The 56,689-nt window shown below is 66.8% G+C and carries 48 protein-coding genes and 1 tRNA gene (1 of these 49 cut by a window edge); 18 read left to right on the top strand and 31 right to left on the bottom strand.

The window, feature by feature from the left end:
* Together AB4Y40_RS00245 and AB4Y40_RS00240 are read left to right on the top strand one after the other, a co-directional pair.
* A protein-coding gene (locus AB4Y40_RS00245) for a glycerate kinase (RefSeq protein WP_368685980.1) crosses the window boundary here: on the top strand, positions 1–805 show its 3' portion. The gene continues 353 nt to the left of window position 1, outside the view; 805 of the gene's 1,158 nt are visible here — the last part of the coding sequence; its start codon lies off the left edge, out of view; its stop codon occupies positions 803–805.
* A gap of 246 nt (positions 806–1,051) precedes the next feature.
* A complete protein-coding gene (locus tag AB4Y40_RS00240; protein ID WP_368685979.1) occupies positions 1,052–1,498 on the top strand; it encodes a MarR family winged helix-turn-helix transcriptional regulator in 447 nt (148 codons plus the stop codon).
* Between the two features lie 143 nt (positions 1,499–1,641).
* On the opposite strand, the gene AB4Y40_RS00235 is transcribed toward AB4Y40_RS00240, so the two are convergent.
* A tRNA-Leu gene (locus AB4Y40_RS00235) sits at positions 1,642–1,728 on the bottom strand.
* Positions 1,729–2,163: 435 nt separating this feature from the next.
* On the opposite strand from AB4Y40_RS00235, the gene AB4Y40_RS00230 reads away from it, so the two are divergent.
* Entirely contained in the window at positions 2,164–3,006 is an 843-nt protein-coding gene (locus tag AB4Y40_RS00230) for a squalene/phytoene synthase family protein (RefSeq protein WP_368686334.1), read from the top strand.
* Positions 3,007–3,021: 15 nt separating this feature from the next.
* On the opposite strand, the gene AB4Y40_RS00225 is transcribed toward AB4Y40_RS00230, so the two are convergent.
* From AB4Y40_RS00225 to AB4Y40_RS00215, 3 genes are all read right to left on the bottom strand, one after another.
* Complete coding sequence (locus tag AB4Y40_RS00225) at positions 3,022–4,254, bottom strand: DUF1501 domain-containing protein (RefSeq protein ID WP_368685978.1); 1,233 nt, start codon at positions 4,252–4,254, stop codon at positions 3,022–3,024.
* A 68-nt stretch (positions 4,255–4,322) separates the two neighbouring features.
* Positions 4,323–5,822: a DUF1800 family protein gene (locus AB4Y40_RS00220; RefSeq protein ID WP_368686333.1), complete on the bottom strand. Its 1,500-nt coding sequence runs from the start codon at positions 5,820–5,822 to the stop codon at positions 4,323–4,325.
* A 260-nt stretch (positions 5,823–6,082) separates the two neighbouring features.
* Positions 6,083–6,397 carry a hypothetical protein gene (locus AB4Y40_RS00215; protein WP_324151198.1) on the bottom strand — a complete coding sequence of 105 codons (315 nt, stop codon included), beginning with the start codon at positions 6,395–6,397 and terminating at the stop codon, positions 6,083–6,085.
* A gap of 260 nt (positions 6,398–6,657) precedes the next feature.
* Here AB4Y40_RS00215 and ompR point away from each other — a divergent pair, with 260 nt between their 5' ends.
* The 3 genes from ompR (at position 6,658) to AB4Y40_RS00200 (ending at position 9,508) form a co-directional block, all read left to right on the top strand.
* Positions 6,658–7,383 carry a two-component system response regulator OmpR gene (ompR, locus tag AB4Y40_RS00210; protein ID WP_035514479.1) on the top strand — a complete coding sequence of 242 codons (726 nt, stop codon included), beginning with the start codon at positions 6,658–6,660 and terminating at the stop codon, positions 7,381–7,383.
* A gap of 53 nt (positions 7,384–7,436) precedes the next feature.
* A complete protein-coding gene (locus AB4Y40_RS00205) occupies positions 7,437–8,786 on the top strand; it encodes an ATP-binding protein (RefSeq protein WP_342923901.1) in 1,350 nt (449 codons plus the stop codon).
* Between the two features lie 173 nt (positions 8,787–8,959).
* Positions 8,960–9,508 carry a peroxiredoxin gene (locus AB4Y40_RS00200; RefSeq protein WP_069268103.1) on the top strand — a complete coding sequence of 183 codons (549 nt, stop codon included), beginning with the start codon at positions 8,960–8,962 and terminating at the stop codon, positions 9,506–9,508.
* Positions 9,509–9,526: 18 nt separating this feature from the next.
* Here AB4Y40_RS00200 and AB4Y40_RS00195 read toward each other — a convergent pair whose 3' ends face one another.
* The 3 genes from AB4Y40_RS00195 to ispD form a co-directional block, all read right to left on the bottom strand.
* Positions 9,527–10,651: an acyltransferase family protein gene (locus AB4Y40_RS00195; RefSeq protein ID WP_368685977.1), complete on the bottom strand. Its 1,125-nt coding sequence runs from the start codon at positions 10,649–10,651 to the stop codon at positions 9,527–9,529.
* Between the two features lie 191 nt (positions 10,652–10,842).
* Positions 10,843–11,322, bottom strand: coding sequence for a 2-C-methyl-D-erythritol 2,4-cyclodiphosphate synthase (gene ispF, locus AB4Y40_RS00190; protein WP_368685976.1), 480 nt, complete (start codon positions 11,320–11,322; stop codon positions 10,843–10,845).
* Positions 11,323–11,356: 34 nt separating this feature from the next.
* Positions 11,357–12,076 (bottom strand): 2-C-methyl-D-erythritol 4-phosphate cytidylyltransferase, encoded by a 720-nt coding sequence (gene ispD, locus AB4Y40_RS00185; RefSeq protein ID WP_266233163.1) that lies wholly within the window; start codon positions 12,074–12,076, stop codon positions 11,357–11,359.
* A gap of 249 nt (positions 12,077–12,325) precedes the next feature.
* Between ispD and mfd the strand changes: the two genes are divergently transcribed.
* The 4 genes from mfd (at position 12,326) to mscL (ending at position 18,846) form a co-directional block, all read left to right on the top strand.
* Entirely contained in the window at positions 12,326–15,805 is a 3,480-nt protein-coding gene (gene mfd, locus AB4Y40_RS00180) for a transcription-repair coupling factor (RefSeq protein ID WP_368685975.1), read from the top strand.
* 163 nt (positions 15,806–15,968) lie between these two features.
* Positions 15,969–17,192: an acetylornithine deacetylase gene (gene argE, locus AB4Y40_RS00175; protein WP_368685974.1), complete on the top strand. Its 1,224-nt coding sequence runs from the start codon at positions 15,969–15,971 to the stop codon at positions 17,190–17,192.
* A gap of 21 nt (positions 17,193–17,213) precedes the next feature.
* On the top strand, positions 17,214–18,224 hold the full coding sequence (locus AB4Y40_RS00170) for a threonine/serine dehydratase (RefSeq protein WP_368685973.1): 1,011 nt from the start codon (positions 17,214–17,216) through the stop codon (positions 18,222–18,224).
* A 175-nt stretch (positions 18,225–18,399) separates the two neighbouring features.
* A complete protein-coding gene (gene mscL, locus AB4Y40_RS00165) occupies positions 18,400–18,846 on the top strand; it encodes a large conductance mechanosensitive channel protein MscL (RefSeq protein ID WP_069268109.1) in 447 nt (148 codons plus the stop codon).
* Positions 18,847–18,917: 71 nt separating this feature from the next.
* Here mscL and AB4Y40_RS00160 read toward each other — a convergent pair whose 3' ends face one another.
* From AB4Y40_RS00160 to AB4Y40_RS00150, 3 genes are all read right to left on the bottom strand, one after another.
* On the bottom strand, positions 18,918–20,915 hold the full coding sequence (locus AB4Y40_RS00160; RefSeq protein WP_368685972.1) for a response regulator: 1,998 nt from the start codon (positions 20,913–20,915) through the stop codon (positions 18,918–18,920).
* A gap of 122 nt (positions 20,916–21,037) precedes the next feature.
* On the bottom strand, positions 21,038–21,538 hold the full coding sequence (locus AB4Y40_RS00155; RefSeq protein WP_368685971.1) for a response regulator: 501 nt from the start codon (positions 21,536–21,538) through the stop codon (positions 21,038–21,040).
* A 77-nt stretch (positions 21,539–21,615) separates the two neighbouring features.
* Positions 21,616–23,268, bottom strand: coding sequence for an ATP-binding protein (locus AB4Y40_RS00150; RefSeq protein WP_368685970.1), 1,653 nt, complete (start codon positions 23,266–23,268; stop codon positions 21,616–21,618).
* A gap of 525 nt (positions 23,269–23,793) precedes the next feature.
* Between AB4Y40_RS00150 and AB4Y40_RS00145 the strand changes: the two genes are divergently transcribed.
* Positions 23,794–24,294: a hypothetical protein gene (locus AB4Y40_RS00145; protein WP_028206958.1), complete on the top strand. Its 501-nt coding sequence runs from the start codon at positions 23,794–23,796 to the stop codon at positions 24,292–24,294.
* Between the two features lie 81 nt (positions 24,295–24,375).
* Here AB4Y40_RS00145 and AB4Y40_RS00140 read toward each other — a convergent pair whose 3' ends face one another.
* A complete protein-coding gene (locus tag AB4Y40_RS00140; protein WP_368685969.1) occupies positions 24,376–26,922 on the bottom strand; it encodes an AsmA family protein in 2,547 nt (848 codons plus the stop codon).
* 130 nt (positions 26,923–27,052) lie between these two features.
* On the opposite strand from AB4Y40_RS00140, the gene AB4Y40_RS00135 reads away from it, so the two are divergent.
* Both AB4Y40_RS00135 and fetB read left to right on the top strand, forming a co-directional pair.
* Entirely contained in the window at positions 27,053–27,799 is a 747-nt protein-coding gene (locus AB4Y40_RS00135) for an ATP-binding cassette domain-containing protein (RefSeq protein WP_368686332.1), read from the top strand.
* Positions 27,796–28,608 (top strand): iron export ABC transporter permease subunit FetB, encoded by an 813-nt coding sequence (gene fetB / locus AB4Y40_RS00130; RefSeq protein ID WP_368685968.1) that lies wholly within the window; start codon positions 27,796–27,798, stop codon positions 28,606–28,608. Before AB4Y40_RS00135 ends, fetB begins: the two co-directional genes overlap by 4 nt.
* A 69-nt stretch (positions 28,609–28,677) precedes the next feature.
* Here the strand turns inward: fetB and AB4Y40_RS00125 are convergent, their stop codons facing one another.
* Together AB4Y40_RS00125 and ligD are read right to left on the bottom strand one after the other, a co-directional pair.
* Complete coding sequence (locus AB4Y40_RS00125; RefSeq protein ID WP_368685967.1) at positions 28,678–29,247, bottom strand: DUF6013 family protein; 570 nt, start codon at positions 29,245–29,247, stop codon at positions 28,678–28,680.
* Positions 29,248–29,550: 303 nt separating this feature from the next.
* On the bottom strand, positions 29,551–30,498 hold the full coding sequence (gene ligD, locus AB4Y40_RS00120) for a non-homologous end-joining DNA ligase (protein WP_368685966.1): 948 nt from the start codon (positions 30,496–30,498) through the stop codon (positions 29,551–29,553).
* A gap of 470 nt (positions 30,499–30,968) precedes the next feature.
* On the opposite strand from ligD, the gene serB reads away from it, so the two are divergent.
* Positions 30,969–31,808 carry a phosphoserine phosphatase SerB gene (gene serB, locus AB4Y40_RS00115; protein WP_368685965.1) on the top strand — a complete coding sequence of 280 codons (840 nt, stop codon included), beginning with the start codon at positions 30,969–30,971 and terminating at the stop codon, positions 31,806–31,808.
* Positions 31,809–31,889: 81 nt separating this feature from the next.
* On the opposite strand, the gene AB4Y40_RS00110 is transcribed toward serB, so the two are convergent.
* From AB4Y40_RS00110 to rimO, 5 genes are all read right to left on the bottom strand, one after another.
* Positions 31,890–33,095, bottom strand: a complete 1,206-nt coding sequence (locus AB4Y40_RS00110; RefSeq protein ID WP_368685964.1) for a cystathionine beta-lyase — start codon at positions 33,093–33,095, stop codon at positions 31,890–31,892.
* A 102-nt stretch (positions 33,096–33,197) separates the two neighbouring features.
* A complete protein-coding gene (locus AB4Y40_RS00105; RefSeq protein ID WP_368685963.1) occupies positions 33,198–33,803 on the bottom strand; it encodes a hypothetical protein in 606 nt (201 codons plus the stop codon).
* 59 nt (positions 33,804–33,862) lie between these two features.
* Positions 33,863–35,047 carry a beta-ketothiolase BktB gene (bktB, locus tag AB4Y40_RS00100; RefSeq protein WP_368685962.1) on the bottom strand — a complete coding sequence of 395 codons (1,185 nt, stop codon included), beginning with the start codon at positions 35,045–35,047 and terminating at the stop codon, positions 33,863–33,865.
* 61 nt (positions 35,048–35,108) lie between these two features.
* Entirely contained in the window at positions 35,109–36,035 is a 927-nt protein-coding gene (locus AB4Y40_RS00095) for a sugar kinase (protein ID WP_368685961.1), read from the bottom strand.
* A gap of 5 nt (positions 36,036–36,040) precedes the next feature.
* Positions 36,041–37,378 (bottom strand): 30S ribosomal protein S12 methylthiotransferase RimO, encoded by a 1,338-nt coding sequence (gene rimO / locus AB4Y40_RS00090; RefSeq protein ID WP_368685960.1) that lies wholly within the window; start codon positions 37,376–37,378, stop codon positions 36,041–36,043.
* A gap of 316 nt (positions 37,379–37,694) precedes the next feature.
* Between rimO and AB4Y40_RS00085 the strand changes: the two genes are divergently transcribed.
* The gene (locus AB4Y40_RS00085; protein WP_368685959.1) at positions 37,695–37,994 is read left to right on the top strand and encodes a helix-turn-helix domain-containing protein; all 300 of its coding nucleotides are present in this window, start codon (positions 37,695–37,697) and stop codon (positions 37,992–37,994) included.
* Between the two features lie 143 nt (positions 37,995–38,137).
* Here the strand turns inward: AB4Y40_RS00085 and phaR are convergent, their stop codons facing one another.
* From phaR to AB4Y40_RS00055, 6 genes are all read right to left on the bottom strand, one after another.
* A complete protein-coding gene (gene phaR, locus AB4Y40_RS00080) occupies positions 38,138–38,743 on the bottom strand; it encodes a polyhydroxyalkanoate synthesis repressor PhaR (RefSeq protein ID WP_342923883.1) in 606 nt (201 codons plus the stop codon).
* A gap of 149 nt (positions 38,744–38,892) precedes the next feature.
* Positions 38,893–39,633, bottom strand: a complete 741-nt coding sequence (locus tag AB4Y40_RS00075; RefSeq protein ID WP_028206947.1) for a 3-ketoacyl-ACP reductase — start codon at positions 39,631–39,633, stop codon at positions 38,893–38,895.
* 155 nt (positions 39,634–39,788) lie between these two features.
* Complete coding sequence (locus tag AB4Y40_RS00070; protein WP_368685958.1) at positions 39,789–40,970, bottom strand: acetyl-CoA C-acetyltransferase; 1,182 nt, start codon at positions 40,968–40,970, stop codon at positions 39,789–39,791.
* Positions 40,971–41,060: 90 nt separating this feature from the next.
* Positions 41,061–43,013 (bottom strand): class I poly(R)-hydroxyalkanoic acid synthase, encoded by a 1,953-nt coding sequence (phaC, locus tag AB4Y40_RS00065; RefSeq protein ID WP_368685957.1) that lies wholly within the window; start codon positions 43,011–43,013, stop codon positions 41,061–41,063.
* A gap of 510 nt (positions 43,014–43,523) precedes the next feature.
* Positions 43,524–44,393 carry a peptidoglycan editing factor PgeF gene (gene pgeF / locus AB4Y40_RS00060; protein ID WP_368685956.1) on the bottom strand — a complete coding sequence of 290 codons (870 nt, stop codon included), beginning with the start codon at positions 44,391–44,393 and terminating at the stop codon, positions 43,524–43,526.
* On the bottom strand, positions 44,390–45,637 hold the full coding sequence (locus AB4Y40_RS00055) for an RluA family pseudouridine synthase (protein WP_368685955.1): 1,248 nt from the start codon (positions 45,635–45,637) through the stop codon (positions 44,390–44,392). The genes pgeF and AB4Y40_RS00055 overlap by 4 nt, the downstream gene beginning before the upstream one ends.
* A 41-nt stretch (positions 45,638–45,678) precedes the next feature.
* On the opposite strand from AB4Y40_RS00055, the gene AB4Y40_RS00050 reads away from it, so the two are divergent.
* Positions 45,679–46,575, top strand: coding sequence for an outer membrane protein assembly factor BamD (locus AB4Y40_RS00050; RefSeq protein WP_324160750.1), 897 nt, complete (start codon positions 45,679–45,681; stop codon positions 46,573–46,575).
* 118 nt (positions 46,576–46,693) lie between these two features.
* On the opposite strand, the gene rlmD is transcribed toward AB4Y40_RS00050, so the two are convergent.
* The gene (rlmD, locus tag AB4Y40_RS00045; RefSeq protein ID WP_368686331.1) at positions 46,694–48,112 is read right to left on the bottom strand and encodes a 23S rRNA (uracil(1939)-C(5))-methyltransferase RlmD; all 1,419 of its coding nucleotides are present in this window, start codon (positions 48,110–48,112) and stop codon (positions 46,694–46,696) included.
* Between the two features lie 278 nt (positions 48,113–48,390).
* Here rlmD and AB4Y40_RS00040 point away from each other — a divergent pair, with 278 nt between their 5' ends.
* Complete coding sequence (locus AB4Y40_RS00040) at positions 48,391–49,272, top strand: endonuclease/exonuclease/phosphatase family protein (protein WP_368685954.1); 882 nt, start codon at positions 48,391–48,393, stop codon at positions 49,270–49,272.
* Between the two features lie 15 nt (positions 49,273–49,287).
* Here AB4Y40_RS00040 and AB4Y40_RS00035 read toward each other — a convergent pair whose 3' ends face one another.
* From AB4Y40_RS00035 to surE, 5 genes are read right to left on the bottom strand one after another with little or no spacing between them, the layout of a single operon-like run.
* Positions 49,288–50,067 (bottom strand): 3'-5' exonuclease, encoded by a 780-nt coding sequence (locus AB4Y40_RS00035; protein WP_028204946.1) that lies wholly within the window; start codon positions 50,065–50,067, stop codon positions 49,288–49,290.
* A 19-nt stretch (positions 50,068–50,086) separates the two neighbouring features.
* The gene (rpoS, locus tag AB4Y40_RS00030; protein ID WP_324160747.1) at positions 50,087–51,193 is read right to left on the bottom strand and encodes an RNA polymerase sigma factor RpoS; all 1,107 of its coding nucleotides are present in this window, start codon (positions 51,191–51,193) and stop codon (positions 50,087–50,089) included.
* 13 nt (positions 51,194–51,206) lie between these two features.
* Positions 51,207–52,130: a peptidoglycan DD-metalloendopeptidase family protein gene (locus AB4Y40_RS00025; protein ID WP_368686330.1), complete on the bottom strand. Its 924-nt coding sequence runs from the start codon at positions 52,128–52,130 to the stop codon at positions 51,207–51,209.
* A gap of 5 nt (positions 52,131–52,135) precedes the next feature.
* Positions 52,136–53,209: a protein-L-isoaspartate(D-aspartate) O-methyltransferase gene (locus tag AB4Y40_RS00020; RefSeq protein ID WP_368685953.1), complete on the bottom strand. Its 1,074-nt coding sequence runs from the start codon at positions 53,207–53,209 to the stop codon at positions 52,136–52,138.
* Positions 53,206–53,967, bottom strand: a complete 762-nt coding sequence (surE, locus tag AB4Y40_RS00015; RefSeq protein ID WP_324158963.1) for a 5'/3'-nucleotidase SurE — start codon at positions 53,965–53,967, stop codon at positions 53,206–53,208. Before surE ends, AB4Y40_RS00020 begins: the two co-directional genes overlap by 4 nt.
* 269 nt (positions 53,968–54,236) lie before the next feature.
* On the opposite strand from surE, the gene AB4Y40_RS00010 reads away from it, so the two are divergent.
* Entirely contained in the window at positions 54,237–55,208 is a 972-nt protein-coding gene (locus tag AB4Y40_RS00010) for an NADPH:quinone oxidoreductase family protein (RefSeq protein ID WP_368684043.1), read from the top strand.
* An 82-nt stretch (positions 55,209–55,290) separates the two neighbouring features.
* Here AB4Y40_RS00010 and AB4Y40_RS00005 read toward each other — a convergent pair whose 3' ends face one another.
* Positions 55,291–56,562 (bottom strand): CaiB/BaiF CoA transferase family protein, encoded by a 1,272-nt coding sequence (locus AB4Y40_RS00005; RefSeq protein WP_368685952.1) that lies wholly within the window; start codon positions 56,560–56,562, stop codon positions 55,291–55,293.
* Positions 56,563–56,689 lie beyond the last annotated feature (127 nt).

The raw sequence follows: 56,689 nt of genomic DNA, 5'->3' as shown, positions 1-56,689 counted from the left end.
CGGCATGGGCGAAGCGATCCGCGCGCTGCTCGACGAAGGCGTGCGGCGCTTTTACGTGGCGCTCGGCGGCAGCAGCACCAACGATGCCGGCGCGGGCCTGCTCGCGGGCCTCGGCCTGCAACTCTTCGACGCCGCCGGCAAACCCCTCGAGCCCACGCCGCAAGCGCTCGCGCAAGTGGCGCGCGTGGACGTTGCCGGGCTCGACGCGCGGCTTGGCGAGGCAACGTTCGTCGGCATGTCGGACGTGGACAATCCGCTCACGGGCGAGCATGGCGCAACCGCCGTGTTCGGCCCGCAAAAAGGCGTGACGCCCGAGCAGGTGGCGCCAATCGACGCGGCGCTCGGCCGTTTCGCCGACCTGCTCGAAGCGGCGCTGGGCCGTCGCGTACGCGACGAAGCCGGTTCCGGTGCGGCCGGCGGCTTGGGTTTCGCGCTGCGCATGCTCGGCGCGAGCTTCGAGCCCGGCGCCGAAGTCGTTGCGCGCACCATCGGTCTGGACGAAGCGCTCGATCGCGCGGACTGGCTCATCACCGGCGAAGGCCGCTCCGACGTCCAGACGCTGCACGGCAAGGCGCCGTTCATTGCCTGCCGCCACGCCGCGGCGCTGGGGGTGCCGGCCACGCTGCTCTCGGGCGCCGTGGACGCCGCCGCCCTGCCGCGGCTCGCGGCGCACTTCAGCGGCTGCTTCTCGCCCGCGCCGGGCCCCATCACGCTCGAAACCGCGATTCGCGACGCGGCACGCCTGCTCGCCAACGAAGCCGAGCAGCTCGCCCGCCTCAAATACGCTGCGCGTACATCCAACTAAGATCCGGGCAGACGAGGCCAGGGCCCGCCGCCCCGGCCTCGTTGCCGGAATCCGCGCGGCAGGATCGCGCCAGACGCATGACCTCTGCGCATCACGCATTCCGCAGTAAGCGATTAATAGATTCGTGCACCGCATCGGATGCGCTGGACAAGGGTTAGGATGCGTTGACCCGCGCGCAAGATGGGGCAACAATCATGGAATCGCGACACGATCGCGCCCTTCCCAAGCGACCAGACCAGGACTCCCATGAAGGCAAGCAAAGCCGGACTCGAACAATTCCTCACCTATCGGCTGCATGTCCTGAACAAACTCTCCGAACGTGGCGCGAGCGAACGCTACCAGGCGAAGCTCGGCATCACACTTCCGGAGGCTCGGCTCATTGCAGCTGTGGGGGCGTTCGGCCCGTTTTCCGTGATGGAGCTTGCGCGTCACGCGAATCTCGACAAGAGCCAGGCAAGCCGTGCAGCCGAGGCGCTGATGCGCCGCGGCCTCATGCAGCGCGACACGAGCGAGGAGGACGGACGCCTCGTGCTCGTTTCGCTCACAACCGACGGACGCGCGCTGTATCGCAAGGTCATGCCCATCGCGCGCAAGTGGAATGTCGACCTCTTCGAGAGCCTCGACGACAAGGAACGCGACGCACTCGCACGTGCGCTCGACAAGGTGATCGAAGCCATGCAGAGCGAACTGTAAGGCAGTCCGAACGAGCAGAGGCAATAAGCCAAACAGATGGCGGGCAGCGTCAAGCCGCCATCGCGAGTGCTTCGCGTAGACCGCGCCCAAGCCGCGCACAAACAAAAAGGCCACGTACCCGAAGGTACATGGCCTTTTTACTTTGGTGCGTGAGGCCGGACTCGAACCGGCACACCCTTGCGGGCGTCAGGACCTAAACCTGGTGCGTCTACCAATTTCGCCACTCACGCGAATTCTTTGCGCTTGTCTTCTTGCGCCCGGCAGGACCGCTGCGAACCACGCGTGCGATACAACCCTGTGCGACATGCCGACTGATCGAGTCCTCGTGAGACGCCGGGCGCGGTGTTGGCCACCTCGCCCGCAATCCAGCCTGCTTTCTGACTGCGCCCGCCGGCAGCGATGCTTCATTATGGGCCGGCTGCGCGCGTCCAGCTAAGCGTCAGAAAGCGCAAGCGCGAGATTCTAACCGATTGACTGGCGCTTGTCTGCATTCCGAAAACAGTGCGCGACGGGGCACCTCAGCGCATCGACGCGTGCATCGATCCATGCACCGGCGCGCCCTGCCGGGCCGGCCGAAAGCCGCGCCGATGCTAGAATCGCGGCTCTACCGTCGCGGCGCGCTCTGGCCGCCGCGCGAGCCGCTTCGCCCCACATCTCCGAACGCCGTGAACTTCGACGACTACTGCCTGCAAAAGGCGGCGCCCCCTGGTTCGAGCACTTACTATGCGCTGCGTCAGGCCCGCGCTGCGCGCCAGCCGCTCCTGACCGCCCTCTTCGCGCTGCGCCGCGAGCTCGAGGAAACCGCGAAAGAAACGAGCGATCCCACCGTCGGCCGCACCAAGCTCGCCTGGTGGCAAAAGGAACTGGCTGCGCTCGCCGCGGGCAAACCCGCGCATCCGGTCACCCAGGCGCTCGCCGCGCATCTCGGCGATGCCAGCGCCGTCTATCCCGATCTGCAGGCGCTGCTCGCCGGCTTCGAGATGGACTTCGAGCAGGCGCGTTATCTCGATCTGCCGAATCTGCGCCGCTATATGCAGGGCGTGGGCGGCACGTTCGCCTCGCTCGTCGCGCAACTCAGCGTGCGCACCGACGAGGACCGCCAGGACGTTGCAAGCTGGGCCGCACCGCTTGGCAACGCGCTGATGCTCGCGCAGTTCGTGCCGGAAATCGGCAACGATGCGCGCCATGGCCGCATCTACGTGCCCATCGACGAATTGCAGCGCTACAACGTCACCGCCGCCGATCTCATCAACCGGCGCTACAGCGCAGAGTTCACGGAGCTGATGCGGTTCCAGACCTCGCGCGCGCGCGAATCGGTCCAGGCCGCGCTCGACGCGATTCCCGCTTCGGCGCGCCGCGAGCAGCGCACCTTGCGTGCGCTCGCGGCGCTCGCACTTGCGCTGCTCGACGAAGTCGAGCGCGAAGGCTACCAGGTGCTGCATCAGCAGATCGTGCTCACGCCGGTGCGCAAGCTGTGGATCGCCTGGCGCGCCGCGCGGCGCGGTTGAGGGCTCGCGGCCGCGCTACGCGCGCAGCAACGGCAGCGGCTCGAAGCGCTGCTGCAGCACGGCCTGCGCGTCGAGGCCCCACCAGGGGCCTAACACGGTCGCATAGATCTGCCTGAAATCGACGCCCACCGGCAGGTTGCCGTTGCCGTCGAGCCGTGTGAGTTGCGGCGCCTGACCAAAGAGCCCGCCCGCCACGCGCCCGCCCGCGACGAAGTGCGCCGAAGCCGTGCCGTGATCGGTGCCGCGGCTTTGATTCTCGCGCACGCGCCGCCCGAATTCCGCATACGTCACGATGAGCGTGCGGTCCCAACGCCCGAGTTCGACGAGCGCCGAGCGCATCGCCGCCATGCCCGTCGCGAACTGGCGCAGCAGGTCGGCGTGACGCTGCGGCTGGTTCTGATGCGTGTCGAAGCCGTTCAGCGTCAGACGAATCACCGCGACACCGCGCCCCGCCATCGGCGTACCTTGCGGGGTGTCGCTCGAGGCGAGCGCCTGCATGGCCGTTTTGATCGAGGTGCCGAACGCGCCTGGCGGAAACGCCGTCTTCAGCGCGTAATTGCCCGGGCGGGGCCGCAGCGCATCGGCGGCATGCACGATGTCGTTCTCGACGTCGAGGATATGCGCGAGCGCGGGATTGCGCTCCTTGAGCGAGACCGGCGTGACGAGGCGCGACGCCCGCGCGAACTGCGCGGGATTCACGAGCGCGATGGCGCGCGCGCCGTTCGAGAGCGGCCCCATCTCGGCGCTGCCGAGCACGAGCGCATCGGCGGCGAAGCCGGGCGGCACCGGCTCGCGTGCGAACGCGCGCGTGAGCCAGCCCTCGCGCAGATATTCGTTGGAGCGCGAAGCCGTGTCCCAGATCTCGATCGATCGAAAGTGCGAAAGATTGGGCTGCGGGTAGCTCACGCCCTGGACGATCGCCAGCTCGTGCGCGCGCCACATCGGCATGAGCGGCGCAAGCGACGGATGCAGCGCCGTGCGCTCGTCCAGCTGGATCGCCTGGACGCGCGGCACGGCGATCGATTGCCGGTAGCTGTAGTAGAGCGGATCGGCAAACGGCACCACGGTGTTGAGGCCATCGTTGCCGCCCTTCAGTTCGACGAGAATCAGCAGGTTCTCGTAGCCGCTCGCCATGCCCGGATGCATGGGCACCGTGCCTTGCGCGCGCGCAGCGCGAGGCAGCCATAGCGTCGTACCCGCCACCGCAGCTGCCGTCGCACCGGCTGCAAGAAAGTCGCGTCGCTTCATGGCTTGCCTCGCTCGTCAGTGCGGCGGCGCACATTGCCGCCAGGGATTCGGCTATTCGTATTCATGCTTCACTTCAACTGATACACCGGATCCATCAGCAGTGCCTGGAGATATGAACCCGCACGGCTACCAGCTGCAATCGCATCGACAGGCGCCAGCGGCAGGACTGCATGCTGCATTTGCAGCTGCGCGGACAGGCCGGGCGTGGCATCGGCAGTGAGACCGTAGCGCGAGAGCCAGCCATCCAGATCGAAACGCATGCCGCCTTGCAACGCATCACGCCGCATCGCGTTCTGCGCGTTCTGCGGCATGCTTGCCGCGATCTTCGTCGCTGCGGCCTCAGCATGCGGCCGCCCTGCTTCCGTCGCACGAAACAGCTGCTCGACGAACTGCTTGCGCGCGAGCAGCGTCGAGCTGTTGATCCACGACGCTCCGCCGGGCCACCCCTTCACGTTCGGCGGATAGAACAGGTTCTCGCCCAACGCGGCCGCGCGGCGCGCGAACGGCAGCGTATCGCCATAGGCCACATCGAAGCGCCGCATCGTGCCGACGATGAACTCCACCGGCGAACTCACGAGCACGCCCCGATTGCGTTCGTCCCAGAACGCGGGAGTGACGAAGAGCGCGCGAAGCGCAGCGCCGATCTCGTATCCACTTGCGTGAAAACGAGCGGCGACGCTTGCGAGTTGCGCATCGTCGGGCGTTGCGGAGATGAACTCGCGCCATAGTCTGGCCGACACATACCGGGCAGTTTGCGGCTGCGCGAGCAGGATGTCGAGCACCTGGTCACCGTCGAACGGACCGCTGCGACCCAGCACCGTCTTTTCGCCGTCGTCATGCAAGTCGGCGCGCCAGGCGAACGCCTGGGTGTCGGGATCGAGACTCCAACCCGTGTAGGCGCGCGCCGCTTCGGCAACGTCGCGCTGCGAGTACTGCCCTTCGCCCAGCGTGAATAGTTCCATCACTTCGCGCGCGAAATTCTCGTTGGGCCGGCCCTTGCGATTGCTCGCGCCGTCGAGGTAAAGCAGCATCGCGGGGTCCTTCGCGAGCGCGTGCAGCATGCTCGCGAAACTGCCCAGCGCATCGCGCCGCAACAGCGCGTTTTGCGCGGCCATCAACTGCGGCTCGCCGACTTTGTCCTGCCCCGAAGTGAAGTGGTTGTGCCAGAAGAGCGTCATGCGCTCGGTCAGCGGCGAAGGCGTGACGAGCATCTCGCGCAGCCACCATGCGCGCAATTCGTCATAGCGCGTACCGCGCTGGCGCTGCGCCTGCTGGCGTTCCTCGGGGGTCCATGCGCTGCGCTGTGCCCGGCTCGGCGGCACTTCGGCGGTCCACGCGGGCAGCGGCGTGAGCGCCTCGCTGCGCGTGCCGCCGACGAGCCGCGCGACAGCCTGCTCTCGCGTGAGCCCCACATAAGGCTCGACTTCGGTCTCGCGCGGCGCGAACCCCGTGCGCACGAGGAGATGGCGGGCGTCGTCGGCGTCGAGCAGCGCATCCGCGCCGTCGTCGGGCGCCGCTGCGCCGGCGGCGGACTGCGCGTTTGGCTTCGACCGTCTGGAGTCGCTCATGATGAATGGGCGCACGACGAATCCGCCGGCGCGATCATTAAATGTACCGGCTTAACGGCTGTGACGAAACGGATGTTGACGGTGCAATTGCTACGGTATTTTTCAGCGCATTTCGGCGGCGCGAGTGCACGAATGCGCGCTTCGATGCCGATAAAATCATGAAAGGCGCGAGAAAGGCGTGCGCGAGGTGCGCAGAGAAAATTGCGTAAACGTTATCGCGGCACTTTCGCAGCAGAGCCGCATTTACGCGCGCCGCAGTATCAGCGCTTGTACAGTTCGCGCACGGCGTCTTCGATATGCTGGCGCAGGAGGCGCCGCTCATCGGGCGTCATATGGCCGTCGCGGCGACGCTGATCGAGATCGGGGGGAACTGCGGGACGCTGGTTGATGTCCGATGCGGGGCGCGGGATCGTGTCGCTGCGTACGCGCCGCATCGACGGTTTGCCGCCCGGCGAACGAGCGGAGGACTGAGAGTTCTCGTAGCGGTCTGCGGAGGGCTGGGCCCGGGCCGGCACCGACTCCAGTGCAGCCGCCACGCCACCGGCTAGCGCCAGTGCAAGCATGGTGTGGCGCATTGTCGGCCTGACCCCTCCCATCGTTTTGTTCCCTTCTTGACGCGGCAAACGGCTACCTCGAATACATGTGCGAACCCGGCTCGGCGCGGGCATGAATTTTAAAGTCGAATGAAGTATCTACCGAACTGCCGCTTTACGTAAAGAAGTCTATCTGTCGGTGCTTGCGGTCGTGGCACAGCACGGGTAAATTTTGTAACTGACTGTAACCTGATAATTGGTGCAAACTCGCATCAGTATCCAATCGCGCTAAGATGCCAGGCATGGAAACCAAAAACCCGTCCAAAATTCTCGTTGTCGATGACGATCCCCGACTGCGGGACCTGCTGCGCCGCTACCTCGGCGAGCAAGGCTTCAATGTCTATGTGGCCGAAAACGCCCCCGCCATGAACAAGCTGTGGGTGCGCGAGCGTTTCGACCTGCTGGTGCTCGACCTCATGCTGCCAGGCGAAGACGGCCTGTCGATCTGCCGGCGTCTGCGCGGCAGCAACGACCGCACGCCCATCATCATGCTCACCGCCAAGGGCGAGGACGTGGACCGCATCGTCGGCCTCGAAATGGGTGCCGACGACTATCTGCCCAAGCCCTTCAACCCGCGCGAACTCGTCGCACGCATTCACGCGGTGCTGCGCCGCCAGGCGCCGTCCGAACTGCCGGGCGCGCCCTCGGAAACCACCGAAGTGTTCGAGTTCGGTGAATTCGCGTTGAATCTCGCCACGCGCACGCTCACCAAGGCCGGCCAGGAAATTCCGCTCACCACGGGCGAATTCTCGGTGCTCAAGGTGTTCGCGCGTCACCCGCGCCAGCCGCTCTCGCGCGAAAAGCTCATGGAGCTGGCGCGCGGCCGTGAATACGAAGTGTTCGACCGCAGCCTCGACGTGCAGATCTCGCGCCTGCGCAAGCTCATCGAACCTGATCCGGGCAGCCCGCGTTTCATTCAAACGGTCTGGGGCCTCGGCTACGTGTTCATTCCCGACGGCGCCGCCTGATCCTGAATGGTGTCTCGTTGTCTGCACTGCCTCTGTTGAAACGGGAAGGGCCCATGCGGATTGACCGGCGTTTGCTCACGCTCGCGTTCGGCGATCTGTTCTGGCGCACCTTCCTGTTGATCGCCCTTCTCATCGCGGTGAGTCTCGCCGCGTGGTTCCAGAGCTTTCGCGTGATCGAGCGGGAGCCGCGCGCGCAGCGCGTGGCGCTCCAGCTCGTCGCGATCGTCAAGCTCACGCGCACGGCGCTCCTCTACTCCGATCCCGATCTGCGCCGCGCGCTACTGCAGGATCTCGAGAGCAACGAGGGCGTGCGCGTGTACCCGCGCGAAACCACCGACAAATACAAGCTCCAGCCCGACGAGTCGCTCAATCGTCTGATCGAGCACGACATCCGCGGGCGTCTTGGTGACGACACCGTCATCGCGCAGTCCGTGAACGATATTCCGGGCGTGTGGATCAGCTTCAAGATCGACGAAGACGACTACTGGGTCGCGCTCGACCGCGACCAGCTCGACAACGTCACAGGCTTGCAGTGGGTCGGATGGGGTGTCTCTGCGCTTGCGCTATCGCTCTTCGGGGCGGCCTTCATCACGAGTCTCGTGAACCGGCCATTCGCGCGCCTCGCCATGTCGGCGCGCATGCTGGGCTCGGGGCAGCCGCCCGCGCCCTTGCCTGAGCGCGGCATGGGCGTCGCGGCCGAAACGAATCGCTCGTTCAACCAGATGGTGCGCGACCTCGAGCAGCTGGAGGCCGACCGCGCGCTGATGCTCGCGGGCATCTCGCACGATTTGCGCACGCCGCTCGCGCGCCTGCGGCTCGAGACGGAGATGAGTCCGTCCGATCAGGCCACCAAGGACGCGATGATCGACGACATCGAGCAGATGGACATGATCATCGGCCGCTTCCTCGATTACGCACGGCCGACCCAGCGCATGCCCGAGCGCGTCGACCTCTCGATCATCGCCGGCGAGATGGCCGCGCGCATGGCGAGCGAAGACGGCGTGCGTCTCATCACGCGGCTCGCGCCTTCGGCCATGATCGAAGCCGACGACACCGACATGCGCCGCGTCGTGGGCAACCTGATCGAAAACGCGCGCAAGTACGGCGCAAGCGAAACCGACGGCATTCCGCACATCATGCTCGAAACGCGCGTCTCGCATTCGCGCGTCGAGCTTTCCGTGGTCGACGAAGGCCCGGGCATTCCCGAGGATCAGCTGCCGCTCGTCACGCGGCCGTTTTACCGCGTCGATACGGCCCGCACGCAGGCCAACGGTACGGGCCTCGGCATGGCCATCGTGCAGCGCCTCGTGGGCCGCTATCGCGGCGCGCTGCGCCTGCGCAACCGGCTGCCGGGCCCCGGCCTCGAGGTGACGATCGAGTTCCCGCTGGCCAAGGGCGCTTGAGCCTCCTCCCCTATTGATCGAGACCCGGCGGCGGCGCACCGTCGCACCACGCGCCGCCCGCACCTGCGACAATGGTTTTCATGGGCACGCCGCCGCCTGTGGCCGAGTCTGGCACCGCGCGCGCGGCGGCAAAGCGGGCCGCCCGGCCCGTCTCTCGTCTGAGGACCTCCGCCATGAAAACCGTCGGCGACAAACTCGAAGCCTTTACCGTCACGGCCGCGAAGCCCGGCTTCAACCATCCCGAAGAAAACGGCGAATCGGCGTTCACCGAGATCACCGAGCAGACCTTCGCCAACAAGTGGAAGGTCATCTACTTCTACCCCAAGGATTTCACGCTCGTGTGCCCCACCGAGATCGTCGCGTTCGCACGGCTCATCAAGGAATTCGATGACCGCGAAACGGTCGTGATGGGCGGCAGCTGCGACAACGAATATGTGAAGCTCGCGTGGCGACGCGAGGACAAGACGCTCGATCGCCTCAATCACTATTCGTTCGGCGACGTGAAAGGTGAACTCATCGATCAGCTCGGCATACGCGACAAGGAAGCGGGCGTGGCGCTGCGCGCGACGTTCATCGTCGATCCCGACAACACGATCCAGCATGTCACGGTGAACAACCTCAACGTCGGGCGCAGCGCCGAAGAAGTGCTGCGCGTGCTCGACGGGTTGCAGACCGGCGAGCTGTGTCCGGACGGCCGCGAAGTCGGCGGCGGGACGCTCTAGGCCTCGCGCCGGCGGGCATCACGTCTGGCTCGCGGCGGCGCGGGTGGGCAGGCGGTTGCGGATCGCCGTTTCGAGCGGCCGCTTCCACTCGAGCACGCGCTTTTCCAGCACCTGCCACGACAGATGCGCGAGCAGCACGGCCAGCGCGAACTGCAGCACGAGCGCGAGGACCGGCTGTACAATATCGGGCACATGGAGCCTCGCATAGAGCCCTGGCGCGACGCCAAGGCGCGCCGGCACGAGGTTGTGAAACAGATAGAAGCCGTAGCTGATCGTGCCGAGATACGCCAGCGGCCGCAGTTCCAGCGCCGCGACCAGCACGCTGTCCTGACGGCGCACGAGCCACAGGAACAGCGCGCCGAGCGAGAGCGCGAGCCCGATGTCGAAGCAGCCCGGCAGCATCGTCGCGCTCGTCACGCCTTCGGCGCAGTCCGCGCAATCGGCGCGCGCCAGCGCGAAGCTGGCGATCGCCGCACATGCCCCAACGAACCACAGCGAACTCAACGCCCCCGGGCGCAATGGCACGGGCGCGCCGCCAATCGCCAGTGCGCCGCCGAGCGCCAGCATGGCGAAATTCCACGGCGAGAATGCGTAGATGAGCGGCGCAATCGCCCCTTCCGCATAGAGCGCGAGATGCGCGAACGCAGCCGCCGCGATGACCACCGCGCAGAGCATGAGATGGCGCGAGGCGCGCACGAACAGCAGCGCGAATGGCGCGACGAGATAGAACTGCTGCTCGACCGCCAGGCTCCAGAAGTGCGACACGGTGCCGGGCCAGCCGTCGTGCACCACGCCGATCCAGTAATTGGAGAGGAATACGAAATGCCAGGCGAGCCCGAGATCGACATCGCGCTGATAGAAGCTCGCATGCGCGATGGTGAGCGCCACGAGCAGCAGGTAATACACGGGAAAAATGCGCAGCGTGCGCTTCATGAAAAAGACGTACAGCAGCGCGGCCGTGCGCGCGCCGTGCTGCTCGATGCGGACCCGATTGCGATGCAGCTCACCGATGATCAGATAGCCGCTGATCAGAAAGAACAGCCAAACGCCGATCTTGCCCGCGTCGATCGCGTCGACGTGGGCCTTGTGCGAGAGGAAAACGAGCACCACTGCCAGCGCCCGCAGGCCATCGAGGCCTTTCACGCGTCTTTCAACTCCCGCCATCGTCCTCCCCACTTCCGGTTACCCGGTTCAGTATGGGACGAAAAAAATGGAAATTAATCGGCAAGAAAAGCAACGGCGATGATTGCAGCTGCAATCATCGCCGTCAGGTGCGGAGCAGGCACGCGCCCTGCTCGGGCCGTTCAACCCTTCAAAATGAGGGTAGTCACCGCTCACACGCGCAGCAGCAGTACCGCCGCCTGCGCTTCGATCCCTTCGCTGCGGCCGAGATAGCCGAGCTTTTCATTGGTCTTCGCCTTCACGTTGACGCGCTCGACCGGCAGGTTCAGGTCTTCGGCGATCGTCTGGCGCATCGATTCGATGTGCGGCGCGAGCTTGGGCGCCTGCGCGATCACCGTGGTGTCGACGTTCATGAGCGTGAAGCCCGCCTCCTGCACGCGGCGCAGACATTCGCGCAGCAGCACGCGGCTGTTCGCGCCGTAGAACTGCTTGTCGGTGTCGGGGAAATGGCGGCCGATGTCGCCGAGCGCAGCGGCGCCGAACAGCGCGTCGGTGATGGCGTGCAGCAGCACGTCGGCGTCCGAGTGGCCGAGCAGGCCGCGATCGTAGGGGATCGTCACGCCGCCGAGCACGAGCGGGCGGCCGGGCACCAGCGCGTGCACGTCGTAGCCTTGTCCGATTCTGATGTCCATGGTTGGGGTTCCGGGTAAAGGGATTGCGGCGCGCTTACTCTGCGGGCCGGCTGAGGATCGCTTCGGCGAGCGCGAAATCTTCGGGGTACGTCACCTTGAAGTTGCGCAGGCTGCCCTGCACGAGCCGCGGCGCGTGACCGAGCCATTCGATCGCGCTCGCTTCGTCGGTGAGATCGTGGCCGTCCTGCTGCGCGCGCTCGATGGCCGTGCGCAGCATGCCGATGCGGAACATCTGCGGGGTCTGGGCCTGCCAGAGGCCGTCGCGCGATTCGGTGCGCGCGATATGCGCGCCGGGCGCCGCGGGGTCCTTCGGCGCGACGCGCTTGAGCGTGTCGGCCACCGGCAGCGCCATGATGCCGCCCACGGGGTCGTCCTTGAGCGACTCGACGAGCGCGCGGATCAGCGCGGGCGTGATGCCGGGGCGCGCGGCGTCGTGCACGAGCACCCAGTCGTCGTCGGTTGCGCCGAATTCGGCGAGCGCGGCGAGGCCGTTATAGACCGAAGCCTGGCGCGAGGCGCCGCCGCAGCGGCGCACCGCAAAGCGCAAGCCGCCGAAGCGCCGGGCGTCGAAGTGGTTATCGTCGGGAGAAATCACCACGAGCGTCTGCGAGAATTCGTTGCAGGCGTCAAAAGCGGCGAGCGTATAGTGCAGGAGGTCGCGTCCGGCAACGATTCGATATTGTTTCGGCATGGCCGAGCCCGAACGGCTGCCGGTGCCGGCGCACGGAATCAGGGCAAAGAGGCGTGAAGTCACGGGTGTCGCGAGCCGCATGAGTCAAAGTAAAGGACGGATTTTATAATAGGTCCCTTACCCGCACGCCGGACGCCCGCAAAACGGCCATGGAATGCCCGCGCAACCTAAGGAAAAACCGCGCCGAATTCGCTTGAAGACCACCAACCGGCCCCCATATTCCGGCGTTGCACCGTGCCCGAACTGAACTGAACTGAACTGGCCACCATACCGACACAAGCGCCGACACAATCGTCGGCCACCCTGTTGCCCATGTCCGATATCGCCGCTTCCTCGCAATCTCCGTCCCCCGTTGCCGTCGTCAAGCCGGGGCAGCGCTACGCGTTCGACGGCACGCACGGCTCGTCCGACGCGCTCCTGATCGCCCGCTACCGCGAGGCCGCGCGCGCCAACGCCGCCCGTGCGCCGCTGCTGGCCGTGATCTGCGCGAGCGCCGTGGACGCGCAGCGCCTCGCCCAGGAGATTCCGTTCTTCGCGCCCGAGGCGCGTGTACGGCTTCTGCCCGACTGGGAAACGCTGCCGTACGACACGTTCTCGCCGCACCAGGACCTCGTTTCCGAGCGCCTCGCGACGCTGCACGATCTCGGCGAAGGCCGCTGCGACATTCTCATCGTGCCGGCCACCACGGCGCTCTATCGCATGCCGCCCGCCTCGTTTCTCGCGGCCTATACGTTCTCGTTCTCGCAGGGCGAGCGCCTCGACGAAGCGAAGCTCAAGTCGCAGCTCACGCTCGCGGGCTACGAGCACGTGAGCCAGGTGGTGCGCCCGGGCGAATACTGCGTGCGCGGCTCGCTCATCGACCTCTTTCCGATGGGCTCGCCGCTGCCCTACCGCATCGACCTCTTCGACGACCAGGTCGACTCGATCCGCGCGTTCGATCCGGACAGCCAGCGCAGCCTCTATCCCGTGAAGGACGTGCGCCTGCTGCCGGGCCGCGAGTTCCCGTTCGACGAAGCCGCGCGCACGGCGTTTCGCAGCCGCTGGCGCGAGGTGTTCGAGGGCGACCCGAGCCGCGCGACGATCTACAAGGACATGGGCAACGGCGTGCCGTCGGCGGGCATCGAATACTACCTGCCGCTCTTTTTCGAAGAGACGGCGACGCTTTTCCACTATCTGCCGGCAAACGCCCAGCTGGTGTTCTCGGGCGACCTCGACACGTCGATCCGCCGCTTCACGAACGACACGAAGCAGCGCCACAACTTCCTCTCGCACGACCGCGAGCGGCCGATCCTGGAACCGCAGCGCCTGTTCCTGACCGACGAGGACTTCTTCACGTTCGCGAAGCCGTTCGCGCGCCTAGTGCTGCCCGCCACGAGCGCCGGCGGCTGGGCCATGGCGCTGCCGAGCCTCGCGATCGACCGCCACGCCGACGACCCGCTCGCATCGCTGCGCGCGTATCTCGAGACGACGAAGAACCGCGTGCTGTTCGCGGTGGAATCGGCGGGCCGGCGCGAAACCATCGCGCAGCTGCTCGCCGACAACCATCTGCGCCCTGCGGGCGCGGACAGCTTCGAGGACTGGCTCACCGGCGACGAGCGTTTCGCGATGGGCGTCGCGCCCCTTTCCACGGGCTTTTCGCTGCCGGGCGAGGAACTCGCGGTCATCACCGAGACTGAACTGTACGGCCCGCTCGCGCGACGCGCCGGGCGCCGCCGCCAGGAGCAGGCGAGCAACGTCGATTCGATGGTGCGCGACCTCTCCGAACTGAAAGTGGGCGATCCGGTGGTCCATGCGCAGCACGGCATCGGCCGCTATCACGGCCTGGTGACGATGGACCTCGGCGAAGGCGATACCGAGTTCCTGCACCTCGAATACGCAAACGGCAGCAAGCTCTACGTGCCGGTGTCGCAACTGCACGTGATTTCGCGCTACAGCGGCGCCGATCCCGATAGCGCGCCGCTGCACGCGCTCGGCTCGGGCCAGTGGGAAAAGGCGCGCCGCAAGGCCGCGCAGCAGATCCGCGACACGGCCGCCGAGCTTTTGAACCTCTACGCGCGCCGCGCCGCACGCGAGGGCCACGCGTTCGCGCTCGAACCGCGCGACTACGTCAAGTTCGCGGAGAGTTTCGGCTTCGAGGAAACGCCCGACCAGGCCGCCGCCATCGCCGCCGTGATCGGCGACATGACGAGCGGCAAGCCGATGGACCGTCTCGTGTGCGGCGACGTCGGCTTCGGCAAGACGGAAGTGGCATTGCGCGCGGCGTTCATCGCCGTGATGGGCGGCAAGCAGGTGGCGATTCTCTCGCCCACCACGCTGCTCGCCGAGCAGCACACGCAGACCTTCACGGACCGCTTTTCCGAGTGGCCCGTGCGCATCGCCGAGCTGTCGCGCTTCAAGTCCGCCAAGGAAGTGAGCGGCGCGATCCAGCAGATCAACGACGGCAGCGTCGATATCGTGATCGGCACGCACAAGCTGCTTTCGTCCGATGTTCAGTTCAAGCGCCTCGGGCTCGTCATCATCGACGAGGAGCACCGCTTCGGCGTGCGCCAGAAAGAGGCGCTCAAGGCATTGCGCGCGGAAGTCGACGTGCTCACGCTCACCGCCACGCCGATTCCTCGTACCCTCGGCATGGCGCTCGAAGGCCTGCGCGACTTCTCCGTGATCGCGACCGCGCCGCAAAAGCGCCTCGCCATCAAGACCTTCGTGCGCCGCGAGGAAGACAGCGTGATTCGCGAGGCCATGCTGCGCGAGCTCAAGCGCGGCGGCCAGGTGTACTTCCTGCACAACGAAGTCGAGACCATCGAGAACCGCCGCGCGATGCTCGAAGCGCTCGTGCCGGAAGCGCGCATCGCCGTGGCGCACGGCCAGATGCACGAGCGCGAACTCGAAACCGTGATGCGCGATTTCGTGGCGCAACGCGCGAACGTGCTGCTCTGTACGACGATCATCGAGACCGGCATCGACGTGCCGACGGCGAACACGATCCTCATCCACCGTTCCGACAAGTTCGGTCTCGCGCAGCTGCACCAGTTGCGCGGCCGCGTCGGGCGCTCGCACCACCAGGCGTACGCGTATTTGCTCGTGCACGATCCGCAAGGGCTCACGAAGCAGGCGCAACGCCGGCTCGAAGCCATTCAGCAGATGGAGGAACTCGGTTCGGGCTTCTATCTGGCGATGCACGACCTGGAAATTCGCGGCACGGGCGAGGTGCTCGGCGACAAGCAGTCGGGCGAGATCCAGGAGATCGGCTTCCAGTTGTATACGGACATGCTCAACGATGCGGTGAAGGCGCTGAAAGACGGCCGCGAGCCCGATCTGAACGCGCCGCTCGCGGCAACCACCGAGATCAACCTGCACGCGCCCGCCATCCTGCCCGCCGACTATTGCGGCGACGTGCAGGAGCGCCTGTCGCTCTACAAGCGGCTCGCGAACTGCGAGCACGACGATTCGATCGACGGCATTCAGGAAGAGCTGATCGACCGCTTCGGCAAGATGCCGGCGCAGGCGCATGCGCTGATCGAAACGCACCGCCTGCGTCTGGCGGCCAAGCCGCTCGGCATCACGAAGATCGATGCGGGCGAAGCGGTCATTGGCCTGCAGTTCGTGCCGAATCCGCCCGTGGACGCCATGCGCATCATCGAGATGGTGCAGAAGCACAAGCACATCAAGCTCGCGGGACAGGACAAGCTGCGCATCGAAACGCGCAGCCCCGATCTCGCGGTGCGCGTGGCGACCGTCAAGGAGACCTTGCGCGCGCTCGGTGCGCCCAATCGCGCTAGCGCATCGCGCTGACCGCTGCCACAGCGGCGTCGCGGCACGGGCGATGCTGCGGCGCGGCATCGCCGACTAACGACCGGCAAGCGCAATAGAGCGTTGCGCTTGCCGGCTTCAGGCGCTTTGGCTTGGCGCATTCTTTTTGGGTAAGATGAAGAATACAAGCAAGCTGGAGTCCAACATGTCCCTAGCCGCTGAAACAGCGCAGTCGTCCACGCCTTCCGCCGCCCTTCCCGCCTCGCTCCCCTGGGTCACCCGTCTGGTTTCGATGGATACGGTCAGCCGCCATCCGAATCTCGGCCTGATCGAGACGGTGCGCGACGATCTGCGCGCGCGCGGCATCGAGTCGACGCTCACTTACGGCCGCGACGGCAAATGGGCCAACCTGTTCGCCACGATCCCCGCGCACGACGGCGAGACGAACGGCGGCATCGTGCTCTCGGGCCACACCGACGTGGTGCCCGTGGACGGCCAGAAATGGGACAGCGACCCGTTCAAGCCCGAGATTCGCGACGGCGTGCTCTATGGCCGCGGCACCTGTGACATGAAGGGTTTCATCGGCGCGGCGCTTACGCTCCTGCCCGAGATCCAGCAGACGAAACTGGCCAAGCCCCTGCATCTCGCGCTCTCGTTCGACGAGGAAGTGGGCTGCGTCGGCGCGCCGCTCATGATCGAAGAACTCGTGAAGCGCGGCGTCAAGCCTGAAGGCTGCATCGTGGGCGAGCCCACCAGCATGCGCCCCATCGTCGCGCACAAGGGCATCAACGCGTACCAGTGCTGCGTGCGCGGCCAGGCCGCCCATTCGTCGCTCACGCCGCGCGGCCTGAACGCGATCGAGTACGCGGCGCGCCTCATCTGCTACATCCGCGACATGGCCGACGAGTTCCGCGCGAACGGTCCGTTCGACGAGCTGTACGACGTGCCGTTCACGACCGCGCAGACGAGCACGATCGAAGGCGGCAACGCCATCAACACAGTGCCGGCCGAATGCCGCTTCGCATTCGAGTTCCGCAATCTGCCGACGCTCGACCCCGACACGATCTTCGCGCGCATCGAGCAGTACGCGCGCGAAACGCTGGTGCCGAAGATGCAGCGCGAGCACGCGGTGGGCGCCATCGAGTTCACGAAGATCGCCGCCGCGCCGGGCCTCGACGCCACAGAGCAGGCCGCGATCACGCAGCTCGTGCGCGCGCTCACGGCCGACCAGGCGCGCCGCAAGGTGGCTTATGGCACCGAGGCGGGCCTGTTCGCCCGCGCGGGCATTCCGAGCGTGGTGTGCGGCCCCGGCGACATCCAGCAGGCGCACAAGCCGAACGAATACGTCTCGCTCGAACAGCTCGCGGCCTGCGAAGGTTTCCTGCGCAAGCTCGTGCGCGGCATGTCCGTCGAAGCCCTGGCACGGTAACCACGCCGGACGCGCACCATCATGTCCACCGCCGCGCCGCTGCCCACCAGTCACACGATCGACGGTGAGGCGATCCCCACGCTCGACGAGATCGCCTCGCAGCATTTCGCGCTCGCGCCGTGGGTGCTGCGCACGCCGGTGTTCGACCGCCACGATCTGTCCACGCTCGAAGCGACGCTCGTGAACTTCAAGTTCGAGCTGCTGCAGTCGAGCGGCAGCTTCAAGGTGCGCGGCGCCTTCACGCATCTGCTCGCACTCGACGCCGCGCAGCGCAGCGCCGGCGTCACCTGCGTGTCGGGCGGCAATCACGCCATTGCGGTCGCGTATGCGGCGATGCGCCTCGGCATCAGCGCGAAGGTCGTGCTCTTTCGCACCGCGAGCGCGGCACGCGTCGCGCAGTGCAAGCGCTTCGGCGCGGAAATCGTCGTGGCGGGCAACAGCAGCGAGGCGTTCGAGATCGTGCGCCGCATCGAGACCGACGAGGGACGCTATTTCGTGCATCCCTTCAACGGCTATCGCACGGTGCTCGGCACGGCCACGCTCGGCTACGAATGGGCCACCCAGGCGCCCGATCTCGACGCGGTCGTCGTGCCCATTGGCGGCGGCGGGCTCGCGGCTGGCGTCGCCACCGCGCTGCGGCTGGCGAATCCGCGCGTGCGCGTGTATGGCGTCGAGCCCGAGGGCTCGGACGTGATGGCGCGCAGCTTCGCCGCGAACCACACGGTGCGCCTGACCCACATGCACTCGATCGCCGACTCGCTCATGTCGCCGCATGCCGAGCAATACAGCTACACGCTGTGCCGCCGTCATCTCGAGCGCGTCGTCACGGTCTCCGACGACGCCTTGCGCAGCGCGATGCGCGTGCTCTTCGAGCAGCTCAAGCTCGCCGTGGAGCCCGCTTGCGCCACCGCCACGGCGGGCTTGCTCGGGCCGCTGCGCGACACGCTGCAAGGCAAACGCGTCGGCGTGCTGCTGTGTGGCACCAACACCGACCCGGCGAACTTCCACCAGCAGATCTCGCTCGCGCGCTAACGGCACGCACGCACGGTGGGCACGCCGCGTGCGCTCGCCGGGACCGTCGCCGGTCCCCAGCAAAAGGTCAGGGAATGTCAAATTGCTACCGCGATACGGAGTCGTTCGCTATGATTGCGCCAATACGCCGTATTGACCCCAGCCCCGTGCTGCGCCATTCAGGGAGAGCCCGCTCATGAGCATCGTCCAGGAGTTCAAGGAATTCGCCGTCAAAGGCAACGTGATGGATCTCGCCGTCGGTGTGATCATCGGCGGCGCGTTTTCGAGCATTGTCAACTCGATCGTGAAAGACCTCATCATGCCGGTCATCGGCGTGATCACGGGCGGCCTCGACTTCTCGAACATGTTCGTGCGGCTCGGCCACATTCCGGCCAGCTACAAAGGCAACCCCGAGTCGTACAAGGATCTGCAGACCGCGGGCGTGGCCGTGTTCGGCTATGGCTCGTTCATCACCGCGGTGATCAACTTCGTCATTCTCGCGTTCATCATCTTTTTGATGGTGAAGTTCATCAACAAGCTGCGCCAGCCGCAAGCGGCCGCGCCCGCCGAGCCGCCGCCCACGCCCGAAGACGTGCTGCTGCTGCGCGAGATCCGCGATTCGCTGCAGAACAATCCGCGCTGAGCCCGCACGAGCGCCCGGACAAACGCCCGCGCCGCCGCAAGGCCGCGCGGGCTTTTCTGTGCCCGGATCCGTCAGGAACGAGGCGCGGCGGAATCGGGCTCGGCCGCCGTGCTGCGCGCGGCGGCGGCCTCTTCGATCAGCCGTTCGAGCTGCTCGAAGTTGACCGGCTTCGTGAGATGCGCGGTAAAACCCGCTTCGACGCTGCGGCGCACGTCGTCGTCGGTGCCGAAGCCGGTGAGCGCGATGGCGGGCGCCGTTGATTGCGCACGAAACGCCCGGATGAAGTCGATGCCCGAGCCATCCGGCAGGCCGATGTCGCTCACCACGAGGTCGAAGGCCATGCTGGCCGTGAGCGCGAGCGCGCCGGCCACGCTGCCCGCCACCGCCACCTCGTGGCCGCCCGTGCGCATCAGCTGCGACATGACCTCGGCCGTGTCCTCGTGATCCTCGATCAACAGGATGTTCAGCGCGCCCACCCGGTGCGGCCCGCGCAGCTCGGCGGTCGCGGCCGCCCCCTCGCCGCGCGCCGCAGTCGGCAGCACGATGGTGAAGGTCGCGCCACAATGCGCGCCGGGGCTCCTCGCGCTCACGTTGCCGCCATGCGCCTCGGTCAGCGCACGTGTCACGGCGAGGCCTAGACCGAGCCCGCCGAACTGGCGCGTGAGATTGTGGCTGCCCTGCTCGAAGGCATGAAAAAGCTTGCCGATCTGCTCGGGCGCGATGCCGATGCCCGTATCCTCGACCTCGATCTCCACCTGCATGCGCTCGTCGCGCGTGCGCACGTAGATGTGGCCGCCGTCGGGCGTGAACTTCGCGGCGTTGCGCACGAGGTTCCAGAGCATCTGCTGCAGGCGCGCACGGTCGCCGCGCACGTAGTGCTGCTGCGCGCGCAGATCGACGTGGACGTCCTGCTGCTTGATCTGGATTTCGCTGTGGAAGAGCTCGAGCACGGCCTCGATCACCTCGTGCACGTCGACCGTCTCGAGCGCCAGGCTCAGCTTGCCGTTGGCCACGCGAGTGAGATCGAGCAGATCGTCGATCAGACGCGCCTCGAGTTCGATATTGCGGCGGATCATCAGCACGCCCGCGCGTGCCGCCTCGGGCAGGCCCGGGATCTGCTCCAGCAGACGCGTGCCCGCGAGCACCGGCGTGAGCGGCGTGCGCAGCTCGTGCGAAAGCATGGCGAGGAAGCGGTCTTTCGCGCGGTTGGCTTCTTCGGCGGTCTGTCGCGCGGCCTGCTCCGAGGCGAGCAGGCGCTCGCGCTCCTGGGTCGCTTCGCGCTGCGCGTCGATGTCGGTGCAACTGCCGAACCATTTGTTCACGCCGCCGCGCGGGTCGCGCATCGGAACGATTCGGACATCGAACCATCGATAAATGCCATCGTGGCGGCGAATCCGCAACTCGTGTCGATAATCGGCAGCGCCGCTGCTCACGGCCTTGAGCCAGGTGTGGCGAATTTCCTCGCGATCGTCGGCATGCACGGCGTCGAGCCACGCGAGACCGTGCGACTGGCCCGCGTCGAGGCCCGTGTAGTCGAGCCACTGCTTCGAGACGAAGTCGCAATTGCCGTCGGCGCCGCAGGTGAGCACGAGGTGCGGCAAGGCTTCCGAGAGCGTGCGGTAGTGCTCTTCGCGGTCGCGCAGGAGCAGCGCTTCGTCGGAGGCGCGCTGCAGCGCGACCTGCGAGAGCACACGCGCGACGGCTTCGGGCAGATAGTCGAGATAGTCGCCCGATTTCGGCACCACGTCCGAGACGCCCGCGCGCAACGCGGCGATCACGCGGGATTCGTCGGTGAAGCCGGTCACGAGGATGGCCGGCACGCGCACGTCGTCGGCACGCAGGCGGCGGAAGAAGTCGAGGCCCGTTTCCGCGCCGTCGAGCTGATAGTCGAGCACGAGCACGTCGGGCGTCTGCACGGCGAGCAGCGCGCGCGCCTCCCCGACACCCGTGCAGGTGTCCACGCGTGCCCCGGCGCGCAGCAGCGATTTGCGGGCGAGGCGCAGGATGCCTTCGTCGTCGTCGACGACGAGCACGCGTGCGCCGTCCAGCATCGTGGTTTCCTCAGTCATGCGCGAAGCGTCCCTTCGGGCCCGGGTCCGGTTTGCCGCCGTTCTTCCCGCCGTTCTTCCCGCTGTTCTTCCATTCGATTGCCAATGCGTGATGAGTCCATGCGTGATGCATGCGTAGTGCGTTACTGGGTGCCGGCCGGCCGCGGCTGGACGAAGCGATGTCCCGGCGGCAGCTTGACGACCTGGAGAAAGAAGCCGAGCCGGCGAACGGCCTCGATGAACGCGTCATATTCGACCGGTTTCGTGATGTACACGTTGCAGCCGAGTTCATAGCAGCGTTCGATCTCGCGCGGGTCGTCGGTGGTCGTGAGCACGATCACCGGGACCGACGCCGTGGCAGGCTCCGCTTTCAGGCGCCGCAGCACCTCGAAGCCGTCCACGCGCGGCATGCGCAGGTCGAGCAGCACGACAAAATTGCCGAGCGCGTCGCGTGACGGCCAGTTCGCTTGCGCAGCCGGGTTATCGCCCGGCGTGCCGAAAAAGTAATCAAGCGCCTCCTGGCCGTCGCGAAAGCGCAGAAAGCCGTTCGAGATCCCCGACCGCCGCAGGTTACGCTCGACCAGCGTGGCATGCCCGTCGTCGTCTTCGATCAGCACGATGCTGACCTGTTCCCCGTTCGTCATCTCGACTCTCCTACGTCCTGCATGAACTTTTTAAGGCTTGTTGAAAGCTTGCCGCGCAGCGCGCGCCAGATTACCCGCTATGTGGTACGCAACGGCTGGTCGGGCAGCGCGACGAAGAACGTCGAACCCGCGCCCTCGGTCGATTCGACCCAGACGCGCCCGCCATGCCGCTCCGCAATGCGCCTGGCGAGCACGAGGCCGGTGCCCTGCCCCGGCGATTCGCCGCCGTGCAGCCGCTGAAACGCGCGGAACAGCTTGGGCAGATACGCCTGCGCGATACCAACGCCATTGTCGCGCACAAAATAAGTCCGCGTACGTTCGCCAGGCTCTCCGGCCGCTGATTTTCCTCGGTCTTTTCCCGCGCCATTACCGGCTTCGCCGGCGGATTCGCCGCCGGCCTCCAGCGCGCCGATCTCGACCCTGCCCGGTCGCGCGGGATCGAGATGGTGCAGCGCGTTCTCGATGAGGTTGCCGAAGATCTGCTCGAGCGCCGCCGGATCGCCCCACGCGGGCGGCAACTCGCCCACTTCGATGCGCGCGGCCTTCGCGCGTTCCTCGGCGAGCCCGCCGAGCACGCGCTCGACGACCCGCGCGACGTTGACGCGCTGCCAGCGGTATTCGAGCCGCCCGGCGCGCGAGATGCGCAGCAGCGCGTCGATGATGGCCGCCGCGCGCGCCACCGCCTGACGCAGGAATTTCAGCGATTCGTCGACATCGCCGTCGAGCACTACGGCCATCGTGCGATATTCGTGTTCGGGCAGCCCCGCCGCGTCGACCTGCGCGCGCAAGTCGTCGCACGATACTTGCAACTCCTTCGAAAAACCCTGCAGGTTCACGAGCGGCGAGCGCAAATCATGCGACACGCTGTAGATGAACATCTCGTTGTCCTGACTCTCCTGGCGCAAATGCTCGTTGGCGCTCGCCAGATCCGCGGCGCGCGCCTGCAGCTGTGCCTTCAGCGCGGCCTGCTCGCGATCGGCCACGCGCAGCCGCGCGCTGGTCTGATGGAGCACCGCATCGAGCGCGGCGATTTCATCGCCGCCCGAGAGCGGCGGCGCGAGCGGCGCCCCATCGCCCAGACGCTCGGCGTTCGCGCCGAGCGCGGCGAGGCGCACGCCCACGTTGCGCGCGAACGCCATGGCCGTGAACGCCCAGATCAGCATCGAGCCCACCACGGCGAAAATCAGCGCGTCCTGCTGGCGCTCGCGCGTCTCGCGCAGCATCGCCGCGCGGGCCTCGTCGAGCCGCGTCTCCTCGGCGATGAACTCGCCCAGCACCTCGCGCACCGTTTCGATCTCGGGCGGCATGCCGTTGCCCGCCACGCGCGCGAACGGCGCGCTACGGCCCGTGCGCAACGCATCGGCAATATCACCCGCTTCCTTGCGCCATGCATAGGCGGCGTCGCGCATGCGCTCGACGCGCGCGAGCTGGCGCGGATTGTCGGCGACCATGCGCGCGAGCAGCGTGATGCGGTCGGAGAACTCGGTCCAGACGGCGTGGCGATCGATGAAGGAAGGGTCCTCGAGCACGATGCCGGTGCGCACGCGCGCGGCTTCGCGCAGCAACGGGTCGACGAGACTGTTGGCTTGCCAAAGGATTTGCTGCGTGTTCTCGGCGCGTTTGGCCGCGAGCGCGGCCTTTCCCTGCGTGTCGAACACGACGCCGAGCAGCGCCAGTTCGATGACGCTCGGAATCGCGATCAGCAAGAGCCCCTTGGCGAAGAGTTTCATGTCGGTCTGGTTCGGTGGCGGTCTGGGCGGCGCGCCGTGCTTTTCGCCATGCTTTTCGCCATGCTTTTTGCAATGCGTTTTGCAAGCTCTCGCGCCGCGTTCGCCCTCGCCATGCCGGTTGGCTGAGGGCGCCGGAGGCAACCGCGGGCACCAGAACCGCAACATTATCTGCGCGATTTTTCAGGATGACAATGTATGTGACACCACACACCTCACGTCGTGGAAAACCCGCTTTTTTGCGGCAATTCGCCACACCGAGCGCACACACAGGTCTATTATTGAGACGGAGACAAGCGAGAGAGCGCCGGGATATCTACATGAGCGCGACGTGCGATCCGGCATGGCGTTTGCGAACGCGATGAGGGTTTTGAAACAGGGGCAGCAAGCCGCGCCGCGCAGGCCGGATCGCTTCAGGCGGTCCGCGCGCCGTTAAAGCGGACCGTCCCCATCTCTATCCTCATGAACACTGCAAATCCGTGTGCTATAAAGGATCGACGTGCGGCGCACCAGTCCGGGAGTGGTCGCATGGGAACGCTGCGTGTACTGCAATCCACCTTTTTCAGGCGAATTTTTATGTCCTTCCCGAAAAAGCGCAAACGCGTCAAGGCAGACGGCGATGAGTCATTTCTCGCCGTGCTGAGCCATTTCAAACCTTTCGGCCAACTGGATACCAAGATCGCGCGTGCGCGCGCGCAGGACGAGCCCGTGCTCTATGCGCATATCCTGCCGGGGCTCGACGTGCTCCTGTGCAGCGTGCGCGGTGCGCAGCCGCCCTATCCGGGCACGAGCGAGTTGCGCAAGCGCTGCATCGAATCGATCGCTCACGCGCTCGAGCAGCCGATCGAAGGCCTCGAGAATGGCGGTTACTGGTACGAGGCGGACGGCTTCGGCTTCCTCGTGTTCGCGAGCCGCGCGCGCGGCCGGGTCCTGCCCGAGTTCGGCGCGGCGCGTCCGACCATGACCACCCGGCGCGTGACGCGCCGCCAGGACGCCGCCGGCGACACGGCGCCGCGTTCGTTGCGCTAGGTCGCGCTTCCGTTGAAGTTCACTGCACACTGCGCCGGGTCGATTGGCCCGGCGCAGTGGTTTTCGCGTCCGCTTGCCGAATCAGCTTCCCTTGTAGAGCGGCTCCTGCCCTTGGGTCGGCTTGCCCGCCGAGGCCGGCGACGGCGCGTTGCGCGTGGCCGGGCCCGCTTTCGCGCCCTTGTCACCTTTATCGCCCTTGCCGGCCTTGTCAGTCGCCGCAGCCGCGCTCGCGCCCGTGCCGGCGCTGCCGAGGTCGGGCTTCGGCAGCGCGTGCATTTTCTGGCCCGGCGGCGGCGCCACGGGATGCTGATGCATCTGTGCGAACAGCGTGTCGCACGGCAGCGGCTTGTTGTTGCTCGGCGCGATGAGCGGAATCAGCGCGGCGAACGGGTTGATCAGCCCGAGCCCGATCATCGCGCCGCCGCGCAGCGCGAGCGCCGTCGCATCCACGCCCACGTGCGGGTTCTTGAAGGTGCCCTTCACGTAGAGCGGCGAGCGCAGCGTGAAAATGCGGAAGCCCTTGGTGTGCGGGTGGACCTTCATGTTCATCGACTCGTCGCGCAGATCGATCGGGCCGTCGATATTGATCACGGCATCGTCGGTGTCGAGCGCGAACACGCGCGGATCGAGCACGCCGTTGGTCGCGACGAAGTCGGCCGCCGCGCAATTTATATTCACGTCGCGCGAGCCGAACAGCTTTTCGTAGACCACGTTGGCCACGTTCAGGCCCGCCGCCTCCATGAGCAGCATACTGATCGTGCCCTGCGTGACGAGCAGCTTCACCTCGCCGTTCGAGGTCGCCGCGAGCGCCGCCGGGGAGTTGCCGGTCGCCGTGAGCGAGGCGTCGCCGTTGATCTCGCCGAGCGCCGACTGCATCGTCTTGAAGTTCGGGAAGAGCTGCTTGAGCTTCAGGTGGCGCGCCTCCAGCGTGCCGCGCGCCTTGAGCGGCGCGCCGCTGCCGTCCAGGTTCAGCCGCGTGCCGAACGTGCCGCCTGCCACGCCGAACTGCAGCGGGTCGAGCACGAGCACGCCGTTGGTCATCACGACGTGCGTGTAGAGGTCCTGAACCGGCAGGCTGCCCTGCTTGATGATGCGCCGGCCCGTGAACTTGACGTCGGCGTCGATCGCGTTCCAGCGGTCGGTGCGGAACTGTTCGACCGGGATCACGCGATCGGCTGGCTGGGGCACGGTATCGCCGCGCTTTTGCTTGCTGGCACGGCTGTCGGCGCCGATGATCGGCGCGAGGTCCGAGAACTGCAGCAGGTTCGAGACCAGCTCGCCGGTCAAAAGCGGCCGTGGCGTGCGTTGCTGGTAGACCACCGTGCCGTTCAGATCGCTGCCGCCCACGCGCCCCGTGAAGTTCTCATAGCGGAACACGCTCGCGCCGCGCCTGAAATTGCCGACGAAGCGGCCGTCGGTGGCATACGGCGGCGTTTCGGGCAACGTCACGCCGGTGAGGTTGTAGAGGTGCGCCAGGCTTTGCCCCTGCAGCCACAGGCGCAGATCGACGGCGGCCAGATGCATCGGGTCGGTGACCGTGCCGACCAGCGCGATGTGCATGTCGCCCACGCGCACGTCGGCCTGGATCGGGAACGGACGCTTCGCGTCCTGCAGGGCGAGCACACCGCCGAGCTTGCCGTCGCCCGAAAGCGCCGTCTTGCCATAGGTGCCCTTGATCGTCCAGCCGATCGCGTAGAACGGCTGTTTCACGGGCGGCTGCGCGGGCGCCGCGCCCGAGCCGACGCCGGCGCCGCTGGCGCTGCTCGCTGCGCTCGCGGCGAGCGCCGGCGAGCCGGAGGCTGCAGGCGCGCTTGTTGCGCCCGACGCGCCCGTGGTTGCGCGGGCAACACTCGCGGCCGCCGGCACGCCCGAAGCCGCCGCGCCGCTGGCCGCGCTGGCGGCCGCCGCCTCCGAAGCCTGCTCCTTGTTGACCTGCTGCGTCAGCCGGTTCGCCCCCGCGCGCCCAATGACCTGCGCGGAGCCCTGGCGCGACGCCGCTTCCTGCTCCTCCATCACCTTGCCGATCGGGATGCCGTGCCCGAGCAGGGTCACCACGATCTTTACGTCGGTTTTCGTCTGCTGGTCGCTCACGGCGATCCTGCCGCTCGAGAACATGATGTCGTGCAGATTGAGCCGCCACGTCGACGGTCCGCTCGAGGCGGGCAGCTTGAAGGTCCAGTTGTTGCGCCCGTCGACGAGGCGCTCGACGTCGATGGACGGATTCACGAGATTGATGGCCGGAATCACGATGTCGTGCGCGAGCAGCGGCAGCACGGCCACCTCGAAATCGATTTCGTCGAGCGTGGCGAACTGCGGGGACTTCGTCCAGTCGGGATTGGCGATCTGGATCTGCGTGGCGGAAAAACGCGGCCAGGGCACCCACGCGCGCCAGCCCGTTTCGCCGGGCGGCCGCTGCCAGCCCACCTTGAGATCGCCTTCGATCGCGAACGGCCGCCCGATGGCCTCGGTGACCTTCTCGTTCACGTAGGGCTTGGCGTGGTTCCAGTCGAACGTCAGGATGAAGACGACAAGGACGGCAATCAACACGACGACAACCGCGACGAGCCATGCGATGATCCTGGCGAGCGTGCGGCCAAGGCGGAAAGGCTTGGGCTGCGGTGACGTCATGCGTACTCCACGTTATGCGTTGTTGTATGGCGTGCCATGTTGCACTACCGCAAGAGCAGTCAGCGTGCCCGGTTGCATCGGCATGACTGCCTCGCACGACCTGTATGCCGGCCCTGTTTGCAATCTTTCGATGCTCGAGCACAACCCAGTTCCCCCACCCCAAGCCGATGGTGCGCCGCTCGTCGAGGCGCACCAGATCGCCCGGCGCGACGCGCAACGCGGCCAGTGGCTGCTGCATCCCACCGATTTCGCCCTGCAGGCGGGCGAGCGCGCCGTGCTGACGGGACCGTCCGGCTCCGGCAAGAGCGTGTTCCTGCGCGCGCTCGCGCTGCTCGATCCGCTCGATGGCGGCGACGTGCGCTGGCATGGCGAAGCGGTCACGCGCGGGCGCATTGTCCACTATCGGCGGCATATTGCGTACCTGCGGCAGCGGCCCGCGCTGCTGGACGGCAGCGTCGAGGACAATCTGCGCTACCCCTACACGCTAGCGGTCTACCGCGACGTGCGATTCGACCCGGCGCGCGCCGGCGCGCTCTTTGCCGCCATCGGCCGTTCCAGCGACTTCCTCGCGCGCGACACTGCCGAGCTGTCGGGCGGCGAAGCGCAGATCGTGGCGCTCGTGCGCGTGCTCCAGCTCGATCCCGAAGCGCTGCTGCTCGACGAGCCGACCGCGTCTCTCGACCCCGAATCGGCGCGCGCCGTCGAAGCGCTCGTCGCCGGCTGGTTCGATGAGGCGCGCACGGCGCGCGCGACGGTCTGGGTCTCGCACGATCCCGCCCAGGCCCAACGCGTGGGCGCGCGGCATCTGACGATGCGCGCGGGGGTGCTCGAAGAACCCGCCACGCGCGCGGCATTCATACAGGGAGCCGCACAATGAGCCCGGGCGTGCTGCAGAACCTCGGCATCGGCGACGTCGCCATTGCGGCGCTGCTCGTGTTCGTCAACGGCGCGGTCTCCGTGCTGCTCAAGCTCGACCTCGAACGCAAGCTGGCGTGGGCCGCCGTGCGCACCGTCGTGCAGCTGCTCGCGATCGGCTACGTGCTCGGCTGGGTGTTCGCGTTCAACCGCTGGTACGTCGTGCTGCCGCTCATGGGACTCATGACGCTGATCGCGGGCTTTGCGGGGGCGCAGCGCGGCGCACGCACCTATGGCGGGCAGCGCGCGGACAGCATCGTGTCGATCTGGGTGAGCGCGTGGCTCGTCGCGGCAGTCGGGCTCTTCGTGGTGATCCGCATCCGGCCGTGGTACGAACCGCAATATGCGATTCCGATCCTCGGCATGATTCTCGGCAACACGCTGACGGGGGTGTCGCTCGGCGTGGAGCGCATGATGCAGGAGCTGACCGCGCGGCGCGACCGTGTGGAGAGCGCGCTCGCGCTGGGCGCGACGCGCTGGGAAGCCGCGCAGGCGAGCGCCCGCGAGGCCGTGCGCGCCGGCATGATCCCGACGCTCAACCAGATGGCCGTGGTCGGCGTGGTGAGTCTGCCCGGCATGATGACGGGCCAGGTGCTCGCGGGGCAATCGCCGCTACAGGCCGTGCGCTATCAGATCGTGATCATGTTCCTGATCGCGGCTTCGTCGGCGCTCGGCACGGTGGGCGCGGTGCTGCTCGCGTACCGGCGCCTGTTCTCGCCGCAGCATCGCTTTCTGGTTGCGCGGCTCATCGAGCGCAAGGCACGCGCTTAAGACCTGGGCGCCGTACGCGGCCGGCGTGCGCTTTGCGCCTCGCCGGCCCTCCCGCTCTCAAGGCGCGCCCTAGCGCTGCGCCGAGATCGTGATTTGCGTGCCGTCGCTGAGCTTGAGCGTCTTCGCGGTGCCGTTGGTGGGCATCGTGAGGTGCGCGACCTCGCTATGCGCGACCACGGCGGGGCACGTGATCGACGCGCCGTTGCTCGACACCGACTGCGTGCCGTGCGGCGCCTGGGCGCGGAAGCTCACCTGCACGGTGGCCGTGCCGCTGCTCGCGACGATGGGCGCGAGACGCACCTGGGTCTGCCGGACCATCGCGCCGTTCGCGTCGAGCGGCAGCGAGGCATAGTCCGGGCAGCCTTGCGGCGTCGCCACCGCACCGCCGGGCGGCGTGGTGCGCCAGGTGAAGTCGTCGGTATCGCCCGAGCGCAGTGTGCGGGTCTCCTGGGCGTCGCCGAACGCCTTCGACGCGACCCGCACGGTATAGCGGATCGGTCCGTCGGTTGCGGCCTTCGAGGTGACCGTGATCGGCGTAGCCGCGAATGCCGGCAACGCGAGCGCGCAGGAAGCGGCGAGGACAAACTGGACGAACGCCGCTTGGCGGCGGCGAGTATGGCGGGAGCTGCGGCAAGGCATGCGTCACCTCCTGGCGGGAACGGCCGCGCCCGCAAGCGAAAAGCGGCGTACGCAACGAACGCGGCGAGCCGCGCAACGCCAGGTACGACGCTCCGCGCTCGTGCGGCGGATGGTCTGTTAGCAGTCTAGCGCGCTGCGCGCCGCCTTGCGCCGAGCACATGCGTCGAACGGACCAGGTTTTATCCTGCTTGTCATCGCCAGCAATTTGCTTGCCGTGCGACAGCGCGCGGTTGGCGCCGGGCGTCGTCTGCATCGCCGACTCGTCGTGCATACACGGCACGCGCAAACCCTCACCTCGCGCCGCTACTTGCCGGCGGTTTCGAGACCCAGCGTCAGCTCCGCCGTCAACGTCTGGCGCACGCGCCCATAGGCCGCCCAGGGATCGGCTTGCTCGATCTGCGCGAGGCGCGCGTCGATCGTCGCGAGCGTCCATTGCGCGCCGCCCGTCGTCGCCTCCAGTTCGTCCCAGCCGATCGGCACGGACACGCCCATGCCCGGCCGCGCCCGCACGCCATACGCGAGCGCCGTGCTCGCGCCGCGCGCATTGCGCTGATAGTCGACGAAGATCTTCTTCTTGCGGTGTTCTGGGCCCATGGTGGCCGTGATCTGCGTGGGCCAGACCCAGGCCAGATGCTGCGCAACCGCGCGAGCGAACGCCTTCGTGTCGTCCCAGCCCGCCTCCGGCGTGAGCGGCACGACGATATGCAGCCCCTTGCCGCCGCTCGTCTTGCAGAACGATTCGAGCCTCAGTTCCGCAAGCAAGGCGCGCGTGGACTGCGCCGCCTCGATCATGCGGTCCCAGCCCAGCGCCGGATCGGGGTCGAGGTCGAACACGACCCGATCGGGCCGCTCGATGTCGTGGACACAGGCGTTCCAGGTATGCAGTTCGATGACGTCCATCTGCGCGGCGCTCACCAGCGCTCGCGCCGTATCGATCGTCAGCAGTGGCGGATGGCCCGGGTCGAGCCCTTCGTGTTCGGTGAGTTCGGGCAGCGGCGCGCGAGCGCGGTGACGCTGGAAGAACATCTCGCCGCTCAGGCCGCGCGGTGCGCGCACGAGCGACACGGGGCGATCGCGCAGATGCGGCAGGATCCAGCGCGCGGCGCGCTCGTAGTAGCGCACGAGTGCGAGCTTGTGCGTGCCGCTGTCCGCATCGATGACGCGCCTTGCGCTCGTGATGCGTATGCCGTCGATTTCGCTGTCGGCGGAGTCGTCGCGCCGACGCCGGGCGCTACGAGGCAAGCGGTGCACGGACGCGCCAGGCGTGGCCGGTGCGGCGGCGTCCGATGTCGGGGCCCGCTCGCCGCGCGGCGTTCGGGCAGATGTCGTGGTTGGGGCCTTGCGGGCGTCCTGCATACCGGTTCCCCTGGCGCCTTGGCGCACATGACGCGTCGCGCGACGCGAGTCGCGACACGTTCGGTTGACGACACGCGGCGGGCGCCCCCGTCGGATCGCCGCATGAGCTTTCATTGTGCCTCGAATGGCCGCTTTCGTCGCTGCAAGGTGTTCGCAAACGCCCGCCAAAAACGGGGAAGTATCCGCCAGGCGCGCAAGCGCGCCGGATGGCACAGGCGACCGCAACGGTCGGCGGGACGTTACAATGACGGGCTTTGCCGCGCACTGCAGGGTGCATTGCGGGGTCTTGCACGCACACGCGCGACTGCGCCCTTTTTCATCCGATCGATCCGACGACGCCGTGCGTCGGCTTTGCCCGTCCTGCCATGAACCTCGTCATCCAGAGTCCCGCCCCGCTCGACACCGTCCATCACAAGCCGCTCCTCGGCCTCGCCCGCGGCAGCCGCCTCGCGCCGATCGACGCCCATGCGCTGCGCATCGAGAACGCCGAGCCGGCCCAGCGCGCCGATCTCGAGGTCTACTGCGGCACGCATCAACTCGACTATGCGTTCGTCGACGCCGGCCGCGCGCTGGCCGATTTCGGCCTGCTGGCGATGGACATGGACTCGACGCTCATTACGATCGAATGCATCGACGAGATCGCCGACTTCTGCGGCCTGAAGGCCGAGGTCGCGGCGATCACCGAAGCCTCGATGCGCGGCGAGATCAAGGACTTCAACGAGAGCCTCACGCGCCGCGTGGCGCTGCTCGAGGGGCTCGACGCGAGCGCCCTGGAGCGTGTCTACGAGGAACGCCTGCAGCTCTCGCCGGGCGCCGAACGCATGCTCGCGGGCGCGAAGGCCGCAGGGCTGAAGACGCTGCTCGTTTCCGGCGGCTTCACGTTCTTCACCGAGCGCCTGAAAGCGCGGCTCGGGCTCGACTACACGCGCGCGAACACGCTCGAAATCGTCGACGGCAAGCTCACGGGCCGCGTGACGGGCGAGATCGTCAACGCCGACGTGAAGGCGCGTACGCTCGCCGAAACCTGTGCCGAAATCGGCATCGACCCGCGCCGCGCAATCGCGATGGGCGACGGCTCGAACGACCTCAAGATGATGGGCGCGGCCGGTTTGTCGGTCGCATTCCGAGCGAAGCCCGTGGTGCGAGAGGCCGCGAGCGTCGCGTTCAACTTCGTCGGGCTCGACGGCTTGCTGCGTCTGTTCTGATTCGGCTTTCGCGGCGCTCAGATACGCCAACGGCCGCTCGTGTCCTCGTGGACGCGAGCGGCCGTTGTGGCTTTGTACAGGTTATTCAGGCGTACTTGTTTTTTCCGCGAGCCTCGCGAGCGAGCGCTCGATATCGGCGCGCAGGTCGGCTTCGTCTTCGAGACCGATGTAGAAACGCACCAGCGTGCCGCGATGCGGCCAGCTCGCAGCCGTGCGCATCGAACCGACGTCGTACGGCATTGCCAGGCTATGCGCCCCGCCCCAGCTCCAGCCCAGCGCGAAGAGTTCGAGCGACTCGCAGAACGTGTCGATCTGCGCCGCGCTATAGCGCTCGTCGAACACCACGGAAAAGAGACCGCCCGCACCCGTGAAGTCGCGCTTGTAGAACTCGTGGCCGGGGCAGTCTTCGAACGCCGGGTGCAGCATCGCCGCGATTTCGGGGCGGGTCTTGAGCCAGCTCGCGAGTCCGAGCGCGGTGCGATCGTGCGCCTCGAAGCGCGCCTTCATGCTCGGCAGCCCGCGCAGCACGAGCGAGCAGTCGTCGACCGAGACGCCGATGCCAAGGCGCATGCGCGCGGCCTTGAGCTTGAGATAGAGATCGCGGTCGGCCGTGATGGTCGCGCCCATCAGCACGTCGCTGCCGCCCGACTGATATTTGGTGAGCGCCTGCACCGAGATGTCGATGCCGTGCTCGAACGGCTTGAAGGCGAGGCCCGCCGACCACGTATTGTCGATCGCCGTCACGACGTTGCGCGCGCGCGCCGCCGTCGTGATCGCGCGCACGTCGGGCACTTCCATCGTCACCGAGCCGGGCGCTTCCAGCCAGATCAGCTTCGTGTTCGGCTGGATCAGCTCGGCGATGCCCGCGCCGATCATCGGATCGTAATAGCGCGCCGTCAGGCCGAAATCCCGTGCGAGCCAGTCGCCGTGGTCGCGGTTCGGCGAATAGACGTTATCGGGGATCAGCACGTCGTCGCCCGTCTTCAGCAGACCGAAGTAGACGTTCGAGATGGCCGAGAGACCCGAGGGTTGCAGCAGCGCATGCTCGCCGCCCTCGATCTCGGCGATGCGCTTTTGCAGCATGGCCGAGGTGGGCGTGGCGTGCAGGCCGTAGCGCCATTGCGCGTCGTTGCGCCAGTCGAGCGCGCGCACCGAAGCGAGGTCGGGAAACACCACGGTCGAAGCCCGCGTGACTGGCGCGGCAAACGACTCGAAGCCGGGCGTGAGGTCGTCTTGCGGGTGAACCATGCGCGTCTGCAAGGCGCGGCTGGAGTCGGATTTGGTCATGTCGGAACGAATTCGGATAAAGGCGCGGTGGCGTTGCGGCGCGCGGCTCGCGCAGTGGCGCGTGCGACGCCGCATACCGAAGAGTAACACCCGCGGCGGCGCTTATTGCCCGATGACGAGATTGCTCACGCCGTTCACGGCATGCGCGCCGTTCGGGGTCGACGCGCTCGCACTTGCCGCGCCGGTCGTGACGGCCGGCGCCGAGGCCCCCGCCGCGAGCCGCTTCAGATCGAACGGCACGGGGTGGGAATCGTCCGGGTCCATGCGGTCGCCCGAAAGCGAGCCGTCCTCGGCGAACGTGCCCACCCAGTTGCCGGTGATATGCGTGCCGTCGTTCGAGTCTTCGGCTTCGAGCGTGGCGTCCGCGCGGTCGCCGGCGATCAGGATCACCTCGCCGGTGTCCGTGAACTGGTATTCGCCATGCACGCCGGTCGGATCGTCGTCGCCGGCCTTGGCGCCGAGGCGCATGACGATCTGACGCTGGCCGAGCGTGCCGACGTATTGCGGCAGCTTCGCGAATTCGGGGTTCGGCTTGAGCGTGGATTTGACCGGCGGCGCAGCGCCTGCGTCCTGCGCGCTCGCCGCGAGCGGCAGCGCGAGGACCATGGCCGCGGCGGCCACGGCCACGAGCCAGCCGCGCGCCCGGGTGGCGCGGCCCTGTCGGGCGGCCGCGCGCGGCGGCCGCTGTGCTTGCGTCAATACTTCCATCTGCATCCTTCCTTCACTTGCACAGCGGACTGGCGCGAGCCGCACGTCACGAGTCGGCGTCAAATCCGTTCGAAGATGGCCGCAATGCCCTGGCCGCCGCCGATGCACATCGTCACGAGCGCGTAGCGGCCGCCGATACGCTGCAGTTCATAAAGCGCCTTCACGGTGATGAGCGCACCGGTCGCACCGATCGGATGGCCGAGCGAGATGCCCGAGCCGTTGGGATTGACCCTGGCCGGGTCGAGCCCGAGCTCCTGCGACACCGCACAGGCCTGCGCCGCGAAGGCTTCGTTGGCTTCGATCACGTCGAGGTCGCTGACCTTGAGACCCGCGCGCTCGAGCGCCTTCTGCGTGGCCGGTACGGGGCCGATGCCCATGTACGCCGGATCGACGCCCGCGTGCGCGTACGAAACGAGGCGCGCGAGCGGCTTCACGCCGCGCGCGCGGGCAGCGTCCGCGCTCATCAGGAGCACCGCGGCAGCGGCGTCGTTGATGCCCGACGCGTTGCCCGCCGTGACCGTGCCGTTCTCCTTCGCGAACACGGGCTTGAGCTTCGAGAAGTCCTCGAGCGTCGCACCGTGGCGCACGTGCTCGTCGGCGTCGAACAGCACTTCGCCCTTCTTCGACTTGATCGAGATGGGCAGGATCTGATCCTTGAAGCGGCCTTCGGCGATCGCACGCTCGGCACGGCGATGGGATTCGAGTGCAAGCGCGTCCTGCGCCTCGCGCGTGATGCCGAACTTCTTAGCGACGTTTTCCGCCGTCACGCCCATGTGGATCGTCTGGAACGGGTCGTGCAGCGCGCCGATCATCATGTCGACGAGCTGCGTGTCGCCCATGCGCTGGCCGAAACGCGCGGCCGGCATCGAGTAAGGCGCACGGCTCATGTTTTCCGCGCCGCCGCCGATCGCGATGTCGGCGTCGCCGAGCAGAATGGTTTGCGCGGCCGAAACGATCGCCTGCAGGCCCGAGCCGCACAGGCGGTTCACGGTCAAGGCCGGCGCGTGCTGGGCAACGCCGCCGTTGATGGCGGCCACGCGCGCAAGATACATGTCCTTCGGTTCGGTGTGCACGACGTTGCCGAAGACCACGTGGCCCACCGCGTCGCCTTCCACGTTCGCGCGCGAGAGCACTTCGCGCACCACGCGTGCGCCGAGATCCGTCGGCGAGAAGTCCTTCAGGCTGCCGCCGAAGTCGCCGATTGCCGTGCGCACACCGCTTGCCACCACTACTTCGCGTTCCATGGTCTTGCTCCTCGTCTTCCTGAAGGGATGAATCTTGTTATTGATGCGCTTCGCTTGCGGGCTACCCGGCAAGCAAGCGCTCGACGTCCTCGCGATACGGGATCGGCGCAACCGCGCCAAAACCCAGCGTCGAAAGCGCGGCGGCCGCGTTCGCGTAGCGCGCGGCCGCGAACGGATCGTCGCCGGCCGCGAGCCGCGCGACGAACGCGCCGCCGAAGCAGTCGCCCGCGCCCGTGGCATCCACCGCCGCGACCACATGACCCGGCACGACGCGCCGCTCGTCGGGCGTCGCCACATAGGCGCCGTCCTTGCCCAGCTTCAACGCGACCACGCGGGCACCGCGCGCGAGCAGGTAGTCGAGGATCGCGTCGCGGTCGTCGAGGCCCGTGAGCACGGCCACGTCGTCCCAGCTGGGCAGGCAGATATCGGTAAGCCGCAGCACCTCGTTCATCACGGCGCGGGCTCGCGCGAGCGGCCACAGCTTCAGGCGCAGGTTGGTGTCGAAGCTCACGCGCACGCCGTTGGCGCGCGCATGCTCGACGGCGGCGAGCGCCGCGTCGCAGGCGCTGTCGCTGATCGCCACGCTGATGCCGGAAAGATGCAGCACGCGCGCAGCCGCGATGATGTCGAGCGGCAGATCGCGCGGCGTGTAACGGCTCGCGGCCGAACCCTTGCGTAGATAGTCGAAGGCATGGCCGGCCGGACCATGCGAGACGAAGTAGACGCCCGTGGGGGCCGTGGCGTCCACCCGCACCGTCGAGGTGTCGACGCCTTCGCGCGTCCACAGGTCGGTCAGGAGGCGTCCGAAATGATCGTCGCCAACGGCCGAGACGAAGCCCGTGCGTGCGCCCTGGCGAGCCGCCGCGATGGCAAAGTTCGAGGTGTCGCCGCCAAAGCCCTGCAAATACTCTGGACGGTCTTTCGACGCCTGGTTGAACTCGACCATGGCCTCGCCATACGCGAGGACTCGCGGGGCGACGCTCGTCATGCCGGTCAGACCTCGCCCCAGAGATCGTGGCCATCCGCGCCGGTGATCTTCACCGACACGAAGTCGCCGACCTTGTAGCGCTTCGACGCCTTGGTCGCCGGCGCGACATACACCACGCCGTCGATCTCGGGCGCGTCCGCCGCGGTGCGGCCAATACCGCCGTCGACGTTGATCTCGTCGATCAGCACCTTGAGGGTCTTGCCCACCTTGCGCTGGATCCGTTTGGCCGAGACCTCCTCCGCCACTTCCATGAAGCGCGCGCGGCGCTCCTCACGCACTTCGTCGGGCAGCGCGCCGTCGAGTTCGTTCGCCGTTGCGCCTTCGACCGGCGAATAGGCGAAGCAGCCCACGCGGTCGAGTTCGGCCTCGCGGATGAAGTCGAGCAACGTTTCGAACTGCTCTTCGGTCTCGCCGGGGAAGCCGGCGATGAACGTGCTGCGGATCGTGAGATCGGGGCACACTTCGCGCCAGGCCTTCACACGTTCCATGACCTTCTCCGCGTTCGCGGGACGCTTCATGCGCTTGAGCACTTCGGGGTGCGCGTGCTGGAACGGCACATCGAGATACGGCAGCACGTGGCCCTTGAACGGACCTTCGGCCATCATCGGAATGACTTCGTCCACGCTCGGATACGGGTAGACGTAGTGCAGGCGCACCCAGGCGCCATATTGCGCGGCCAGCTCGCCCAGTGCAGCGACGAGGTCGGTCATGCGCGTCTTGATCGGCTTGCCGTTCCAGAAGCCGGTGCGGTACTTCACGTCCACGCCGTAGGCGCTCGTGTCCTGCGAAATGACGAGCAGTTCCTTCACGCCGGACTTGAAGAGGTTTTCCGCTTCGAGCATGACCTCGGCGACCGGGCGCGACACGAGGTCGCCGCGCATCGACGGGATGATGCAGAACGTGCAGCGGTGGTTGCAGCCTTCGGAGATCTTCAGGTACGCGTAGTGGCGCGGCGTGAGCTTGATGCCGGCCGCCGGCACGAGGTCGACGAACGGATCGTGCGGCTTGGGCAGGTGGCTGTGCACGGCCTGCATGACTTCACCCACGGCGTGCGGGCCGGTCACGGCGAGCACCTTCGGGTGCACTTCCTCGATCAGGTTCGAGCCGCTCGCACTCGCCTTCTTGCCGAGACAGCCGGTGACGATCACCTTGCCGTTCTCGGAAAGCGCTTCGCCGATGGCGTCGAGACTCTCCTGCACGGCTTCGTCGATGAAGCCGCAGGTGTTGACGACCACGAGATCCGCACCGTCGTAAGACCCCGAGATTTCGTAACCCTCGGCGCGCAGCTGGGTAATGATCTGCTCGGAGTCGACAAGCGCCTTCGGGCAGCCGAGGGAAACCATCCCGACGCGCGGAGCAGGATTGCGGGAGGTCGTTGATTCAACAGGGTTTTTCACGTGTACGTCCGGATGTGGGGCGCAGGGCGAAAGTAGCGCCGCGCGGGGTCAAGCCAATCCGCCATTTTACCCGTTTGGCGTATCGTGCGGCGCAGCATGGTGAGTGCGCCCCGTGGCGCCGGGGTCGGATGGAATATGGACAGAATCAAACTTTGTTCAGCTATTGCTCGCCTGCGAACGGCGCATCCGGATAATTTTCGCCGCGTGCGCCCGACGCACGGTCAAACGCAGCCTGAACCGGTTGTGCGGAGAGAGCGAAAACATGAACGAGAAAATGGACCCGTTTCAGGCTGAACGGCTGCACTCGGTGCGCGGGTCGAACCCGCGCCGGGGCGCTTCGAGCGGTGCGTTGCGCGTCACCGGCCGCAAGCCCACCGCCGCCGCGTTCGCACGTGCGAGCGCCGGCCTCTCGCAGAGCGCGTTCGCGGCACTGCTTGGCGTTTCCACGCGCACGCTGCAGGACTGGGAGCAAGGCCGGCGCCAGCCGACCGGCGCTGCGCAAGCCCTTTTGCGGGTGGCCGTGGCGCACCCTGAAGCCTTGCGCGATCTGCAAAGCGCCTGAGAACACATGAGGACGGCGGCATTGCGCCCGCTGCCTCGCGAAGTGTGGCGCTCGCGCGGCAATGCGCCGCCACGGCGCGCCGGATATGCGAGAGCGCGCCGCGACTTGCCGGCGCGCGCCACCCGCCGTGTGCGCCGCGCCGCTTACTTCTTCTCTTCCTCGCCGCCTTCGGGCGCGCCCTGCGCCGGCGCCGCCGCGCCGCCCGGCGTCGCGGGCTTGAACGGGAAGCTGCTGAACATGTTCTTCGCCTGGTTCTGCATCTGCTCCTGCATCTGCACGAACATGTTCTTCGACTGCTCGATGTAGCTCGTCATCATGCCCTGCATCATCGGCGCCTGCATGTTCATGAACTGCGACCAGACCTCGGGGTTCATCGCGTTGCCTTCGTAGAGGCTCTTCGACTGGTCCGCGAGCTTGTTCTGGATGTCGATGAACGCCTGGATGTTCTTTTCCAGGTAGGTGCCCATCATGCCCTGCATCGCATGACCATAGAAACGGATGATCTGCGACAGCATCGATGACGAGAACATCGGCAGACCGCCGCTTTCCTCTTCGAGAATGATCTGCAGCAGGATGCTGCGCGTCAGATCCTCGTTGGTCTTCGCGTCGATGACCTTGAACTCCTCCTGCTCCAGCACGAGTTGCTTCACGTCCGTCAACGTGATGTACGTGCTCGTCTCCGTGTCGTACAGCCGACGATTCGGATATTTCTTGATGAGACGTTCGGCGGTTTTCTTTGTAGTCGTCATGTGTCGCCCTTGTTAGCGCCAACGCGCGGCGGCCATTGCCGTCGCGCGTTGGTCTAGCCCGGAAACGGCCTGCCCCGGTGAGCAAACAGGCCCGCTGCCGTCCTCGATCCCGGCTTCGCGCGTCCCCTGCAGGCGCGCTGCGCGCGGGATCAGCCCATGTGCAACCCGCCATTCAGCGAGAAGTCAGCACCGGTTGCAAAGCCTGACTCGTCGGACGCGAGCCACGCCACGATCGACGCGATTTCCTCGGGCGCGCCGAGACGGCGCACGGGAATCGTCGCAACGATCTTTTCCAGCACGTCGGGACGGATCGACTTCACCATGTCCGTACCGATATAGCCCGGCGAAACGGTGTTGACCGTCACGCCCTTGGTCGCCACTTCCTGGGCCAGCGCCATCGTGAAGCCGTGAATGCCGGCCTTGGCCGTGGAGTAGTTGGTCTGCCCGAACTGGCCCTTCTGGCCGTTCACTGACGAGATATTGATGATGCGGCCCCAGCCGCGCTCGACCATGCCGTCGATCACCTGCTTCGTGACGTTGAAGAGGCTCGTGAGATTGGTGTCGATCACGGCCGTCCAGTCTTCGCGCGTCATCTTGCGGAAGACCACGTCGCGCGTAATGCCGGCGTTGTTCACGAGCACGTCGATTTCACCGACCTCGGCCTTGACTTTGTCGAACGCCTGGCGCGTCGAATCCCAGTCGCCCACGTTGCCTTCCGAGGCCACGAAGTCGAAACCGAGCGCCTTCTGATCTTCCAGCCACTTCACGCGGCGCGGCGAATGCGGGCCGCAACCGGCGACCACCGTGAAACCTTGCTTGGCGAGGCGCTGGCAAATGCCCGTGCCGATGCCGCCCATCCCGCCCGTTACATACGCAATACGCTCTGACATAAACCACACTCCATTATCGTTTTCCGGCTGCGCCGTTCGACGGCACCGGCCTCGCTCCTTCCCCTGCCTTCGCCTGCACCGCTCGCGGTTTTTGGTCGCCCCGCTGGTCACAAGCGCCGGGACGGACCGCTAGCGGCCCACCCCGGCAGTCAACATCAAGCGCGCTCGAGCGCGAGCGCCACGCCCATGCCGCCGCCGATGCACAGCGAGGCGAGACCCCGCTTCGCATCGCGGCGCTGCATTTCGTGCAGCAGCGTCACGAGAATCCGGCAGCCCGACGCGCCGATCGGGTGACCGATCGCAATCGCCCCGCCGTTCACGTTGATCTTCGACGTGTCCCAGCCCATCTGCTTGTTCACGGCCAGCGCCTGCGCCGCGAACGCCTCGTTGATCTCCATGAGATCGAGGTCGTTCACCGACCAGCCCGCGCGCTCCAGCGCCCGCTTCGACGCCGGCACCGGGCCCATGCCCATCACCTTCGGATCGACGCCGCCGCTGGCGTACGCCTTGATGCGCGCGAGCGGCGTGAGGCCCAGCGCCTCGGCCTTCTTCGCCGACATCACCACGACCGCCGCTGCGCCGTCGTTGATGCCCGACGCGTTCGCCGCCGTCACCGTGCCTTCCTTGTTGAACGCCGGCTTCAGGCCCGCGAGCGATTCGGCCGTCACGCCGTGGCGCACGAACTCGTCGGTCGCGAACTGCAGCGGCTCGCCCTTGCGCTGGGGAATCGCCACCGGCACGATTTCCGCGTCGAAGCGGCCGGCCTTCTGCGCGGCTTCCGCCTTGTTCTGCGACAGCGCCGCAAACGCGTCCTGCTCCTCGCGCGTGATGCCGTATTCCTTCGCGACGTTTTCCGCCGTCACGCCCATGTGGTACTGGTTGTACACGTCCCACAGGCCGTCGACGATCATGCTGTCGATCAGCTTCGCATCGCCCATGCGGAAGCCGTCGCGCGAGCCCGGCAGCACGTGCGGCGCGGCGCTCATGTTCTCCTGGCCGCCGGCCACGACGATGTCCGAATCGCCCGCGATGATCGCGTTGGCCGCGAGCATCACCGCCTTCAGGCCCGAGCCGCACACCTTGTTGATCGTCATGGCGGGCACAGCCGCGGGCAGGCCCGCCTTGATCGACGCCTGGCGCGCCACGTTCTGGCCCGAACCGGCCGTGAGCACCTGACCCATGATCACGTCGCTCACCTGCTCGGGCGTCACGCCCGCGCGCTCGAGCGCGGCCTTGATGACGATCGCGCCCAGGTCGGGCGCCGCCACCTTCGCGAGCGAGCCGCCGAATTTGCCTACTGCCGTACGTGCGGCCGAAACGATCACAATGTCAGTCATTTCCAGATCCTCCGGGCGACTTGGTGGCGCGCCATGCGCCCCGCCCGTCAAGTTGTTAATCCGAACTCCGCAGCAAGCGTTCCAGTTGCCTCAATCGCGCTGCTGCACATAACGCCCCGGCGCCGGCTCGATCTCGGGGAATTCCGCCGAGCCGGCTTGCGCACGCGGCTTCACCTTCTTGCCGCCGTACTGATCGAGCCATTCGGCCCAGGTCGGCCACCAGCTGCCGGGTTTCTCCTCGGCAGCAGCGAACCAGTCGTCGGCCTCTTCGGGCAGATGCTTCGTGTCGGCCTCGATGCTCCAGAAGCTGCGCTTGTTCTTCGACGCCGGGTTGATCACGCCCGCGATATGGCCCGACGCGCCAAGCACGAATTTCAACGGCCCGGACAGCAACGGCACCGACGCATACGCCGTGCGCCAGGGCACGATGTGATCCTCGCGCGAGCCGTAAATGAAGGTCGGCACGTCGATGCGCGACAGATCCACTTGCTCGCCGCACACCGTGAGCGCACCCGGCTCACGCAGCTTGTTTTCGAGGTACGTATTGCGCAGATACCACGCGTACATCGGCCCCGGCAGGCTCGTCGAGTCGCTGTTCCAGAACAGCAGGTCGAACGGCGCGGGCGTACGGCCCTTCAGATAATTGTCGACGACGTAGTTCCAGACCAGATCGTTGGGCCGCAGGAACGAGAACGTGTTCGCGAACTCGACGCCGCGCATGAGCCCCGGCGTGCCGCCGTTCTTGCCGCCGATGGTCTGCTCGCGCATCTGCACGTGGGCTTCGTCGACGAACACGTCGAGCACGCCCGTGTCGCCGAAGTCGAGCATCGCGGTGAGCAGCGTCATCGATGCGGCGGGATGTTCGCCGCGCGCCGCCGCGACGGACAGCGCCGTGGCGAGCAGCGTGCCGCCCACGCAAAAACCGAGCGTGTTGATCTGCTCGCGCTCGCTGATGCTGCGCGTCGTCTCGATGGCCGTGAGCACGCCCTCTTCGATGTAGTCGTCCCAGGAGCGGTCCGCGATCGACGCGTCGCCGTTGTGCCACGAGACGAGGAACACCTGCTGCCCCTGCTCCAGCGCATAGGCGACGAGCGAGTTCTCGGGCTGCAGGTCGAGGATGTAGTACTTGTTGATGCACGGTGGCACGATCAGAAGCGGCCGCTCGCGCACGGTGGCCGTGCGCGGCTTGTACTGGATCAGCTGGAACAGCGCGTTCTCGAACACGACCGAACCTTCGGTCGTCGCGAGATTGTGGCCCACCACGAAGCGCGATTCGTCGGTTTGCGAGATCTTGCCGCGCGACATGTCGCCGAGCATGTTCATCACGCCCTGACGCAGGCTCTCGCCGTGGGTTTCGAGCAAGGCGCTCTGCGCGTCGGGATTGAGCGCAAGGAAGTTGCTGGGCGAGGCCGCCGCGGTCCACTGCTGCACGGCGAAGCGAATGCGCTCGCGCGTTTTCGCGTCGGTATCGATCGCGTCGACGAGTTCATGCAGGTAGCGCGCGTTGAGCAGATACCAGGCCGCCGTGAACGCGTACGCGGGCGTGGCCTTCCAGGCGTCGGAGCTGAAGCGCCGGTCCTTGAGTTCGGGCGCCTTGGGCGTGGTGTCGGTGGCCTGACGCAGCAGGTCGAGCGCGTCGCGCGAGTATTCCGCCTGCAGATGCTGCAGCCGCGTGGGTTCGATCGACGCCGTGGGCAGCTTGAAGCCTTCGAACGGGTTTGCGCCACCGAACGGATTGGCTGCACCGAAAGGACTGCCGGCAGCGAAAGGATTGCCTAAGGCAAAGGGATTGCCCGCGGCAAAGGGATTACCCGCGGCGAAGGGATTGCCGGCTGCAAAGGGATTGGACGCAGCGAAAGGATTGCCTGAGGCAAAGGGATTGCCCGCGCCGAAGGGATTACCCGGCGCACCGTTGCCCGCCGGCGGCCACCAGTTGGCCGCGAGTCCCGCGAAGGGCGCTTGCTGCGCCGCGCCGCCCGTTTGCTGCGCAGCATTCAGGGCGCTCTGCCAGGCGTTCGTCCACGCGTCGAGATACTGCTGCATGCCGGCTGCGTCGGGAGCAAACGGCGGATTGCCGCGCGTTGCACCATCAGTTGAAGCGCCCGCGCCCGGGGCAGTCTTGGAACGTTGAGATGCCGTCATGCCTGCTTTTGACCGATGTGTCCCGAAGGACTGGTTGAGAGGCAGGTGGTACGCATACGGGCGCCGTTGCGGCGCTCGTCACGACCTGTCCCGTGGGTGAAGGACATTCTTGCTCCCCATAGCAAAGCGTGTCAATGCTTGTGCCCGATTTTGCCGCGCTGCGATATTTTTTTAATTATCGTTTTCCCGATGTAATCAATTGTTTAACTGCCGCGACACATTGCTGTGCGGTCTGGCGCACGAAAATCCGCCGTCGCGGCAAGCGCTTGCAGTGCAATGCGGGAATCGGGGAGCCAATGCGCCGTGAGTGGCGCGCAGTGCGTTGCGGGAATAGCTGCAGTGCAACATAAAATCGTCTGGCTCGCCACGCGCCGCCGCGCTGCATCACGGCGGCGGCGCGTCGCGGCAACGTCAGGGATTGAGCCAGATCAGTGCGGCCATGCGGCCGGTGACGCGATCGCGCCGGTACGAGTAGAAGCGCTCGCGCAGCGTAACGGTGCAGAGGTCGCCGCCGCTCACCTGGCGAACGCCGAGCGTATCGAGCCGCAGCCGTGCCAGCGCGGGAAGATCGGCGAGGTATTTGCCGCTCGCCTCGGGGCGCGCCACGAAGGCCGCCGCGGTGGCGGCACGATGGGCATCGCGTCGTGCCGCGTCGACCTGCTCCACATGGGTCATGAACGCGTCGCGCACGTCGGCGCCGACCTCGAAGGCCGTGGGCCCGATCGCGGGGCCGAGGTACGCATGCAGGTCGGCCGTCGCACAGCCCGCGAGCGCGGCGACGCGCTCGGCCGTGCGCTCGATGACGCCCGCGGCCAGCCCGCGCCAGCCCGCGTGCGCGGCGCCCACGGCGCGGCCCGCGCCGTCGCACAGCAAGACGGGCATGCAGTCGGCCACCATCACCGTGCAGGCGATGCCGGGCTCGGCGGTCACGCTCGCATCGGCCTCGAGCGGGGCGCCCGCGCGCGCGGCGGCGAGCGCCTGAGCGGCGTCGACCACGACGGGACCGTGGATCTGCTTGAGCCATGCGGCCGGCACGCCCGCATGCGCGAAGAGCCGCTCGCGGTTCGCCTCGACGTGCGCGAGATCGTCGCCGGAGCCGCGGCCGAGATTCAGGCCGCCGGGCAGATCCATGCCCTCACCGCCCTGCGCCGCCTGCCAGCGCCCGAATGGCGGCGCGCTCACGCCGCCATCGCGCGTCGTCACCAGCGCGCGCACGCGCGGCGCAACCTGCCAGTCGGGGTGCAGCAAATCGTCGGATGTCAGTTCCGGGCAGGTCGTCATGCGGGCTTGTCCTCATTTTGCTCGTCGTCTTCGTCGTCTTCGTAATCTTCCTCGTCGCTGCCGATCACGTAGCCTTCGTCGGTGTAGGCGCTGTCGAACATGTCTTCATCGAAGCCGGCTTCGTCTTCGCCTTCCTCGCCGCCGAAGCCGAGTGCCTCGATCAGCGCGTCCAGGTCGTCGGGCACGTCGGCGCGCCATTGCATCGTGCGGCCCGTGACCGGATGAACGAGGCCGAGACGCCATGCGTGGAGCGCCTGGCGCGCGAAGCCATCGGGCAGCGCCGCAACCGAGCGCTTGCCGCGCGCGTGGCCGTACACCGGATCGCCGAGCAGCGGATGGCCGATGTGCGCGCAATGCACACGAATCTGGTGGGTGCGCCCCGTTTCCAGGTCGCAATGAATCGCGCTCACGGGCTGGTTGTGCCAGAGCGTCTTGTCGATGCGCCGGAAGTGCGTGCGCGCGGGCTTGCCCGACGCGCCCTTCACCACCGCCATGCGCGTGCGCTCGCGCGGGTCGCGGCCGATGGGCGCGTCGATGGTGCCTTCGTCGGCCATGTTGCCCCAGACGAGCGCGAGATAGCGGCGCTTGACCGTGCGCGCCTGCAGTTGGCGCACGAGGTCGGTCTGCGCCTGGAGCGTGCGCGCGACGACCATCAGCCCGGACGTTTCCTTGTCGAGCCGATGGACGATCCCGGCGCGCGGCAGGCCCGCCGCCGATTCGCCATAGCGATGCAGGAGACCGTTGAGGAGCGTGCCGCTCCAGTTGCCCGCGGCCGGATGCACGACGAGCCCGGCGGGCTTGTTGATGACGACGATGGCGTCGTCCTCGTAGACGATGTCGAGCGGCACCGGCTCGGGCGTGAACGCGAGCTGCTCGGGCAGCAGGTCCGGCACGAGCTCGATGGTCGCGCCGAGCGGCACCGGCTGGCGCACCTTGGCCGGCTTGCCGTCCACGCGCACGCGCTGCTCCTCGATCCAGCCCTGCAAACGGCTGCGTGAAAATTCCGGAAATACTTTGGCGAGCACCTTGTCGAGGCGCTCGCCCGCGAGCTCATCTGGCACCTGAACCGAGCGCGGGGCTTCGTCGCCGCGCACACGCGGGGCGCCGCCGGCGTCCTCGCCTGCGAGTTCGTCGTCGAGCCCCTCACTGGCGGCTGCGTCATCGGGCGCATCGCCCAGGCTATAATCTCTGATGCTGTTTTGGGCGCCGGGAGCGCCGGCCCCCGGAATAACTGTACGGGTCATTGAGTCTGGGTCACCTGTGGACCTGAAGCTGGACTGGATAAATGCGAGCCTTGAACACGATTACGAAACTGGCCCAACACGCGGTGGCCCGAAACGCAATGCGCGCGACGCGAGCAAACACGCTCGGCAAGATTGGCAACATGATTCGACTTGCTGCTTGCGGCGCGGCGCTCGCCGTGGTCGCGGCCTGCCACGGCCTGCCGGAAAAGACCGACGAAACGGCAGCATGGAACAACAACAAATTATATACGGAGGCCCAGGACGCGCTCTCCGGCGGCGACTGGGGCAAGTGCGCGAAATACTTTGAAGCACTCCAGGGCCGCGACCCGTTCGGCCACTTCGCCCAGCAGGCGCAGATCAACGTGGCCTACTGCAACTGGAAGGACAACGAGAACGACGCCGCCGACCAGGCGATCAACCGCTTCATCCAGCTGCACCCGGATCACCCGGACGTTGCCTACGCGTACTACCTCAAGGGCATGATCCACTTCAACGACGACCTGGGTCTGTTCGGCCGCTTCTCGGGCCAGGACATGAGCGAGCGCGACCCGAAGTCGCTGCGCGAGTCGTATGACGCGTTCAAGGTCGTGGTCGACAAGTATCCGCAGAGCAAGTACGCGCCTGACGCCGCCCAGCGTATGCGCTACATCGTGAACGCGCTCGCTTCGCACGAAGTGCACGCGGCCGACTACTACTATCGCCGCGGCGCCTATGTGGCGGCCATCAACCGCGCGCAGCTCGCGATTCAGGACTACAAGAGCGCGCCGGCAATCGAAGACGCGCTGCACATCATGATCCTGTCGTACCAGAAGCTCGATCAGCCGCAGCTTGCCGAAGACACGCGCCGCGTGCTCGCCGGCACCTTCCCGGACAGCCCGTACATCACCGGTCACGCGCGCCCCGGCAAGGAAAACAAGTCCTGGTGGCAGATCTGGTGATCGCCGCGCCTGTAGCCTGAGGCACGCTGCAAAGCAAAACGCCACGGTTTCCCGTGGCGTTTTTTTTGGCTTCAGCGGCGGCAGCGTTGGCCAGGCGCCTGCGCTGCCGCGCGCTTGCTCAATCGCGCTCGAACAGCGCGATCGATTCGACGTGCGACGTGTGCGGGAACATGTTGACCACGCCCGCGCCCTTGAGCCGATAGCCGGCCTCGTTGACGAGCACGCCCGCATCGCGCGCCAGCGTCCCGGGACTGCACGACACGTAGACGATGCGTTTGGGCAGCGGGCCATTGCCGCTCTGCGCGATTTCCGCGAGCGCCTGGGAAACGGCGAACGCGCCCTCGCGCGGCGGGTCGACGAGAAACTTGTCGAAGTGACCGAGTGCGCGGAGGTCGTTGGCGGTGACTTCGAACAGGTTGCGGCAGGCGAACGACGTGTGGCCGTCCACGCCATTGGCGCGCGCATTTTCCAGTGCGCGGGCCGTCAGCGTATCGCTGCCCTCGATCCCCACCACTTCGCGCGCGAGACGCGCGAGCGGCAGCGTGAAGTTGCCGATGCCGCAAAACAGATCGAGCACGCGGTCGCCAGCCTCCGGTGCGAGCAGGCGCAGCGCGCGGCCCACCAGCACGCGGTTGATCTGGTGATTGACCTGGGTGAAGTCCGTCGGCTTGAACGGCATGCGAATGCCGTATTCGGGCAGCGTGTAGTCCAGTGCCTTGTCGAGCGGATAGAACGGGAACACCGTGTCCGGGCCCTTCGGCTGCAGCCAGAACTGGACGTTGTGCTCGTCCGCGAACGCGCGCAGCAGGTCTTCGTCGGCGGCCGTGAGCGGCTCGAGAATGCGCAGCACGAGCGCCGTCACGCTCGAACCCACGGCGAGCTCGATCTGCGGCATGCGATCGCGAATCGACAGCGCGGCCACCAGATGGCGCAGCGGCACGAGCATCGCCGAGACGTTCGGCGGCAGTACTTCGCAGCTCGTCATGTCGGCCACGTAGCTGCTCTTCTTCTCGTGGAAGCCGACCAGCACGCCGCCCTTCTTCGGCACGTTGCGCACGGTGAGGCGCGCACGATAGCGGTAGCCCCACGACGGCCCGTGAATCGGCCGGAACATCGTCTCCGAGCGCACCTTCGAGAGGTGCATGAGGTTGTCCTCGAGCACACGCTGCTTGACGGCGATCTGCGCACGCACGTCGAGGTGCTGCATCGAGCAGCCGCCGCAGGTGCCGAAGAACGCGCATTGCGGCTTCGTGCGGATCGCGCTCTCGCGCAGCACATCGACCACCTGCGCCTGTTCGAAGGTGGGCTTCTTGCGGTAGCTGAGGTAAGTCACGCGCTCGCCCGGCAACGCGCCCTCGACGAAGATCACCTTGCCGGGCTCGCCCGTCTCGGTCACGGTGCGGCCAACGCCGCGGGCCTCCATGTCGAGCGACTCGATCTCGAGAATGGGGGCATGAGCGACCGAAGCTTCGATGGCGGCGCGCTTTTCGGCGCGGCGCTCGCGCTTGCTGCGCTTTTTCGGGGGCGTGGACGGCATGGGCTCGGCCTGGGCAGGCTCGGCTTGAGGGTCGGGGGCAGCTTGAGACACCAGCGGATTCCTGACTGACGATGAGTGAATTGTGGGCGAAGGCGAGATTGTAGTCGAAGTCGGCGCCCGCGCTCCGTCGCTGCCGTTTTCGAACCGCCGCGATCGTGCGCGTTGCGCCCCGTATGCGCCGCCGCCTGCGCATTCGTCATACAACACGCCACGAGAAACCAGGCTAGGGTTAATCGTGCGTGCGGGAATCGCCGCCGCGCCATGCGAGGAGCGTGCCGATGAAACTGGTGAGCTGGAATGTGCAGTGGGGCCGCGACGCTTCTGGCGTCGTCGATCTCGCGCGCACGGTGCGCGAGGCCCAGCGCCTCGCCGACTTCGACGTGCTATGCCTGCAGGAGATCACGCGCGGCTTCCGGGCGCTGCCGGGTGGTCCCGGCGACGATCAGTTCGCCGAACTGCGCTCGCTGCTGCCCGGCTATACGGTCATCGAAGCGATCGGCGCCGACTTGCCTGCGCTGCGTGACGCGCAAGCCTCCAATCCAGGCACGACGCAGTGGGCACGCCGCCAGTTCGGCAACGCGCTCGTCACGCGCCTGCCCGTCGCGCAGGTTTTTCGCCACGCCCTGCCGTGGCCCGCCGACTCCACCGCACCCTCGATGCAACGCGTGGCGCTCGAAGCCGTGCTCGACGCGCTGGGCGGCGCGCTGCGCGTGTTGGTCACGCATCTGGAGTTCTATTCGCTGCGCCAGCGGCTCGCGCAAGTGGACGAGTTGCGGCGCCTGCAGCAGGAAGCCGCCGATCACGCGGCGCATCCCGCGCCCGCCGAAAACGATGTCGGCCCGTTCGCCCGCACCGCGCGCCCGCTATCCGCAATCGTCTGCGGCGATTTCAACAGCGCGTGGGGCAGCGAGGCGTACACACGCATGCTCGAACCGCTCGCGGGCAGCCCGGACTTCATCGACGCGTGGACCGCGCTGCATGCGGGCGCGACGCCGCCGCCGACGGCCGGCGTCTACGACACGCAGCAATGGTCGGACGGCCCGCTCGCGTGCGACTTCGTCTTCGTCACGGAGGATTTGCGCCCACGTTTGCGAAGCTGCGAGATAGACGGCGCGACCCAGGCTTCCGATCATCAGCCGATCGTGCTCGAACTCGGCTGAGAGACGGCGCCGTGCCTAGCTCGCGAACGCCTTGAGATACTCGCCCCAATGCGGTGCGGTTTCCGCGGCGAGCGACTGCTTCACGAACTCGATCTCATCCGCATATTCGCGCTCTGTGAAACCGCCGCGCATCATCTGAAACCGGCAATAGAGCAGATACGTGTTGACCACGTCGGTTTCGCAGTAGTTGCGGATCTCCTCGATGCGGCCTTCCTGAAACGCGGTCCACACCTGACCGCCGTCCATGCCGAGCTTGCCCGGAAAACCGCAGAGTTTCGCGAGCGCGTCGAGCGGCGCGTTCGCGCGCGGCTGGTACATCGCGAGAACGTCCATCAGGTCGGTGTGACGCGTGTGGTAGCGGCTAAGGTAGTTGTTCCACTTGAACTCGCGGTCCTCTTCACCCGTTTCCCAGTAGCGCACCGCGCGAATGCCGTGCACCAGCGCACGATAGTGCAGCACCGGCAAGTCGAAGCCGCCGCCGTTCCACGACACGAGCTGCGGCGAGTACTTCTCGATCGTGCGGTAGAACGAATCGATCAGGCGCGCTTCGCCGTCTTCGGGCGTGCCGAGCGAGCGCACGCGAAAGCCCTGGCCATCGCGAAACACGCACGAGATCGCGGCGACGCGCTGCAGGTGATGCGGCAGGAAATCGCTGCCGGTCTTCTCGCGGCGCGCGGCAAAGGCGTGCTCGGCGACTTCGGTGTCGGTGAGCGTGGCGGGCAGATCGTCGAGACGGCGAATGCCGTCGACATCGGGAATCGTCTCGATGTCGAATACAAGTACAGGAACTGTCATTCAGATGGACTGCGAGGGTTTAGAGAACGGCGTCCTTGCGCACGCCGTTCGAAGCGAAAAAGCGCTTGAGGCGCACCAGCGCTTCCTGCTGGATCTGCCGCACGCGCTCGCGGGTGAGGCCCATTTCGTCGGCCAGCTCTTCGAGCGTGGCGGGCTCGATATGGTTCAGCCCGAAGCGCCGTTCGATGACGTGGCGATGCTTATCGGATAACCGGCCGAGCCACGCGCGTGTAAGCGTTTCCAGCTCGCGATGCTGCACTTCGGCGTCGGGCGACTGGCTCTGGTCGTCCGAGAGCAGGTCGAGCAGGCTGCTGGCCGGGTCGAGGTCGAGCGGCGCGTCGAGCGAGGCCGTGTGTTCGTTGAGCGCGAGAATGTCGGTGACTTCCTCGGTGGTCTTGCCGGTGAGATACGCGATGTCGTCGATGCTCGCGTCGCGCCGCTCCGAGGCCGAATCGGCGTTGAGCGAGTTCTTCTCCAGATGTCGCTTCGCGCGCAGCACCTGGTTGAGCTCGCGGATCACGTGCACCGGCAAACGCACGGTGCGCGCCTGGTTCATGATCGCGCGCTCGATGCTCTGGCGGATCCACCAGGTCGCATACGTCGAGAAGCGGAAGCCGCGCGTGGGATCGAACTTCTCGATTGCATGCATGAGGCCAAGGTTGCCCTCCTCGATCAGGTCGAGCAGCGGCACACCGCGATTGAGGTAACCCTTGGCAATGCTGACGACGAGGCGCAGATTGCGCTCGATCATGACCTGACGCGCTTCGAACTCGCCGGCCTTGGCGAGCCGCGAATAGCGCTGCTCCTCCTCGACCGTGAGGAGCGGCTTCACGCTGATCCGGTTCAGATAATGCTGGATGGTGTCGGCCGTGAGTTCGGCCTGCAGCATGGCGCGGAAATCGTCGGCGTCGGGCGCGGCCTCGGCGGTTTCGGCGCCCTCGCCCGAGCCGCCTTCGTCGGACTGCGAATCGCGCTCTTCACGCTCCTCGCGCTCTTCGTAGTCGCGGCCACTGTCGAGGTCGGGCGACGCATCGTCGTCGCCCGCCTGCGCGCCGTCCTCCACCGAAACCTGGGCGGCTTGGCTGTCAGACTCGGATTGCTGCAGACGGCGCTTCGATTTCGGCATGGTCGGCTCGCTTTTATTGCGGCGGCAAGTACTTCAGTGGGTCGACGGGCTTACCCTGACGGCGTACTTCGAAATGCAGCATCACCCGGTCCGAGTCGGTATTGCCCATTTCGGCGATCTTCTGACCTTTGGTGACCGCATCCCCTTCTTTTACCATCAAAGTCCGGTTGTGTGCATACGCGGTCAAAAACGTCGCGTCATGCTTGATGATAATGAGATTGCCGTAACCGCGCAGCCCATTTCCGGCATAAACCACGCGTCCATCGCCGGCTGCCTTGACAGGATCGCCCGGCGCACCACCAATATTGATGCCCTTGTTCTTCGTGTCGTCGAAGCCGTTGAGCACCGGACCACGCACCGGCCACGCGAGCGCAATGTTGCCGCCCGGCGCCGCGGCCATGTCGCCGCCGCTTGCACCCGGTTGCGGCGGCACGGCGGCAATCGGCGGCGCTGCGTTCGCACCGGAGCCGTAGATCGGCGGCTGCGCCGGCGTCCCCGCTGCCGGAGCGCTCGGCGCCGCGCCCACACCCGGCACCGGCGCGGTCACGACACCCGGCGTGTATGCCGACGGATTCGCACCCGGCGGCACGACGCGCAACAACTGGTCCACCTCAATCTGGTTCGGATTGGTGAGATTGTTCCACGTCGCGATGTCGCGATAATTCTGGCCGTTTTCGAGCGCAATCCTATAGAGAGTGTCGCCCGGCTTCACCCGGTAATATCCCGGAGGCGGCGGCCCGAGCGGCACCGGCGGCTGTGCGGCTGCCGTGCCGAGCGGCGCGGTGCGGTCCACCACGGGTGCCTGATCGAGTCGCGTGGCGCAGGCGGCCAGAAGACAGAGCGCGGCGACCGCGGCGCCGCGCCGGGCTGCGATCAGCGTGGCTTCGGGCAGGTCGACATTCAGGCGGTTTCTTTTGATCGCGCGCAACATACTCATCGGATTCAGATCACTCCAGATTTTAAGGGGACAAAGAAAACGCGATCCAGGCGTGACTCCCGCCACTGCGCCGGCCCGGTACGCTCGACGAGCGTGAGGACCTGCGTCGCTTCGCCGGCGGCACTCTTGGTGCCGGACACCGCGACCGGCGCCACGAGCCGCCCGCCGATGGCGAGTTGCTCGAGCAGCGCCTGCGGCACGTCGAAGCCCGCAGCAGCGATTACGATCGCGTCGAACGGCGCCGCCGACGGCAAACCGAGCCGTCCGTCGCCGTAGTGCAAGCGGATATTCGGGATACGCAGCGGGCGAAGATTCGTCTTCGCCCGCTCGTATAACGGCTTGATGCGTTCAACGGAATACACGTCGCGTGCGATCTGGCTCAACACCGCTGCCTGATACCCGCAGCCGGTGCCGATTTCGAGCACGCGCTCCAGCACACGGCCCGCGCCCGCGAGTTCGAGCATGCGCGCGACCACGGAAGGCTTCGAGATGGTCTGGTGATGACCGATCGGCAACGCCGCATCTTCGTAGGCCTGGGTCGCGAGACCCGGGTCGATGAACATGTGGCGCGGCACGGCCGCGAGCGCCTGGAGCACGCGCGCGTCGGCAATGCCGTTCGCACGCAGGCGTTCGACCATGCGTTCGCGTACGCGTTCCGAAGTCAGCGCATGCGCGCCGTTGAGCGCAACGGCGGGCGCGCCGGTGACCGCCATCGCGGCACGCGGCACACTCGCGCCGCCCGGCATGGCGGCGCGCGGCGCGGCTGCGTTGCCGGCAGGATGCGCAGGCTTGATCGAACTCGCCGGCTTCGCGCTCACCGGCTTCGCATTGACCGGCTTAGCAGGCGGCGCCTTGAACGGCGTGCTCGCGACGGACTTCGCCACGGCTGAAGTGCCCACCTTCGTGGCCGCACTCGCAGCGGGCTTCGCGAGCGTGCCGGCGCCCGCTTTCGACGGACTGCTGTTGCCCGCGCCCACGAGCGACGTGCGTGCATCGCCCGGGCGCGCGTCGCGCCGGCGCGGCTCGCGGACGAGATCCGCGAGCCCGAGCGGAAAACGCTTCGTGCGCTCGCCCGTCATGAAGCACTGCCGCCCTTGCGCGCCCAGTCGTGCGTCGCGGACAGCATTTGCGTATGGGTGAGATCGAGTTGCAGCGGCGTGATCGACACATGGCCGTTCGCTACCGCGTGGAAGTCCGTGCCCTCGCTCGCGTCGCGAGCGCTGCCCGACGGCCCGATCCAGTAGATCGGCTCGCCGCGCGGGTTGGTCTCGCGGATCACGGGCTGCGAAGGATGGCGCTTGCCGAGGCGTGTGACGCGCCAGTCGCCAAGCTCATCGTACGGCAGGTTCGGGATGTTGACGTTCAGCAGCGGATGACCCGGCAACGGGTTCGCGAGGTAATGCGCAACGATCTCGGCCGCGACGCGCGCGGCGGAATCGAGATGCACCCAGTCCTTGTCGACGAGCGAAAACGCAATGGCCGGCAAGCCGAACATGATGCCTTCGGTCGCCGCGGCCACCGTGCCCGAGTACAGCGTGTCCTCGCCCATGTTCTGGCCGTTGTTGATGCCGGAGACCACGAGGTCGGGCTGCTGGTCGAGCATGCCCGTGAGCGCGATGTGCACCGAGTCGGTGGGCGTGCCGTTCACGTAATAGAAGCCGGTGCTCGCCGATCGCAACACCGACAGCGGGCGCCACAGCGTAAGCGAGTTCGATGCGGCGCTGCAGTTCTGCTCGGGCGCCATGACCGTGACTTCGCCGAGCGGCTTGAGCGCTTCATAAAGCGCGGCAAGGCCGGGGGCGAGATAACCGTCGTCGTTGCTGAGTAGTATTCGCATCGAGCGATTGTAACCGAGGAAAGAAGGCACGCGAACGACAGGCCGGCCCATGCGGCGGCGCGTGTCTGGCACTGGGCTGCACGTCGAAATCACGCGCCGGTCCGGGGCGCATTCGCATCCATGGCACGGCTCGAAAGGCACATGTCATCGAAGCGAAATAAATCGCACGATCGTTCGCATTGCGGCGGATTGCCGTACACTGTCCCGCGGTAGCGAATGCATGACCAACGCAACTGCAGGCAACCGAACCGGAAAGGACAGGAGACACGATGCGCGCAATCCGCTGCAACCAGTACGGACCACCCGACTCGCTCACGCTCGAAGACTCGCCCGACCTCGTGCCGGGCCCGGGTCAGGTCGTGATCGACGTGAAGGCCGCGGCCGTGAACTTTCCCGACGTGCTCATCATCGAGAACAAGTATCAGATGAAGCCGCCGCTGCCCTTCACGCCCGGTGCCGAGCTCGCGGGCGTCGTGCGCGCGGCGGGCGAAGGCGTGAAGCTTGCGCCCGGCACGCGCGTGGTCGCGTATGTGGGCACGGGCGCGTTCGCCGAGCAGGCGCTTGCGGACGCATCGGCGTGTGTGGCGCTGCCAGAGGGCGCCGATTTCGCGACGGCCGCCGCCTTCACGCTCGCGTATGGCACGTCGCATCACGCCGTGGTCGATCGCGCCGCGCTGCGCGCAGGCGAAACGATGCTCGTGCTCGGCGCGGCGGGCGGCGTGGGTCTCGCCGCGGTCGAAATCGGCAAGGTGCTCGGCGCGCGCGTGATCGCGGCCGCCTCGAGCGAGGAGAAGCTCGAAGTCTGCCGCCGCTTCGGTGCGGACGCCACCATCAACTACAGCACCGAGGACTTGCGCGAGCGCATCAAGGCGCTCACCGACGGCAAAGGCCCCGACGTGATCTACGACCCGGTGGGCGGCGAGTATGCGGAACCGGCGTTCCGCAGCATCGGCTGGCGCGGGCGCTATCTCGTGGTCGGCTTCGCGAATGGCGAGATCCCGAGGCTGCCGCTCAATCTCGCGCTGCTCAAGGGCGCGAGCCTCGTCGGCGTGTTCTGGGGCGATTTCGCGCGTCGCGAGCCGCAGCACAATGCAGCGGCGTTCACGCAGATGATGGGCTGGATCGGCGAAGGCAAACTCAAGCCGTACGTCTCGAAACGCTACAAGCTCGCCGACACCGCGCAGGCGCTCAAGGACATGGCCTCGCGCAAGGTGACGGGCAAGATCGTGATCGAGCCCTGAACGTTTCCTGTTACGCAGGACGACGCAAAAAAACGGCTCGCCGGATGTTCACCGGCGAGCCGTTTTGCATGAGGCATGCGGCCTAGACGATCTGTTGCTCGCGCAACCGTGCAATGCGGTCTGCGTCATAGCCCAGCGCCTGAAGGACTTCGTCGGTATGTTCGCCCAGTGCGGGACCAAGCCAGCGCGTGTCGCCAGGCGTGACCGAGAGCTTGGGCGTGACCGCGGGCAGCGCGACGTCCACGCCCTCGCCTTCTTTCTCACCCGGCGCTTGCCAGCGGAACTGCTGGATCATCTGGCGCGCTGCGAACTGCGGATCGGCGAACATGTCGGCCACGCTGTAGATGCGGCCCACGGGCACGTCGGCGGCGTTGAGCACGTCGAGCGCTTCGTCGATGGTGCGCGTGGAGAGCCACGCCGCGATGGCGCCGTCGATCTCCGCCGTGCGCGGCACGCGGCCGTCGTTGTGGGCGAGTTGCGGATCGTTTGCGAGATCCGCGCGGTCGATGGCCGTCATCAGGCGCTTGAAGATCGGATCGCTGTTGCCGCCGATCACGATGCTGCCGTCCCGGCACGGATACGTATTCGACGGCACGATGCCCGGCAGCGACGCGCCGGTGCGCTCGCGCACCATGCCATACACGCCGTACTCGGGCACCACGCTCTCCATCATGTTGAACACGGCCTCATAGAGCGCGACATCGACGATCTGGCCGCTGCCGCCGTTCATGTTGCGATGATGGAGCGCCATCATCACGCCGATCACGCCGTGCAGCGCGGCAATCGAATCGCCGATCGAAATGCCGATGCGCGGCGGCGGCAGATCGGGATAGCCGGTGATGTGGCGCAGGCCGCCCATCGATTCGGCAATCGCGCCGAAGCCCGGACGGTCGCGATACGGGCCGGTCTGGCCGTAGCCCGAGAGCCGCACCATCACGAGGCCCGGATTCTCCTTCGAGAGCACGTCGTAGCCGAGGCCGAGCTTTTCGAGCAGGCCTGGCCTGAAATTCTCAATGACGATATCGGCTTCCTTCGCGAGCCGCCGCACGATCTCCTTGCCCTCTTCGGCCTTCAGATTCACCGTGACGGACTTCTTGTTGCGCGCCTGCACGGCCCACCAGAGCGACGTGCCGCCCGCTTCCGGGTAGAGCTTGCGCCATTTGCGCAGCGGATCGCCGCCCTTGGGGTCTTCGATCTTGATGACTTCGGCGCCGAATTCGCCGAGAAAGCGCGCCGCGAACGGACCGGCGATCAGCGTGCCGAGTTCGAGCACTTTGACGCCCGAGAGCGGGCCCGGGCCTTTCGCTGCGGATGCGTTCGTCCGGGAATCGGGGGAAGGGGCGGCTGCGCTCATGGTGTCTTATATGGACGCCTCCCGGTTTGCCAGGTGATATTCGATGTGTGACTGATAGGACGAGGCTGCAGACTTATATCCGGCCTGTGGTGCGGATCAAGATGATCCGCTGGCCCTGATGGAATCT

The sequence above is a fragment of the Paraburkholderia sp. EG287B genome (assembly GCF_040965595.1).
Lineage (GTDB): Bacteria > Pseudomonadota > Gammaproteobacteria > Burkholderiales > Burkholderiaceae > Paraburkholderia.
This window is presented reverse-complemented; position numbering and strand designations above follow the sequence as displayed.

What these genes read in the sequence shown, in the direction of transcription:
- AB4Y40_RS00205 (WP_342923901.1), top strand. Translation starts at nt 7,437, where the DNA reads ATGCGGATTGACCGGCGTTTGCTCACGCTCGCGTTCGGCGATCTGTTC.
- AB4Y40_RS00070 (WP_368685958.1), bottom strand. Translation starts at nt 40,970, where the DNA reads ATGACTGACATTGTGATCGTTTCGGCCGCACGTACGGCAGTAGGCAAA.
- AB4Y40_RS00140 (WP_368685969.1), bottom strand. Translation starts at nt 26,922, where the DNA reads ATGACGTCACCGCAGCCCAAGCCTTTCCGCCTTGGCCGCACGCTCGCC.
- argE (WP_368685974.1), top strand. Translation starts at nt 15,969, where the DNA reads ATGTCCCTAGCCGCTGAAACAGCGCAGTCGTCCACGCCTTCCGCCGCC.
- AB4Y40_RS00020 (WP_368685953.1), bottom strand. Translation starts at nt 53,209, where the DNA reads ATGACGGGCGAGCGCACGAAGCGTTTTCCGCTCGGGCTCGCGGATCTC.
- rimO (WP_368685960.1), bottom strand. Translation starts at nt 37,378, where the DNA reads ATGGTTTCCCTCGGCTGCCCGAAGGCGCTTGTCGACTCCGAGCAGATC.
- AB4Y40_RS00105 (WP_368685963.1), bottom strand. Translation starts at nt 33,803, where the DNA reads ATGGAAGTATTGACGCAAGCACAGCGGCCGCCGCGCGCGGCCGCCCGA.
- ispF (WP_368685976.1), bottom strand. Translation starts at nt 11,322, where the DNA reads ATGGACATCAGAATCGGACAAGGCTACGACGTGCACGCGCTGGTGCCC.
- AB4Y40_RS00125 (WP_368685967.1), bottom strand. Translation starts at nt 29,247, where the DNA reads ATGCCTTGCCGCAGCTCCCGCCATACTCGCCGCCGCCAAGCGGCGTTC.
- AB4Y40_RS00240 (WP_368685979.1), top strand. Translation starts at nt 1,052, where the DNA reads ATGAAGGCAAGCAAAGCCGGACTCGAACAATTCCTCACCTATCGGCTG.
- phaC (WP_368685957.1), bottom strand. Translation starts at nt 43,013, where the DNA reads ATGCAGCAGTATCTCGACGCGTGGACGAACGCCTGGCAGAGCGCCCTG.
- AB4Y40_RS00220 (WP_368686333.1), bottom strand. Translation starts at nt 5,822, where the DNA reads ATGAGCGACTCCAGACGGTCGAAGCCAAACGCGCAGTCCGCCGCCGGC.
- AB4Y40_RS00055 (WP_368685955.1), bottom strand. Translation starts at nt 45,637, where the DNA reads ATGACCCGTACAGTTATTCCGGGGGCCGGCGCTCCCGGCGCCCAAAAC.
- pgeF (WP_368685956.1), bottom strand. Translation starts at nt 44,393, where the DNA reads ATGACGACCTGCCCGGAACTGACATCCGACGATTTGCTGCACCCCGAC.
- rlmD (WP_368686331.1), bottom strand. Translation starts at nt 48,112, where the DNA reads ATGCCGTCCACGCCCCCGAAAAAGCGCAGCAAGCGCGAGCGCCGCGCC.
- AB4Y40_RS00145 (WP_028206958.1), top strand. Translation starts at nt 23,794, where the DNA reads ATGGGAACGCTGCGTGTACTGCAATCCACCTTTTTCAGGCGAATTTTT.
- mscL (WP_069268109.1), top strand. Translation starts at nt 18,400, where the DNA reads ATGAGCATCGTCCAGGAGTTCAAGGAATTCGCCGTCAAAGGCAACGTG.
- AB4Y40_RS00085 (WP_368685959.1), top strand. Translation starts at nt 37,695, where the DNA reads ATGAACGAGAAAATGGACCCGTTTCAGGCTGAACGGCTGCACTCGGTG.
- serB (WP_368685965.1), top strand. Translation starts at nt 30,969, where the DNA reads ATGAACCTCGTCATCCAGAGTCCCGCCCCGCTCGACACCGTCCATCAC.
- mfd (WP_368685975.1), top strand. Translation starts at nt 12,326, where the DNA reads ATGTCCGATATCGCCGCTTCCTCGCAATCTCCGTCCCCCGTTGCCGTC.
- AB4Y40_RS00050 (WP_324160750.1), top strand. Translation starts at nt 45,679, where the DNA reads ATGCGAGCCTTGAACACGATTACGAAACTGGCCCAACACGCGGTGGCC.
- AB4Y40_RS00040 (WP_368685954.1), top strand. Translation starts at nt 48,391, where the DNA reads ATGAAACTGGTGAGCTGGAATGTGCAGTGGGGCCGCGACGCTTCTGGC.
- surE (WP_324158963.1), bottom strand. Translation starts at nt 53,967, where the DNA reads ATGCGAATACTACTCAGCAACGACGACGGTTATCTCGCCCCCGGCCTT.
- AB4Y40_RS00160 (WP_368685972.1), bottom strand. Translation starts at nt 20,915, where the DNA reads ATGACTGAGGAAACCACGATGCTGGACGGCGCACGCGTGCTCGTCGTC.
- AB4Y40_RS00200 (WP_069268103.1), top strand. Translation starts at nt 8,960, where the DNA reads ATGAAAACCGTCGGCGACAAACTCGAAGCCTTTACCGTCACGGCCGCG.
- ompR (WP_035514479.1), top strand. Translation starts at nt 6,658, where the DNA reads ATGGAAACCAAAAACCCGTCCAAAATTCTCGTTGTCGATGACGATCCC.
- AB4Y40_RS00010 (WP_368684043.1), top strand. Translation starts at nt 54,237, where the DNA reads ATGCGCGCAATCCGCTGCAACCAGTACGGACCACCCGACTCGCTCACG.
- bktB (WP_368685962.1), bottom strand. Translation starts at nt 35,047, where the DNA reads ATGGAACGCGAAGTAGTGGTGGCAAGCGGTGTGCGCACGGCAATCGGC.
- phaR (WP_342923883.1), bottom strand. Translation starts at nt 38,743, where the DNA reads ATGACGACTACAAAGAAAACCGCCGAACGTCTCATCAAGAAATATCCG.
- AB4Y40_RS00005 (WP_368685952.1), bottom strand. Translation starts at nt 56,562, where the DNA reads ATGAGCGCAGCCGCCCCTTCCCCCGATTCCCGGACGAACGCATCCGCA.
- AB4Y40_RS00075 (WP_028206947.1), bottom strand. Translation starts at nt 39,633, where the DNA reads ATGTCAGAGCGTATTGCGTATGTAACGGGCGGGATGGGCGGCATCGGC.
- AB4Y40_RS00155 (WP_368685971.1), bottom strand. Translation starts at nt 21,538, where the DNA reads ATGACGAACGGGGAACAGGTCAGCATCGTGCTGATCGAAGACGACGAC.
- fetB (WP_368685968.1), top strand. Translation starts at nt 27,796, where the DNA reads ATGAGCCCGGGCGTGCTGCAGAACCTCGGCATCGGCGACGTCGCCATT.
- AB4Y40_RS00170 (WP_368685973.1), top strand. Translation starts at nt 17,214, where the DNA reads ATGTCCACCGCCGCGCCGCTGCCCACCAGTCACACGATCGACGGTGAG.
- AB4Y40_RS00110 (WP_368685964.1), bottom strand. Translation starts at nt 33,095, where the DNA reads ATGACCAAATCCGACTCCAGCCGCGCCTTGCAGACGCGCATGGTTCAC.
- AB4Y40_RS00095 (WP_368685961.1), bottom strand. Translation starts at nt 36,035, where the DNA reads ATGACGAGCGTCGCCCCGCGAGTCCTCGCGTATGGCGAGGCCATGGTC.
- AB4Y40_RS00135 (WP_368686332.1), top strand. Translation starts at nt 27,053, where the DNA reads ATGCTCGAGCACAACCCAGTTCCCCCACCCCAAGCCGATGGTGCGCCG.
- AB4Y40_RS00025 (WP_368686330.1), bottom strand. Translation starts at nt 52,130, where the DNA reads ATGAGTATGTTGCGCGCGATCAAAAGAAACCGCCTGAATGTCGACCTG.
- AB4Y40_RS00215 (WP_324151198.1), bottom strand. Translation starts at nt 6,397, where the DNA reads ATGCGCCACACCATGCTTGCACTGGCGCTAGCCGGTGGCGTGGCGGCT.
- rpoS (WP_324160747.1), bottom strand. Translation starts at nt 51,193, where the DNA reads ATGCCGAAATCGAAGCGCCGTCTGCAGCAATCCGAGTCTGACAGCCAA.
- AB4Y40_RS00035 (WP_028204946.1), bottom strand. Translation starts at nt 50,067, where the DNA reads ATGACAGTTCCTGTACTTGTATTCGACATCGAGACGATTCCCGATGTC.
- AB4Y40_RS00225 (WP_368685978.1), bottom strand. Translation starts at nt 4,254, where the DNA reads ATGAAGCGACGCGACTTTCTTGCAGCCGGTGCGACGGCAGCTGCGGTG.
- AB4Y40_RS00150 (WP_368685970.1), bottom strand. Translation starts at nt 23,268, where the DNA reads ATGAAACTCTTCGCCAAGGGGCTCTTGCTGATCGCGATTCCGAGCGTC.